This is a genomic window from Pilimelia anulata, assembly GCF_014647895.1.
Taxonomy (GTDB): Bacteria; Actinomycetota; Actinomycetes; order Mycobacteriales; family Micromonosporaceae; genus Pilimelia; species Pilimelia anulata.
On sequence record NZ_BMQB01000013.1, the window covers coordinates 57,672 to 113,474 of the forward strand.

The 55,803-nt window shown below is 73.2% G+C and carries 59 protein-coding genes, 2 tRNA genes, 1 other RNA gene and 1 pseudogene (2 of these 63 running past the window's edge); 44 read left to right on the top strand and 19 right to left on the bottom strand.

What is annotated here, in order from left to right; genetic code table 11:
• The 3 genes from IEY94_RS21770 to IEY94_RS21780 form a co-directional block, all read left to right on the top strand.
• A protein-coding gene (locus tag IEY94_RS21770; RefSeq protein WP_373291355.1) for an aminotransferase class V-fold PLP-dependent enzyme crosses the window boundary here: on the top strand, positions 1-619 show its final stretch. It extends 680 nt beyond the left edge of the window; the window shows 619 of its 1,299 coding nt (coding positions 681-1,299); its start codon lies off the left edge, out of view; it ends in the stop codon at positions 617-619.
• Between the two features lie 257 nt (positions 620-876).
• Complete coding sequence (locus tag IEY94_RS21775) at positions 877-1,740, top strand: serine protease (RefSeq protein ID WP_189172109.1); 864 nt, start codon at positions 877-879, stop codon at positions 1,738-1,740.
• A 449-nt stretch (positions 1,741-2,189) separates the two neighbouring features.
• A complete protein-coding gene (locus IEY94_RS21780; RefSeq protein ID WP_189172110.1) occupies positions 2,190-3,011 on the top strand; it encodes a S1 family peptidase in 822 nt (273 codons plus the stop codon).
• Positions 3,012-3,160: 149 nt separating this feature from the next.
• Here IEY94_RS21780 and IEY94_RS21785 read toward each other — a convergent pair whose 3' ends face one another.
• The 3 genes from IEY94_RS21785 to IEY94_RS21795 are packed head-to-tail and all read right to left on the bottom strand — an operon-like array spanning position 3,161 to position 5,587.
• Positions 3,161-3,922 carry an amino acid ABC transporter ATP-binding protein gene (locus tag IEY94_RS21785; RefSeq protein ID WP_189172111.1) on the bottom strand — a complete coding sequence of 254 codons (762 nt, stop codon included), beginning with the start codon at positions 3,920-3,922 and terminating at the stop codon, positions 3,161-3,163.
• 1 nt (position 3,923) lies between these two features.
• Complete coding sequence (locus IEY94_RS21790) at positions 3,924-4,787, bottom strand: amino acid ABC transporter permease (protein ID WP_229784339.1); 864 nt, start codon at positions 4,785-4,787, stop codon at positions 3,924-3,926.
• Positions 4,769-5,587, bottom strand: coding sequence for an ABC transporter substrate-binding protein (locus tag IEY94_RS21795; protein ID WP_189172112.1), 819 nt, complete (start codon positions 5,585-5,587; stop codon positions 4,769-4,771). Before IEY94_RS21795 ends, IEY94_RS21790 begins: the two co-directional genes overlap by 19 nt.
• A 132-nt stretch (positions 5,588-5,719) precedes the next feature.
• On the opposite strand from IEY94_RS21795, the gene IEY94_RS21800 reads away from it, so the two are divergent.
• Entirely contained in the window at positions 5,720-6,163 is a 444-nt protein-coding gene (locus IEY94_RS21800; protein ID WP_229784340.1) for a low affinity iron permease family protein, read from the top strand.
• 62 nt (positions 6,164-6,225) lie between these two features.
• Here the strand turns inward: IEY94_RS21800 and IEY94_RS21805 are convergent, their stop codons facing one another.
• Positions 6,226-7,263 (bottom strand): ROK family protein, encoded by a 1,038-nt coding sequence (locus IEY94_RS21805; RefSeq protein WP_189172178.1) that lies wholly within the window; start codon positions 7,261-7,263, stop codon positions 6,226-6,228.
• A gap of 275 nt (positions 7,264-7,538) precedes the next feature.
• Here IEY94_RS21805 and IEY94_RS21810 point away from each other — a divergent pair, with 275 nt between their 5' ends.
• Positions 7,539-8,363, top strand: coding sequence for a DUF6230 family protein (locus IEY94_RS21810; protein WP_189172113.1), 825 nt, complete (start codon positions 7,539-7,541; stop codon positions 8,361-8,363).
• A gap of 14 nt (positions 8,364-8,377) precedes the next feature.
• Complete coding sequence (locus IEY94_RS21815; protein ID WP_189172114.1) at positions 8,378-9,418, top strand: DUF6114 domain-containing protein; 1,041 nt, start codon at positions 8,378-8,380, stop codon at positions 9,416-9,418.
• Positions 9,419-9,428: 10 nt separating this feature from the next.
• On the opposite strand, the gene IEY94_RS21820 is transcribed toward IEY94_RS21815, so the two are convergent.
• The gene (locus IEY94_RS21820; RefSeq protein WP_189172115.1) at positions 9,429-11,099 is read right to left on the bottom strand and encodes a DUF885 domain-containing protein; all 1,671 of its coding nucleotides are present in this window, start codon (positions 11,097-11,099) and stop codon (positions 9,429-9,431) included.
• Positions 11,100-11,218: 119 nt separating this feature from the next.
• Between IEY94_RS21820 and IEY94_RS21825 the strand changes: the two genes are divergently transcribed.
• Positions 11,219-12,265: a DMT family transporter gene (locus IEY94_RS21825; protein ID WP_373291350.1), complete on the top strand. Its 1,047-nt coding sequence runs from the start codon at positions 11,219-11,221 to the stop codon at positions 12,263-12,265.
• Positions 12,266-12,341: 76 nt separating this feature from the next.
• Here the strand turns inward: IEY94_RS21825 and IEY94_RS21830 are convergent, their stop codons facing one another.
• Positions 12,342-13,409 carry a PHP domain-containing protein gene (locus IEY94_RS21830; RefSeq protein ID WP_189172116.1) on the bottom strand — a complete coding sequence of 356 codons (1,068 nt, stop codon included), beginning with the start codon at positions 13,407-13,409 and terminating at the stop codon, positions 12,342-12,344.
• 289 nt (positions 13,410-13,698) lie between these two features.
• Here IEY94_RS21830 and IEY94_RS21835 point away from each other — a divergent pair, with 289 nt between their 5' ends.
• The 5 genes from IEY94_RS21835 (at position 13,699) to IEY94_RS21855 (ending at position 16,667) form a co-directional block, all read left to right on the top strand.
• Positions 13,699-14,745: a hypothetical protein gene (locus tag IEY94_RS21835; protein WP_189172117.1), complete on the top strand. Its 1,047-nt coding sequence runs from the start codon at positions 13,699-13,701 to the stop codon at positions 14,743-14,745.
• Positions 14,746-14,926: 181 nt separating this feature from the next.
• Positions 14,927-15,199 carry a hypothetical protein gene (locus IEY94_RS21840; protein ID WP_189172118.1) on the top strand — a complete coding sequence of 91 codons (273 nt, stop codon included), beginning with the start codon at positions 14,927-14,929 and terminating at the stop codon, positions 15,197-15,199.
• Positions 15,200-15,329: 130 nt separating this feature from the next.
• Entirely contained in the window at positions 15,330-15,497 is a 168-nt protein-coding gene (locus IEY94_RS21845; RefSeq protein WP_189172119.1) for a hypothetical protein, read from the top strand.
• A gap of 154 nt (positions 15,498-15,651) precedes the next feature.
• Positions 15,652-16,167 (top strand): tRNA adenosine deaminase-associated protein, encoded by a 516-nt coding sequence (locus tag IEY94_RS21850; protein WP_189172181.1) that lies wholly within the window; start codon positions 15,652-15,654, stop codon positions 16,165-16,167.
• A 47-nt stretch (positions 16,168-16,214) separates the two neighbouring features.
• A complete protein-coding gene (locus IEY94_RS21855) occupies positions 16,215-16,667 on the top strand; it encodes a nucleoside deaminase (RefSeq protein ID WP_189172182.1) in 453 nt (150 codons plus the stop codon).
• Between the two features lie 30 nt (positions 16,668-16,697).
• Here the strand turns inward: IEY94_RS21855 and deoD are convergent, their stop codons facing one another.
• Positions 16,698-17,405, bottom strand: a complete 708-nt coding sequence (gene deoD / locus IEY94_RS21860; RefSeq protein WP_189172120.1) for a purine-nucleoside phosphorylase — start codon at positions 17,403-17,405, stop codon at positions 16,698-16,700.
• Positions 17,406-17,483: 78 nt separating this feature from the next.
• On the opposite strand from deoD, the gene IEY94_RS21865 reads away from it, so the two are divergent.
• The 3 genes from IEY94_RS21865 to IEY94_RS21875 all read left to right on the top strand — a co-directional run bounded on the left by IEY94_RS21865 (position 17,484) and on the right by IEY94_RS21875 (position 18,122).
• Positions 17,484-17,573, top strand: a tRNA-Ser gene (locus IEY94_RS21865).
• Between the two features lie 127 nt (positions 17,574-17,700).
• Positions 17,701-17,994, top strand: a complete 294-nt coding sequence (locus tag IEY94_RS21870; RefSeq protein ID WP_189172121.1) for a GNAT family N-acetyltransferase — start codon at positions 17,701-17,703, stop codon at positions 17,992-17,994.
• Positions 17,940-18,122, top strand: coding sequence for a hypothetical protein (locus tag IEY94_RS21875; RefSeq protein WP_189172122.1), 183 nt, complete (start codon positions 17,940-17,942; stop codon positions 18,120-18,122). Before IEY94_RS21870 ends, IEY94_RS21875 begins: the two co-directional genes overlap by 55 nt.
• A gap of 110 nt (positions 18,123-18,232) precedes the next feature.
• Here the strand turns inward: IEY94_RS21875 and IEY94_RS21880 are convergent, their stop codons facing one another.
• The 5 genes from IEY94_RS21880 to IEY94_RS21900 form a co-directional block, all read right to left on the bottom strand.
• Complete coding sequence (locus IEY94_RS21880) at positions 18,233-18,433, bottom strand: helix-turn-helix transcriptional regulator (protein ID WP_189172123.1); 201 nt, start codon at positions 18,431-18,433, stop codon at positions 18,233-18,235.
• Positions 18,430-18,843, bottom strand: coding sequence for a hypothetical protein (locus tag IEY94_RS21885; protein ID WP_189172124.1), 414 nt, complete (start codon positions 18,841-18,843; stop codon positions 18,430-18,432). Before IEY94_RS21885 ends, IEY94_RS21880 begins: the two co-directional genes overlap by 4 nt.
• 56 nt (positions 18,844-18,899) lie before the next feature.
• Positions 18,900-19,586, bottom strand: a complete 687-nt coding sequence (locus IEY94_RS21890; protein ID WP_189172125.1) for a hypothetical protein — start codon at positions 19,584-19,586, stop codon at positions 18,900-18,902.
• 125 nt (positions 19,587-19,711) lie between these two features.
• The gene (locus tag IEY94_RS21895) at positions 19,712-20,110 is read right to left on the bottom strand and encodes a hypothetical protein (protein ID WP_189172126.1); all 399 of its coding nucleotides are present in this window, start codon (positions 20,108-20,110) and stop codon (positions 19,712-19,714) included.
• Between the two features lie 62 nt (positions 20,111-20,172).
• Positions 20,173-20,940, bottom strand: a complete 768-nt coding sequence (locus tag IEY94_RS21900; protein WP_189172127.1) for a hypothetical protein — start codon at positions 20,938-20,940, stop codon at positions 20,173-20,175.
• A 1,130-nt stretch (positions 20,941-22,070) separates the two neighbouring features.
• Between IEY94_RS21900 and IEY94_RS21905 the strand changes: the two genes are divergently transcribed.
• Positions 22,071-22,460 carry a hypothetical protein gene (locus IEY94_RS21905; RefSeq protein WP_189172128.1) on the top strand — a complete coding sequence of 130 codons (390 nt, stop codon included), beginning with the start codon at positions 22,071-22,073 and terminating at the stop codon, positions 22,458-22,460.
• 375 nt (positions 22,461-22,835) lie between these two features.
• Here IEY94_RS21905 and IEY94_RS21910 read toward each other — a convergent pair whose 3' ends face one another.
• Both IEY94_RS21910 and IEY94_RS21915 read right to left on the bottom strand, forming a co-directional pair.
• Positions 22,836-23,612, bottom strand: coding sequence for a GNAT family N-acetyltransferase (locus IEY94_RS21910; protein ID WP_189172129.1), 777 nt, complete (start codon positions 23,610-23,612; stop codon positions 22,836-22,838).
• Positions 23,602-24,366: a GntR family transcriptional regulator gene (locus IEY94_RS21915; protein ID WP_189172130.1), complete on the bottom strand. Its 765-nt coding sequence runs from the start codon at positions 24,364-24,366 to the stop codon at positions 23,602-23,604. Before IEY94_RS21915 ends, IEY94_RS21910 begins: the two co-directional genes overlap by 11 nt.
• A gap of 546 nt (positions 24,367-24,912) precedes the next feature.
• Here IEY94_RS21915 and IEY94_RS21920 point away from each other — a divergent pair.
• The 16 genes from IEY94_RS21920 to IEY94_RS21995 all read left to right on the top strand — a co-directional run bounded on the left by IEY94_RS21920 (position 24,913) and on the right by IEY94_RS21995 (position 37,433).
• Positions 24,913-25,347 (top strand): DUF6284 family protein, encoded by a 435-nt coding sequence (locus tag IEY94_RS21920; RefSeq protein ID WP_229784341.1) that lies wholly within the window; start codon positions 24,913-24,915, stop codon positions 25,345-25,347.
• A complete protein-coding gene (locus IEY94_RS21925) occupies positions 25,347-25,589 on the top strand; it encodes a hypothetical protein (protein WP_189172131.1) in 243 nt (80 codons plus the stop codon). Before IEY94_RS21920 ends, IEY94_RS21925 begins: the two co-directional genes overlap by 1 nt.
• Before the next feature lie 130 nt (positions 25,590-25,719).
• Positions 25,720-26,109 carry a hypothetical protein gene (locus IEY94_RS21930; protein ID WP_189172132.1) on the top strand — a complete coding sequence of 130 codons (390 nt, stop codon included), beginning with the start codon at positions 25,720-25,722 and terminating at the stop codon, positions 26,107-26,109.
• Between the two features lie 61 nt (positions 26,110-26,170).
• A complete protein-coding gene (locus IEY94_RS21935; RefSeq protein ID WP_189172133.1) occupies positions 26,171-26,545 on the top strand; it encodes a hypothetical protein in 375 nt (124 codons plus the stop codon).
• Positions 26,546-26,682: 137 nt separating this feature from the next.
• On the top strand, positions 26,683-27,507 hold the full coding sequence (locus IEY94_RS21940) for a DUF2637 domain-containing protein (protein WP_189172134.1): 825 nt from the start codon (positions 26,683-26,685) through the stop codon (positions 27,505-27,507).
• Entirely contained in the window at positions 27,504-27,644 is a 141-nt protein-coding gene (locus tag IEY94_RS21945; protein WP_189172135.1) for a hypothetical protein, read from the top strand. The genes IEY94_RS21940 and IEY94_RS21945 overlap by 4 nt, the downstream gene beginning before the upstream one ends.
• A 173-nt stretch (positions 27,645-27,817) precedes the next feature.
• Entirely contained in the window at positions 27,818-28,819 is a 1,002-nt protein-coding gene (locus tag IEY94_RS21950) for a hypothetical protein (RefSeq protein ID WP_189172188.1), read from the top strand.
• Positions 28,820-28,928: 109 nt separating this feature from the next.
• Positions 28,929-29,678 (top strand): NUDIX domain-containing protein, encoded by a 750-nt coding sequence (locus IEY94_RS21955; RefSeq protein WP_189172184.1) that lies wholly within the window; start codon positions 28,929-28,931, stop codon positions 29,676-29,678.
• 19 nt (positions 29,679-29,697) lie between these two features.
• Positions 29,698-29,964 carry a hypothetical protein gene (locus IEY94_RS21960; RefSeq protein WP_189172136.1) on the top strand — a complete coding sequence of 89 codons (267 nt, stop codon included), beginning with the start codon at positions 29,698-29,700 and terminating at the stop codon, positions 29,962-29,964.
• Positions 29,961-32,150, top strand: a complete 2,190-nt coding sequence (locus IEY94_RS21965; protein ID WP_189172137.1) for an FtsK/SpoIIIE domain-containing protein — start codon at positions 29,961-29,963, stop codon at positions 32,148-32,150. The genes IEY94_RS21960 and IEY94_RS21965 overlap by 4 nt, the downstream gene beginning before the upstream one ends.
• Positions 32,151-32,298: 148 nt before the next feature.
• Positions 32,299-32,556, top strand: coding sequence for a hypothetical protein (locus IEY94_RS21970; protein WP_189172138.1), 258 nt, complete (start codon positions 32,299-32,301; stop codon positions 32,554-32,556).
• 379 nt (positions 32,557-32,935) lie between these two features.
• Positions 32,936-33,814 (top strand): bifunctional DNA primase/polymerase, encoded by an 879-nt coding sequence (locus tag IEY94_RS21975; protein WP_189172139.1) that lies wholly within the window; start codon positions 32,936-32,938, stop codon positions 33,812-33,814.
• Entirely contained in the window at positions 33,811-34,299 is a 489-nt protein-coding gene (locus tag IEY94_RS21980; protein ID WP_189172140.1) for a hypothetical protein, read from the top strand. The genes IEY94_RS21975 and IEY94_RS21980 overlap by 4 nt, the downstream gene beginning before the upstream one ends.
• A complete protein-coding gene (locus IEY94_RS21985) occupies positions 34,299-35,570 on the top strand; it encodes a DUF3631 domain-containing protein (RefSeq protein WP_229784347.1) in 1,272 nt (423 codons plus the stop codon). Before IEY94_RS21980 ends, IEY94_RS21985 begins: the two co-directional genes overlap by 1 nt.
• A 356-nt stretch (positions 35,571-35,926) precedes the next feature.
• On the top strand, positions 35,927-36,133 hold the full coding sequence (locus tag IEY94_RS21990; protein ID WP_189172141.1) for a helix-turn-helix domain-containing protein: 207 nt from the start codon (positions 35,927-35,929) through the stop codon (positions 36,131-36,133).
• Between the two features lie 16 nt (positions 36,134-36,149).
• Positions 36,150-37,433 carry a tyrosine-type recombinase/integrase gene (locus tag IEY94_RS21995; protein WP_189172142.1) on the top strand — a complete coding sequence of 428 codons (1,284 nt, stop codon included), beginning with the start codon at positions 36,150-36,152 and terminating at the stop codon, positions 37,431-37,433.
• A 90-nt stretch (positions 37,434-37,523) separates the two neighbouring features.
• Here IEY94_RS21995 and IEY94_RS22000 read toward each other — a convergent pair.
• A tRNA-Ser gene (locus IEY94_RS22000) sits at positions 37,524-37,608 on the bottom strand.
• A 96-nt stretch (positions 37,609-37,704) separates the two neighbouring features.
• Between IEY94_RS22000 and ffs the strand changes: the two genes are divergently transcribed.
• The 5 genes from ffs to recR all read left to right on the top strand — a co-directional run bounded on the left by ffs (position 37,705) and on the right by recR (position 43,251).
• An RNA gene (gene ffs / locus IEY94_RS22005) (signal recognition particle sRNA small type) lies at positions 37,705-37,801 on the top strand.
• 31 nt (positions 37,802-37,832) lie between these two features.
• Positions 37,833-41,546: a DNA polymerase III subunit gamma and tau gene (locus IEY94_RS24500; protein ID WP_229784343.1), complete on the top strand. Its 3,714-nt coding sequence runs from the start codon at positions 37,833-37,835 to the stop codon at positions 41,544-41,546.
• A gap of 51 nt (positions 41,547-41,597) precedes the next feature.
• Complete coding sequence (locus IEY94_RS22015; protein WP_189172143.1) at positions 41,598-42,077, top strand: phospholipase A2; 480 nt, start codon at positions 41,598-41,600, stop codon at positions 42,075-42,077.
• A 257-nt stretch (positions 42,078-42,334) separates the two neighbouring features.
• Positions 42,335-42,658, top strand: coding sequence for a YbaB/EbfC family nucleoid-associated protein (locus IEY94_RS22020; RefSeq protein ID WP_373291354.1), 324 nt, complete (start codon positions 42,335-42,337; stop codon positions 42,656-42,658).
• On the top strand, positions 42,658-43,251 hold the full coding sequence (gene recR / locus IEY94_RS22025; RefSeq protein WP_189172144.1) for a recombination mediator RecR: 594 nt from the start codon (positions 42,658-42,660) through the stop codon (positions 43,249-43,251). Before IEY94_RS22020 ends, recR begins: the two co-directional genes overlap by 1 nt.
• 102 nt (positions 43,252-43,353) lie before the next feature.
• On the opposite strand, the gene IEY94_RS22030 is transcribed toward recR, so the two are convergent.
• Both IEY94_RS22030 and IEY94_RS22035 read right to left on the bottom strand, forming a co-directional pair.
• Positions 43,354-44,118, bottom strand: coding sequence for a hypothetical protein (locus IEY94_RS22030; RefSeq protein ID WP_189172145.1), 765 nt, complete (start codon positions 44,116-44,118; stop codon positions 43,354-43,356).
• A 5-nt stretch (positions 44,119-44,123) separates the two neighbouring features.
• On the bottom strand, positions 44,124-44,744 hold the full coding sequence (locus IEY94_RS22035) for a papain-like cysteine protease family protein (RefSeq protein WP_189172146.1): 621 nt from the start codon (positions 44,742-44,744) through the stop codon (positions 44,124-44,126).
• Positions 44,745-44,969: 225 nt separating this feature from the next.
• Here IEY94_RS22035 and IEY94_RS22040 point away from each other — a divergent pair, with 225 nt between their 5' ends.
• From IEY94_RS22040 to IEY94_RS23790, 6 genes and pseudogenes are all read left to right on the top strand, one after another.
• Complete coding sequence (locus IEY94_RS22040; protein WP_189172147.1) at positions 44,970-45,884, top strand: helix-turn-helix domain-containing protein; 915 nt, start codon at positions 44,970-44,972, stop codon at positions 45,882-45,884.
• A gap of 337 nt (positions 45,885-46,221) precedes the next feature.
• Entirely contained in the window at positions 46,222-47,217 is a 996-nt protein-coding gene (locus IEY94_RS22045; protein ID WP_189172148.1) for an ABC transporter permease, read from the top strand.
• An 82-nt stretch (positions 47,218-47,299) separates the two neighbouring features.
• A complete protein-coding gene (locus tag IEY94_RS22050) occupies positions 47,300-49,060 on the top strand; it encodes an ABC transporter substrate-binding protein (RefSeq protein ID WP_189172149.1) in 1,761 nt (586 codons plus the stop codon).
• Between the two features lie 129 nt (positions 49,061-49,189).
• Positions 49,190-50,203 (top strand): ABC transporter permease, encoded by a 1,014-nt coding sequence (locus IEY94_RS22055; RefSeq protein WP_189172150.1) that lies wholly within the window; start codon positions 49,190-49,192, stop codon positions 50,201-50,203.
• Positions 50,203-51,234: an ABC transporter ATP-binding protein gene (locus IEY94_RS22060; protein WP_189172151.1), complete on the top strand. Its 1,032-nt coding sequence runs from the start codon at positions 50,203-50,205 to the stop codon at positions 51,232-51,234. The genes IEY94_RS22055 and IEY94_RS22060 overlap by 1 nt, the downstream gene beginning before the upstream one ends.
• Positions 51,231-52,280: pseudogene (locus IEY94_RS23790) on the top strand (ABC transporter ATP-binding protein); the annotation flags it as partial. The gene IEY94_RS22060 and the pseudogene IEY94_RS23790, both read left to right, overlap by 4 nt.
• 843 nt (positions 52,281-53,123) lie before the next feature.
• Here the strand turns inward: IEY94_RS23790 and IEY94_RS22070 are convergent.
• Positions 53,124-53,786, bottom strand: coding sequence for an HNH endonuclease family protein (locus IEY94_RS22070; protein WP_229784344.1), 663 nt, complete (start codon positions 53,784-53,786; stop codon positions 53,124-53,126).
• A gap of 208 nt (positions 53,787-53,994) precedes the next feature.
• Entirely contained in the window at positions 53,995-54,807 is an 813-nt protein-coding gene (locus tag IEY94_RS22075; protein ID WP_189172153.1) for a hypothetical protein, read from the bottom strand.
• A gap of 444 nt (positions 54,808-55,251) precedes the next feature.
• Between IEY94_RS22075 and IEY94_RS22080 the strand changes: the two genes are divergently transcribed.
• Positions 55,252-55,803, top strand: partial view of an aspartate kinase gene (locus IEY94_RS22080; protein WP_189172154.1) — the 5' end (the start) only. It continues 714 nt past the right edge of the window; the window shows 552 of its 1,266 coding nt (coding positions 1-552); it begins with the start codon at positions 55,252-55,254; its stop codon lies off the right edge, out of view.

A 55,803-nucleotide genomic window follows, 5' to 3' on the forward strand; every position in this document is an offset into this window, starting at 1 on the left:
CCTGTACGGCGGCGGCGCGGTCCGCGACGTCACCCCCGACGCGATCACCTGGACCACCGGGCCGTCCCGGCACGAGGCCGGCTCGCCGAACGTGCTCGGCGCGGTGGCGATGGGCGCCGCGGCGACCGCGCTCGGCGCCCTGCCCGCGGGCGCGATGGAGGCGCAGGAACTGGCGCTGCGCGGCCGGCTGATGGCCGGGCTGGCCGACCTCGGCGCGCGGATCGTCCGGATCTGGGAGGACGCCCCCGACGTGATCGGCCTGGCCACCTTCACCCTGGACGGCCACGACCCGGCGAGGGTGGCCGCGTACCTGTCCGCCGAGCACGGCATCGGCGTGCGGACCGGCCGGTTCTGCGCGCACCCGCTGTTCGCCCGGCTCGGCTTCGGCCGGGAGGGGGCGCTGCGGGCCAGCTTCGGCGTCGGCTCGCCGGCCAGCGACATCGACCGGCTGATCGAGGCGCTGGGCACGTACCTGAAGGACGGCCCGCGCTGGCAGTACGCCGCCACCGCGCAGGGCTGGCTGCCCCAGCCGGACACCCGCGCCTGGCCGGCGTGGGCCGACGTGAACCCCGGCGCCGGGCCGGGCATGTCGCCGTGCGCGGCGAACCCGCTCGGCTGAACCTCCGTACGAAAACCCCGCCGCGCTGACCCGCGCGGCGGGGTTTTCCGTATCCATCGACAGGCGCGGCCCGGGCGGGCGGTGTCCGAAAAGTGCGCCACTGATCCGGCTATCCGAATGTTTTCGCAGCTCAGATGGGATGAGCTATCGACAATGACGGATTGATTGGGCCAGGATGACGGGGTACGAAAAAGAAGTCGCGCGAACGTTCACAGCGCTTCGCGGCGTCGTCTGTATCGTCCCGTATGGAGTCTGTTGTGAATCGTCGTACCGTGGGCGCGCTCGGCGCGCTCGCCACCGGTGTGACCCTCGCTCTGGTGGCCGCCAACGCACACGCCAGCCCCCTCCCGGAATTCCCCGCCGCGCCCGGCGCGCACGCCACCGGGGACCCGCCCGGATCAACCGACGACCCGCAGGGCATCGTCGGCGGCAAGCCCGCCGCCGAGGGCGCCTACCCCTGGATGTCCCACCTGGCCGTCCAGACCGCCGGCGGCACCTTCGTCTGCGGCGGCTCGCTGATCTCGCCCGACATCATCCTGACCGCCGCCCACTGCCTGGAGGGCGCGACCAAGGTCACCGCCAGCATCGGCAAGGTCAGGTTCAAGGACGGCGTCCAGCGCACCGGCACCAAGTTCAAGGCCGGGCCCGGCCCCGAGAAGGGCGACTGGGCCGTGATCCGGCTGGACAGCGAGTACAAGGCCCCGGCCTTCGCCGCGCTGCCCGCCGACGCCGGCAAGGACAAGGAGCCCAAGTTCATGGTCATGGGCTGGGGCGCCACGTCCGAGGGCGGCAAGACCAGCGAGACGCTCATGCAGGTCGAGGTCCCGCTCGTCCCGGACAGCAAGTGCGGCCCGGCCGCTCGGGTCGAGGTCTGCGCCGGCGACCTGGAGAAGGGCGGCAAGGACACCTGCCAGGGCGACTCGGGCGGCCCGCTCGCGGTCAGGAGCGGCAGCAAGTGGGTGCTGGTCGGCGTGACGAGCTGGGGCAAGGGCTGCGCCAAGCCCAACGAGCCCGGCCACTACGCGCAGCTCAGCGCCCTGCTCGGCCCGGTGAAGGCCGCGATCAAGGAGCTGGGCGGGGTGGCCCCGGCCGAGGAGGGCGATTCGCCCGCCGGGGCCTGAACCCCGTCCCGACACCGGCGACCCGCGGCCCCGGCCCGGGTCGCCGGTGCGCCCGTACCGCCGGGACTATCGACAAACGCCGATCCGTAGGGGCAAAATGGCCTGACCCCGCCCGCACCCGGTTTTCCGGGTCGGCCCGGACGGGTACCGCCTCCACCACCCCGGAGTCCGCCGCCGTCCCACCCGAACCCGCCGCGCCCGCGCCACCCGCCGGCCGGCATCGACGCCCACCGGCGCGCCCCGGCCGCCGGCGACCTCCCCCAGCCACGGATCGTGGGGTCCCGCGGGGGCCCGGCCAACGCAGCCGCGGGCCCCACGATCCGTCCTCCCCGCCGCCGCGCCGCGCGCGGGGGGCGGGTGGAACCTCGCGCGACACCGCCGCACCGCGCCCCGCCGCCCGCGGGGCCGGTTCACAATGCGGGCGACGCCGTCGCACCCGAGGAGAATCCATGCCCCGCCCCCTCCGCGCGCTGGCCGCCGCCGCGCTCGCCCTCCCCGCCGCCCTCGCCGCGCCGGCGGCCGCGGCCGCCGCCGGCCCCACCGGCACCGGCCCGGCCCCGCGGCTGCACATCGTCGGCGGCCGGACGGCGACCGACGGCGCGTACCCGTGGATGGCCCGCATCCGGGTGCCGCTGGGCGAGGGCGCGTACGCCGTCTGCGGCGGCACCCTGCTGTCGCCGGACATCGTGCTGACCGCCCAGCACTGCCTCGCCGGGGCGGCGAGCGTGGAGGCGTTCGTCGGCCGGGTCGACTGGCGGGCCGCCGAGCCGGCCGGGCTGCGCCGCACCGGCGCCGGGTACCTGCTCGGCGCCGGCCCCGGCCGCGGCGACTGGGCGGTGGCCCGGCTGAGCGAGCCGGTGCCGCTGCCGGCGTACCCGCTGCTGCCGGCCACCGACGCGCACGACAGCGGCCCGACGTTCCGGGCGCTCGGGTACGGCAAGACGTCGTTCGAGGCCGAGCGGGGCGAGCAGTACCTGCGCGAGGTCGACCTGCCGCACGTCCCGGACGTGCGCTGCGGCGCCACCTCGACGGTGGAGATGTGCGCCGGCGACTGGGACCGGGGCGGCATCGACACCTGCACCGGCGACTCGGGCGGGCCGCTGCTCAAGCGGGTCAGCGCCGGCTGGGTGCAGGTGGGGATCACCAGCCGCGGGTACCGGTGCGCGGTGGCGAACTCGCCGGGCCGGTACACCCGGGTCTCGCACTACAGCCGGGAGCTGCGCGCGGCGATCGCCCTGCTCGGCGGCCGCCCGGCCACCCTCCTGCCCTGACCGCGCCACCCCGGCCGGGACCCGTCCGGCGGCCCGGCCCGACGGCCCGATGAAACCGGCCCGGTCGGCGTCGAGGGGGCCGACGCCGGCCGGGCCGGTGGCTGCGCGGCCGCTGCCGGCCGGTGCCCGGACGCCGGTGCGCCGGGGGGTCAGTGCTCCAGGACGCGGCGGAGGAACTCCCTGGTCCGGGACTGCTTCGGGTCGCCCAGCACCCCGTCCGGCGGCCCGGACTCGACGATCGTGCCGCCGTCCATGAACGCCACCCGGTCGGCCACCTCGCGGGCGAAGCCCATCTCGTGCGTGACGACCATCATCGTCATGCCCTCGGCGGCCAGCGACCGCATGACCCCCAGCACCTCGCCCACCAGCTCCGGGTCGAGCGCGCTGGTCGGCTCGTCGAACAGCATCAGCTCGGGGCTCATCGCCAGCGACCGGGCGATGGCCGCCCGCTGCTGCTGCCCGCCGGAGAGCTGCGCCGGGTACGCCGCCGCCTTGTCGGCCAGGCCCACCCGCTCCAGGTTGGCCCGGGCGACCGCCTCGGCCTCCCGGCGCGGCCGGCGCAGCACCCGCCGCTGGGCGATCGTCACGTTCTGCAGGACCGTCAGGTGCCCGAACAGGTTGAACTGCTGGAACACCATGCCGATCCGCCGGCGCACCCCGTCGAGGTCGCAGTCGGGGTCGGTGACCTCGACGCCGGCCACCCGGACGGTGCCGCCGGTCGGCTCCTCCAGCAGGTTCACGCAGCGCAGCAGCGTCGACTTGCCCGACCCGGACGGCCCGATCACGCAGACCACCTCGCCGCGGGCGACGGCCAGGTCGACGCCGGTGAGGACGTCCAGCGCGCCGAACGACTTGCGCAGCCCGCGCACCTCGATCGCCGGCGCCGCCGCGGTGCTCACGTGCCCGGACATGTCACCGCCTCCCCGCGCCGCGGCGTTCGAGGCGCTGGACGAGCTGCGACAGCGGCAGCGTGATCAACAGGTACATGAACCCGGCCACCACCAGGGGCGTGGCGTTGACCCGGGTGTTCAGCGCGTCGCCGGCGAACTTGGTCACCTCGATGCTCGTGGCGGTCACCCCGAGGACGTACGCCAGCGAGGTGTCCTTGGTCAGCATGATGAACTCGTTGGTCAGCGGCGGGATGACGATCCGCAGCGCCTGCGGCAGCACGATCGACACCATCGCCCGGGCGTGCGACATGCCCAGCGACCGGGCGGCCTCCAACTGCCCGCGCGGCACGGCCTGGATGCCGGCCCGCAGCGTCTCGGCCATGTACGCCGCCGCGCACAGGCCGAGGCCGAGCGCCACCGAGCCGTACACGCCGCCGGCGATCTGCAGGTCCGGGAAGGCCAGCGGCACGCCGAAGCCGACCATGAACAGCACCAGCAGGGCGGGCAGGCCGCGGAACAGTTCGATGTAGGCGGTGGCGAACCAGCGGTACGGCAGGATCGACGACAGCCGCATCAGCGCCAGTGCCATCCCGGCCAGCAGTCCGAAGGCGAACGCCAGGACCGTGAACAGCAGGGTGTTGACCAGCGCCACCGTGATGATCTCGGGGAACATCGAGGCGGCGATGTCGGTCCGGGCGAACGCGGCGCGCAGCCGGGCCCAGTCCGCGCCGAACCCGATCGCCGCCGCCGCGGCGGCGAACACGGCGTACCCGGCGAGCCGGACGAGCCGCTGGCGCTGCCGCCGGCCGAGCCGGCGCCGCGGGGGCGCCGGGGGCGCCGCGGCCGGCGGCGCGGTACCGGTCGCGCTCAACTCGTCGCGATCCACTTCTGGTAGACCTTGTCGTACGTGCCGTCGGTGCGCGCGTCGAGCAGCACCTTGTTGATGGTCTTGAGCAGCTCGGGGTTGCCGCCCTTCTTGACCGCGAAGCCGTACTTCTCGCCGGTGTCGAAGGTCGCGCCGATCTTGTACTTGGCCGGCTCCTTCTTCACCTGCAGGGCGAGCACGGGCATGTCGTTGACGGCGGCCTCGACCTGGTTGGTGGCGAGCGCCTGCTGGAGCGCGGCCAGGTCCTTGTACGCGACGATCTCCAGGCCGAGCTTGCCGTCCTTGTTCTGCTTCTCGGTGTAGTCGGCGCCGGTCGTGGTCGCCTGGACGCCCACCTTCTTGCCCTTGAGGTCCTCGAGCGACTGGTGCGGGGCGCCGGACCGGACGAGCATCGCCTGGGTGGCGTTGAAGTACGGCTCGGAGAAGTCGAGCACCTGCTGCCGCTCCGCGGTGATCGTCATGCCCGCGGCGGCCACGTCGCATTGGCCCGAGTTGAGCGCCTGGCCGGACTTGATGCCCTCGAACGGCATGTCCTTGATCTCCTGGGTGGCGCCGACCTTCTGCGCCACGATGTCGATCAGCTCGACGTCGAAGCCGACCACCTTGCCGCTGGCGTCCTTGAACTGGAACGGCTCGTACGGCAGGTGCGTGCAGGTGGTGAGCTTGCCGGACGTGACCAGGTTGACCCCGGCGTCGGTGGTGGTGCCGGCCTCCTTCTTGGTGCAGCCGCTCGCGGCAACAGCGACGATCAGGGTGGATACGACCAGCGCGGGCCGCAGCTTGCTCCAGCGGGGTGTCATCGCCGGATCATCGCTGAGCCCCGGGCGGCTCCGCCACCCGGGGCGGGGAATCGATGCGTAACGGTGTCCGGGATCGGGTAAGGACGCGCCAACCCCCGCACCGCGCGGGTCGGTAGCGGACGAGGAGGCGGCATGGTGGCCCGGCAGCGCGACGCCCGGACCGTACCCAGTGGACAGCGCGACGCGGTGATGCCCACCGCGATCGACGGCCGATTGTCGTTCTTCGACCGGTGCGCCACTGGCGTGTCCCGGTTCGCGTCGCGGGCCACGTTCTTCGCCTCGTGCGTCCTGCTCGTCCTGGTCTGGGCGCCGTCGTACTTCCTCCTCGGCGACCTGGACACCTGGCAGCTCATCATCAACACCGCGACGACGATCGTCACGTTCCTGCTGGTGGCGCTGCTACAGAACACCCAGCGCCGGGCCGACGAGGCGGTGCAGCACAAGCTGAACGCGATCGCCGACGCCCTGGCCGACCTGATGGCCGACCGCGCCGAGGTGCACCCGCGCGGCTCGCTGACCCGCGACCAGGAGGAGCTGCGCGCCGCCGTCGGCCTGGAGAACCGCGAGAGCGCCTGACCCGCCCGCCCCGTCGCCCGACCGGCCCGGCCCCGTCGCCCGGTCGGGTGGTGCGGCCCCGGTCAGCCCGGGAACGGGCCCGTCGGGGCCTCGTGCCGGCCGCCGCCCGGCACGGCCGCCGCCGCGGCCAGCGCCGCCCCGCGCGCCCCGGCCATGTCCAGGTCCGGGACCAGCGCGAACGTCGACACCGCCCGCTGCTCCGCCCGCAGCGTCGTGTGCTCCCGGACCCGGTCCAGGAACCAGTCCCGGAACGTCGGCGCCGCCTCGACCACGCCGCCGCCGAGCAGGTACACGTCCGGGTCGATCACGTTCGCCACGATCGTCAGCAGCCGGCCGATCGCCGCCGCCTGCTGCTCGAAGATCCGCAGCGCCAGCCCGTCGCCCTGCTCGGCCAGCCCGCGCACCTGCCGGGCCGCGGTCCGCGGCGCCTCGCCGGCGAGCCGGTGCTCGGGGTGCCGCTCCAGCCAGTACGGCAGCAGGTGCTTCTCGATCGCGGTCAGCGAGGCGACGCTCTCGGCGTCGCCGGCCGTGCCGCACTGGCAGACCGGGACCGGCTGGCCCGGCTCCAGCAGCCCGTCCAGCGGGATCGGCACGTGCCCCAGCTCGCCGGCCATCCCGGCCGCGCCGGTCAGCACCCGCCCGTTGACGACCAGCCCGCCGCCCAGCCCGGTCCCGACGATCACCGACACCGAGGTGCCGCCGTCGGCGTGCGCGCCCAGGTGGTGCCGGTGCGCGTACAGCGCCGCGGCGTTGCCGTCGTTCTGGTACACCACCGGCACCCCGAGCCGCTTCTCCAGCTCGCTGCGCACGTCGTACCCGCGCCACGCCGGGTGGACGAAGTTCGTCGAACCGCGCTCGGAGATCACCCCGGCGGCGCTCGCCGGCCCCGGCGTGTCCAGGCCGACCGCGGCCACCCGGCCGGGGTCGACCCGGGTCAGGGCGAGGATCTGCTCGTACGCCGCGGCCAGCGCCGCCACCGCCGCCTCGGGCCCCTCCTGCACCCGGCTGGGGCTCTCCACCATCGCGTCCACCAGGAACCGGCCGCCGGCGAGGACGGTCGCGTTGTTGGTCGTCCCGCCGTTGTCGAGGCCGACGACCAGGGGCTCGGGCTGCATCGCGGTCATGGCCCCATCCTGGCGGCTGCCGGCCCGCCCGGCAGGGCGAATCGCCCCAATGATCACCCGCTGCGCCCTCCCCGGCGGAGCCGGGCAGTTCCCGTCGGCCAACCGGTCCGTCCGTTCGGCGGTGAACCGGGCGGGTGCCTCGTTCGTACGACCGGGCGCCGCACCGCCGGTGGTGCCGCCGGGCGCCGACAGCGGGCAGGATCGATTTCCCCGCGGGAGGACGATTCACCGACGTCCATGAGGAGGCCCCCATGCCACACCCCAGCGGCCGCCCCACCCGCCCCCACCACCCCACCCGCACCAACCCCGGCCACCCGCCCCGGCCGGCCGAGCACGGCGGCCACCCGCCGCACAGCCACCCCGGCCGGGCCCCGGCCAACCCCGGCCACCCCGCGCCGACCCCGCGGGCCGCCCGCCACGCGGCCCCCGAGGGCGGCGGGTACGGCCGGGGGCCGAGCCGGACCGCCCCCGCCCGGACCCCCGCGAACGGCACCCCGGGACCCGGCGGCCGGACCGGCCGCGCCCCGGCCAGGGGCCGCCTCCGGCCGGGCCGCGTCCTCCTCGTCGCCGTCCTCGGCCTGGCCGCCGCCGCCGGGCTCACGTACGCCGTGTCCGACGGCCGGGTGGCCGCCTCGCTGGCCCAGGCCGGCCAGCCGGTGAAGATCTCCGCCGCCCGGCTGGAGGGCGACCGGGTCGTCCAGTACGGCGACGGCACCACCCCCGGCACGGTCGCCACCATCGGCGAGGCCCGGCTGTACGACCTCTGCCAGTCCCTGCGCGTCCCCGGCCTGCCGCTGGTCCTCTCCGCCCGGTCCGGCCGCGGCGAGCCCGTCACCGCCCGCGACCTGACGATCGACCTGGCCGCGCTCGCCGGCCGGGCCACCCTCGACGGCGTCGCCGTCGGCCGGGACGCGGGCGACCTCGGCTCGGTCGCCCCCGGCTCGCTCGGCCAGTCCGCCGACCGGGTCGTCATCACCGACCTGCGCCAGGTCGCCCGCGCCAGCAGCGCCGGGAGCTTCCGGCTCAACGGCCTCGACGTCCGCCTCGGCCTCGGCGCCGAGCGCGAGTGCTTCTAGGGCGGGTGGCCACGATGGAGGAGTGCACGCGCTGGCGGCACCGCCGCCCGGTGGCCGGCGGGCTGTTCCTGCTGCTGGCCGGCGGGTGGGTCGCCGCGACCGCGCAGCTCACGGTCCCCGGCCTGCTGCTGGAGCGCGGTACCGCGGGCCTGGCCGCCTGGCTCGTCCCCGCCGCGCTGCTCGGCGCCGGGCTGCTGACCTGGTTCGCGCCCCGGCGGCACCTGCTGTGGGCGGTGCTCGGCGGCGGGGTCGCGCTGTACGCGCTGGTCGGGCTCAACCTCGGCGGCTTCTTCGTCGGCACGCTGCTCGGCGTCGTCGGCGCCGCGCTGACCGCCGGCTGGACCCCCGGCGTCGCCGTCGCGGCCCCGGCCCGGCACCGGGCCCGCGAGCAGGTCCGGCCGGCGACCGCGCTGACCCTGCTCGCCGTGTCGGCGGCGGTGCTCGCGCCGCCCGCGGCCCGGCCCGCGCTCGCCGTACCCTGCCCGCCCGGCGTCATCGCCGCGGGCGACGCCACCGAGGACGCCGAGCGCACCCCCGCCCCGATCCGCCCGTCGCCGGGCAGCGCCGAGGACCGCCGGCTGCGCGAGCGCGAGTGCAGCCCCGACGACCTGCGGCCGGGCCCGGTCGTCACCGTCACCCCGCCGGCCGGGCAGGAGCCGGTCGCCGGCCAGCAGGTCCGGCTGACCGGCGGCGCGGTCGACATGGCCGGCCTGTCGTACGCGGGCGTGGTCGAGCTGCCCATGCACGCCGGCACCATCCGGGCGCTGCGCTTCACCATGGACAGCACCACCGCCACGGACGTCGAGCTGCGGCTGCGCGGCCCGCACGGCGCGGCCGTGGTCACCGGCGGCGCGCTGATGGTCGAGGGCGACGTCGAGCTGTACGCGACCCGGCTGGCCGGCTCGATGGCCGGCGTACGGGTGGAGTACAGCCCGGCCGCGCCCCCGCCGGCCGCCCTCAAGGGGATCTCGCTGCGCACGCCCGCGCTGGACGTGGTGCTGATCGAGAGCGACCGGGTGATCCTGCCGGCCCTGTCGGTCCGGCACGAGCGGTAGCGCGCGGGGACTACAGCCGGGCCATCGCCCGCTGCATCGGGTCCAGGCCGAGCGAGCCGAGGTTGAGCGCGTCCCGGTGGAACGTGCGCAGGTCGAACGCCGCGCCCTTGCGCGCCCGCGCCTCGTCCCGGGCGGCCAGCCAGATCCGCTCGCCGACCTTGTACGACGGCGCCTGCCCGGCCCAGCCGAGGTACCGGTTCAGCTCGAACCGCAGGTTCTCGTCCGCCAGCCGGCAGTGCGCCCGCAGGAAGTCCCAGGCCAGCCGCGGGGTCCACCGCTCGCCGGGGGCGAACCCGAACGGGTTGTCCGCGGGGATCGCCAGGCCCAGGTGCACGCCGATGTCGACGATCACCCGGGCGGCCCGGAACGCCTGCCCGTCCAGCATGCCGAGGCGCTCGCCCGGGTCGGCGAGGTAGCCCAGGTCCTCCATCAGCCGCTCGGCGTACAGGGCCCAGCCCTCGCCGTGCCCGGAGCACCAGGAGAGCTTGCGCTGCCACCGGTTGAGCAGCTCGGCCCGGACCGCGGTCTGCCCGATCTGCAGGTGGTGGCCCGGCACGCCCTCGTGGTACACGGTGGTGACCTCGCGCCAGGTGGAGAACGAGGTGATGCCCTGCGGCACCGCCCACCACATCCGGCCGGGGCGGCTGAAGTCCTCGCTGGGGCCGGTGTAGTAGATCGCGCCGTCGCTGGTCGGGGCGAGGCAGCACTCGATGGTCCGGACCTGCTCCGGGATGTCGAAGTGGGTGCCCTGCAACTCGCTGATCGCCTTGTCGGCGATGACCTGCATCCAGTCCCGGAACGCCTCCTTGCCCTCGATGGTGCGGGCCGGGTCGGCGTCCAGCGCCCGGACGGCCTCGTCGACCGTGGCGCCCGGGCCGGCGATCTCCGCGGCCACCGCGCGCATCTCGGCCTCGATCCGGGCCAGCTCGTGGAAGCCCCAGGCGTACGTCTCGTCCAGGTCGATCTCGGCGCCGAGGAAGTAGCGCGACGCCACCGCGTACGCCTCCCGCCCCCACGCCTGGTCGGCCCGCCCGCGCGGGGCCAGCTCCTCGCGGAGGAACCGGCCGAACGCCGCGGTCGCGGCGGTCGCGTCGATCGCGGCGGCGTCCAGGTCGGCGCGCAGGCCGCCGGTCGCGGCCAGCCGCCGGGCCAGGCCGGGGAACAGGTCGTCGGCGGACGGGTCGGTCCAGGTGGCGCACTGCTGGGCCACCTCGAGGATCTGCGCCCGGGCGGCGACGTGCCCGTCGGCGGCCTCGGCCAGCAGCGTGGTCTGGAACGCCGCCAGCGTCGCCGGGACCGCGCGCAGCCGGGCGACGATGTTCGCCACCGCCGGCTCGCCCTCGGTGGGCATGAGGTCGAACACCGACAGGGTCTGGTGCAGGCCGCTGGCGATGACGTTCATCTGGCTGGCGAGCTGGCCGGCGTCCTGGCGCAGCACGGCGACGGTGAGCCGCTCGGTCATGGCGTCGGCGGCGACCCGCTCGGTCTCGGTGGCCGGGGTGACGGCGGCCAGCGCGGCCAGCGTCCGGCGGGTGTGCGCGTCCCGGGCGGCGTAGCCGTCCCGGGAGAGGTCGGTCAGCCGGTCGTCGTGCCCGGCCAGGCCGCAGTACGTCGCGCCGATCGGATCCAGCTCGGCCCACTCGTCGACGTACCGGTTGGCGATCTCGTCAATGTGTCCCACGCCGCGACCCTACGGGAGCGGCCGGCCGGGCGGGGGGCACGCCATCAGCCGTTCGGCCGGTGTCGGGCCCACCACAAACCGCGTGACAGCGGCCGGCGGCCCGGGGCAGCATGTCAGTGGTGAACCGCGAAACCGCTCCTGACACCACCCCTGCCCCGGCAGCCCCGGCCGGCGGCGACGCCGAGCCGCTGCCGGACGCCCTCTGCGCAGCCCGGACCGCCGACGACGGGCTGGCCGCGGGGACCGCGCCGGACCCGGCCCCGGGGGTCGGGGCGTGGCTGCCGGCGTTCCTGCTCGTGGCCCTCATCTGGGGGGCCAGCTTCCTCTTCATCGAGGTGGCGATCCGCGAGCTGCACCCGCTGTACGTGACCCTGGGCCGGGTCGCCACCGGCGCGATCACCGTGCTGATGGTGCTGAAAGTGACGGGCGGGCGACTTCCGCGCCGGGCCGCCACCTGGGGGCATATGGCGTTCGTCGGGGCGATCGGGGTGGCGCTGCCGTTCACCCTGTTCGGGTACGGCGAGCAGCGCGTCTCGTCCGTCCTGGCCGGCATCTGGAACGCCACCACCCCGCTGGTGGCGCTGCCGCTGGCGGTGCTCGCGTTCCGGACCGAGAAGCTGACCGCCCGCCGGTTGGTCGGCGTCCTGCTCGGCTTCGCCGGCGTGCTGGTGGTGCTCGGGGCGTGGCGGGGGATCGGCGGCAGCGCGCTGACCGGCCAGCTCATGTGCTTCGGCGCGGCCGTCTGCTACGCGGTGGTGATCCCGTACCAGCGCCGGTTCCTCACCGACGTGCCCGGCGGCGGCGTGGCGGTCCCGGCCGGGAACCTGATCATGGCGACGGCGCTGCTGGCCGTCGTCGCGCCGCTGGTGGCCGGGGCGCCGCCGTCCCCGGCGGGGCTGTCCGCGCCGGTGCTGGGCAGCGTGCTGGCGCTGGGCGCGCTGGGCACCGGGCTGGCGTTCGTCCTGCACTTCCGGGTGATCAAGCTCGGCGGGGTGACCACGGGCGCCTCGGTCACGTACGTGATGCCGGTGGTGGCGGTGCTGCTCGGCGCGCTGGTGCTGGACGAGCACGTGGACTGGAACCAGCCGGTCGGCGGCCTCCTGGTCCTGCTGGGCGTGGCGGTCTCCCAGGGCCTGCTGTTCGGCCCGCGCCGCCGCGCGACCTGACCGCCGGCCGGGCGCGCCCGCGCCCCCGCCGGCGCTCCGGCGCGTCCGCGCGCCCCCGGCGTCCGGCGCGGGGCGGTCAGGCGTGGCCCGCCGCCCAGGCCACCAGGTCGTCGGCCGGCAGCGTGTTGACCACCCGGTCCGGGGTGACGCCGCAGGCCACGGCCCGCTGCACCCCGTACGGCAGCCAGTCGAGCTGCCCCGGCGCGTGCGCGTCGGTGTCGATGGCGAACCGGCAGCCGGCCTCCACCGCGAGCCGGAGCAGCCGCTTGGGCGGGTCCAGCCGGTCCGGCCGGGAGTTGATCTCGACGGCCTTGTCGTGCGCGGCGCAGGCGGCGAACACCGCCGCGGCGTCGAACTCGCTCGGCGGCCGGGTCCGCCCGGCCCGGTGCCCGCGGTCGCCGGACCCGGCGAGCCCGGCGTCGGCGGCGCTGACCTTGCGGCCGGTGCAGTGGCCGAGGATGTCCAGGTGCGGGTTGGCGACCGCGGCCAGCAGGCGCGCGGTCATCTTCTCGCTCGGGTCGCGCAGTCCGCTGTGGACCGAGCCGACGACCACGTCCAGCCGGGCGAGCAATTCGTCGGACTGATCCAGCGACCCGTCGGCGAGGATGTCGACCTCGATCCCGGTGAGGATCCGGAAGCCGTCCGGGAGCTGGGCGTTCAGGGCGGCGACGTGGTCGAGCTGCCGGCGCAGCCGGTCGGCGGTCAGGCCGCGGGCGACGGTGAGCCGGGGGGAGTGGTCGGTGAGCACCAGGTACTCGTGGCCGAGCCCGACCGCGGCCAGTGCCATCTCCTCGATCGGCGAGCCGCCGTCGGACCAGTCCGAGTGCAGGTGGCAGTCGCCGCGCAGGGCCGCCCGGAGGGCGGCGGCGGCCTCGTCCGGCGGCGTCCCCTCGGTGGCGTGCAGCCGGCGCAGGTACACCGGCACCTCGCCGGCCAGCGACTCGCCCACGCAGCGGGCGGTGACGTCGCCGACGCCGGGCAGCTCGGTGAGCGTGCCGGCGGCGGACCGGGCGGCCAGCTCGCCGGGGTCCAGCCCGCCGAGGGCGGCGGCCGCCGAGCGGAACGCCTTCACCCGGTACGTCGCCTCGTTGGCCCGCTCCAGGAGGAAGGCGATCTCCCGGAGGTCCGCGATCGGATCCCGCATGGCCCCCAGCCTAGGGTCGGCGGATCGGCGGAGTCCGGCTCACCCGTCCGCCAGATTCGTCCTGATAACTAGCTAAAAAAGGCAAATATTCCCACCAGTACCGCCTGCGTCTTCCGTGTTTCATCCACTTAGAGCGGTTTGGTCGGCTTACGGTTTATCGGTGATGAACAGCCTGACTGTGCGCCCGCTCCTGAATAGTCCGTTTCTGCGGTCAGCGGTCGCGTGCGGCGCAGCGCTCCTGGTAGCCCTGCCCGCGGCCCCGGCGATGGCCCTGGTCTCCGCCACGCCGATGAGCAACACGCCCGACTTCAACGGCAGCATCCACGCCGTCGTGCACGCCGGCGACACGGTGTACGTGGGCGGCGACTTCACCGAGGTGCGGGTCGGCAAGACCAAGTACAAGCGCACCCGGCTGGCCGCCATCGACGCCGACACCGGCGCGCTCAAGCCGTGGCACCCCGACGCGAACGGCCGGGTCCGGGCGCTGACCGCCGCCAACGGCTCGATCTACGCCGGCGGCGCGTTCTCCGCCGTCGACGGCCTGAACCGCGACGGCCTGGTCCGGCTCGACGCCGACAGCGGCGCCGTCGCCGGCGACTTCCGCCCCAACGTCGCCGGCCAGCCGTACGCGCTCGCCGTGGCGAACAACAAGCTGTACCTCGGCGGCACCTTCGGCGCGGTCAACGGCCGCGAGCGGACCCGGCTCGCCGCCGTCGACCCGGTCACCGCCGCGCTCGACCCGGACTGGACCCCGAGCGCCGACGACACCGTGCACACGATGGTCGTCGAGGGCGGCCGGGTGTACCTGGGCGGCAGCTTCCACCGGATCAACGGCACCGGCGGCACGCTGCGGATGGCCGTGGTCAGCCCCGGCACCGGCACGGTCGACCCGACGTTCCGGTCCGGCGCGAAGTACGTCGCGTACAGCATCGCCGTCGGCACCCTCGGCGTCTACGCCGCGCACGGCGGCCCGGGCGGCACCATCGCCGCGTACAGCTTCGGCGGCACCCCCCGCTGGGGCCTGACCACCGACGGCGACGCGCAGGCCGTCGGCGTCAGCAACGGCACGGTCTACTTCGGCGGGCACTTCGACAACGTCTGCCGGACCACCCGGGTGTCCAGCAGCAACGGCGACTGCGTGGACGGCGAGGTCCCGCGGGTGAAGCTCGGCGCGGCCGGCGAGGACGGCCAGCTCACCAACTGGGTCGCCCACGGCAACGGGATCATCGGCGTGAACGCGCTCAGCGCCCAGGCCAGTCGCGACCGGCTCGCCGTGGCCGGTGCCTTCACCGTGATCAACGGGGCCAAGCACCAGCGGTTCGCCCAGTTCCCCTAGCGGAACTGCGGCTGGGTTCCCCCAGCGGACCCGCGGCCGGGTCCCCTGGCGGACCTGCGGCCGGTTCCCCCAGCGGACCCGCGGCGCCGGAACCGGGTCGCCGCGACCTGCGCCCGGACGGGCCCCGGACGGCACGCGCGCGTGTCATCCTGGGCCCGTCCGGCATTTTCGGGAGGGCGGGTTGACCGACGGGTACCGCGAACCGCACCCGGTGCGGCTGCCGAGCGCGCTCGGCGGCGCCGCGGCCGGGATGTTCTGGCTGTGGCTGTGGCTGACCCACACACCCCCGTCCGTGGGACCCCGGACGGGGGTAGCGATCGGCTGGCTGCTGGGCGCGGCTGCGACGATCGGCCTCACCCGGTCCGGCGACCGCGGGGTGGCCGTCGGCACCGCCGTCGGGCTGGCCCTGGGCGGCGCGATCGCCGTCCTCAACGGCTGGATCACCGGCGGATGACCAGCGTGTCATCACGCAGAGTGTCGTACTTGTGACCGATAAGGGATGACCGTTCGACCGATTGCGCCCACCCGGACGAGTGCGGCGCCGTGACTTGACGGTGGACGGGCCCAATCGGCACGCTCCCCACATGGCATGGACGTTGGAGCGCCCCGATCCGGACCGTCACCGCCGGCGGCTGAAGCTGCTCGCCGAGCTGGCGGGCGCGCGGAGCGTGCGCGACCTGCCGGCGCCCCGGCGGGTCCGGGCCAGCCGGGTCAACAACCTGATCGCGGCCCGCCGCCGGCTGGTCGGCTGACCCGGCCGGCTTCACCCGACGGGATTCCCGGCGTTGCGCGCCGCACCGCGCCCGACAGCCACTAGCGTCACCCTGCGAGGGTTGCGCCGTCCCGTCATCCGTGGCCGGTACGGTCGTTGATGCCGGCGGTTGCCGCAAATCGGTTGGGGGTGTGGTGTCGTACTTCGCTGCTGCGGCGGTCCGCCGGAAGGAAAAGTGGTGGGCGGCTGAGCTGAGCCTGTCCGGGGTCTCCGACGTCGAGGACGTCGCCGACCGCCTGCGCGACGTCGACCCCGACGCCGACCTGTCCCTGCTGTTCGTCGAGTCCGACGACGCGTACCTGGTGATCATGCGGCTGGACGAGGGCGAGGACCTCCGGGTGTTCGGCTCGGACTCCGTCTTCGCCGCCGAATCCCGGCTCGGCGCCCTGCTGCTCGGCGACGTCGAGGTCCCCGCCCTCGACCTGGACGAGGCGGCCGAGCCCGCCGGCCCCGACGAGGACGCCCCCCGCGCGGTCGAGCCCGACGTCGACCCGGTCGGCGACGCCGACCTGCTCGCCGACCTCGGCGTCAGCTCGCACCAGCTCCTCGCCCTCTGCGCCCACGACGGCATGCTCCCCGCCGACGTGACCGCCAAGGTCAGCCACTCCATCGGCTGCGCCGACGAGGTCGACGAGCTGCGCGAGGCGTGAGCGCCGTGAGCGCCGCCCCGCTGCGCCGCGCCCGGCACGAGCAGTGGATGCGCCGCGCCCTGTCCGTCGCCGCCCCGCCCCCCGCGGACGAGCACACCATCGCCGCCGACATCCCGGTCGGCGCCGTCGTGTACGGCCCGACCGGCACCGAGCTGGCCACCGGCCGCAACGAGCGCGAGCGCCGCGCCGACCCCACCGCCCACGCCGAACTCCTCGCCCTGCGCCGCGCCGCCGCCGCGCTGGGGAACTGGCACCTCGACGGCTGCACCCTGGTGGTCACCCTCGAACCGTGCACGATGTGCGCCGGGGCGATCGTGCTGTCCCGGCTGGCGGTGGTGGTGTTCGGCGCGTGGGAGCCGAAGACCGGGGCGGCGGGCTCGCTGTACGACGTGCTGCGCGACCCGCGGCACAACCACCGCCCCGAGGTGTACCCCGGCGTCCTGGCCGGCGACTCGGCGACCCTGCTGCGCGACTTCTTCGGCCGCCCCCCGACGAGCTGACCGGCGCTGCCGCCGGTCCGGGGTGCGGGCTCAGGTGAGGGCGGCGTCCAGGGCGACCGCCACCATGTCGGTGAACGACCGCTCCCGCTCGTCCGCCGTCATGTGCTCGCCGCGCGGCAGGTGGTCGCTCACCGTCAGCAGCGTCAGCGCCCGCGCCCCGGCCCGCGCCGCCTCGGTGTACAGCGCCGCCGACTCCATCTCCACCGCCAGCACCCCGTACGCCGCCAGCCGCCCGTACAGGTCCGCCCGGTCGCTGTAGAACGCGTCCGTGGCGAACACCGGCCCCACCCGCAGCGCCACCCCGCGCGCCGCCGCCGCGTCGACAGCCGCCCGCAGCAGCCCGAAGTCCGCCACCGGCGCGTAGTCGACCAACCCGTCGAAGCGCACCCGGTTCATCTGCGAGTCCGTCGCGGAACCGCTCGCGGCCACCACGTCCCGCACGGCCAGGTCGTCGCGGATCGCGCCGCAGCTCCCCACCCGCAGGATCGTCGTGACGCCGTACTCGTCGAGCAGCTCCCGGGCGTAGATCGCCGCCGACGGCATGCCCATGCCGGAGCCCTGCACCGAGACGGGCTCGCCCCGGTACCGCCCGGTGAATCCCAGCATCCCGCGGACGGTCGAGTAGCACACGGCGTCGGACAGGAAGGTCTCGGCGATCCACTTGGCCCGCTGCGGGTCGCCGGGGAGGAGGACCCGGGGGGCGATGTCGCCGGGGGCGGCGCCGATGTGCGTACTCATGCGGCGATCCTGCCAGGCGGGGGCGGTTTGCGGGGGGCCAGCGCGCCGGGGGGTGGGGGGTCGGGTAGCGTAGGCGGCGGTGGTGTGTCCGAGCGGCCTAAGGAGCACGCCTCGAAAGCGTGTGAGGGTTTACGCCCTCCAAGGGTTCAAATCCCTTCACCACCGCCAATGAACAGGGCGGCGCCCGGCGATTTCGACATTGTCGCCGGGCGTTTCCTCATTCCGTTCGGGTGCTGCCCACAAAGGGCTGTCAGGCATCGTCGACCGATCGGCGGTCGTGCCCACCGGGAGCGCGATGACCGCACCCGAGGCGGCGCGGGACGCCGCCGGGAAGGGCCCGGGGGCGATCATGCTGGAGTGGGCCGGCGACGAGATCCGGTCCTGGGGCCGGCGGTGGCTGAGGATCGACGTGCACCGCCACAACCACGATCTTCAGCGCTACTACGAGCGCCTGGGCTTCGCCAAGGTCGCCGAGCTGACCGCGCCCGACCCGTCCGTACCCGGACGCACCCGCGGCTCGGGCACGCTGGCCCGGTGCTGGATCCGCTGGATCGCCTCGACCTGTTCTTCGCCCTGGCCCTGCCGCTGACCGCCTTCGCTCCGATCGCCGTTGCGGCACTGGGCGCCATCGTCCTGCTGCTCCGCTGGGCGACCGGGCTGTCGGCGCCGCCCGTGCTGTGGGTCTTGCTCGGCCGGGCGGCGGAAGTCTCCTCCTGATAGCCGCCACCTCCACCGACGCCGGAGCTTTCTCGTACTTGCGATACCGATGCAGTACCGGTCGTTCGGCCCGATGTTGGCGTCCGCCGGCTGCATGATCGCCCTGCTGATCACGTGGTTGCGTCAGGGAAGAACAGTTCCTCGATCCGCTCCCCGAACACCGCCGCGATAGCGAAGGCCAGCGGCAAGCTCGGGTCGTACCGGCCCGTCTCGATCGCGTTCACCGTCTGCCGGGAGACGTCCAGCCGGTCCGCCAGGTCGGCCTGGCTCCACCGCCGGGCGGCGCGCAGCTCGCGCAGTCGGTTCCTCACGCGCGCCGGGTCCGCCACCACAGCGTGACCATCCAGGCCAGCAGCCCGCCGATCCACGCCACCAGGACGGACTGCCGCAGCTCGCCCACGCCGGCCGCGTCCAGCAGCCCGGCCACGTACACGCCGGTCATCACCACGCCGAAGCCGACGCTCAGCGCGGTGAGCCAGGCCCGCCGCTGGTACTCGTCGGCCCGCCGGACGGTGCGCACCAGCGCCCGCACGATCCACGCCGCCGGCAGCAGGTTCGCCAGCGACCACGGGACCCGCCACCGCCCGTCGGCCCCGAACAGGCCGGCCTCGGCGATCACCGCCAGCAGGACCAGCGCCAGCACCGCCGGCCACCAGTCGCGCCACTCCGCCCGGCTGCGTCGCCGGTCACTCGCGCTCGCGCGCCGCTCGATCGTCGTCATGCCATCAAAGTAAAGCTCCTTTTACATCGTGTCAAGCACGCTTTACTTCGAGCCGGTCACCGGGCCACCGTCGCGGCCGTCGTCCCCCAGTGCGTCGCCGTCGCCGTCGTCCGGGCCCGTACCGCCGTACCGGCCGGCAGCGTCCACGCGTGCGCCGGGATCGCCCCGCCCGCGCCCGTCCGCGTCGCCGGCGCCGCCCGCCAGGCGCCCGCGACCCGGTACTCCACCACCACCCGCACCCCGGCCCGGCCGGCGAAGCCGCGGGCCCGCGGGGAGTAGCCGGCGACCGTACCGCGGACCGTCACCCGCCCCCGCGCGCCCCGCGCGGCGACCAGCGCGGCCCGCCCGGCGAGCCGGACGGCGAACGCGTCGTTGGCCTGCGCCACCGCGCCCGCCGGGGCGTACGCGCCGTTGCGCAGCAGCCGGTACCCGCCCGGCCGGGCCGCGTCGGTCAGGACCAGCGTGCGGGTGCGCCCGGCCCGGGCCGGGACGAAGTCGAGGGCGCCGACGTAGCCGCCGGGGCCGTACACGAACCAGAAGGCGTCCACCGCCCCGCACGTCTGCGCGAGCGTCGCCCGGACGATCTTGCGGGCGGCCCCGATCGCGACGTTCGGCACGGCCACCCGGGCGGGGCAGGGGGCCGGCGCGGCGCGGGCCGGTGCGGGCAGCAGCGCGGCGCCCAGTGCCGCCGCCGCGGTCAGCGCGCCCCAGCGGCGCGGCGTCGTGGTGTGCGGGTACCGCACCGGTGCTCCTCCCGTCGGCGCGGGCCGGCGCTCCCGGCCCCGGCCCCGACTCTGCCGCCGAATCGCGGGGGGAGGTGCCGAATCGTCGGACCGATCGCCGGGGCAACCACATTGCACCCGACGCCTCAGACGCGCCGGGCGGCCGCCGAACCCCACACGCCGTCGGTCGGGAGGACCTCCAGGCGCAGGTACGTGGTCCGGGAGAAGTGCCAGCTCCGGGCCGGGACGCGCCCGGCGGCGTCGGTGCGCACCCGGGTCAGCGCCCGCCACGGCGCGGTCGGCCGGGACCGGGTCAGGATCGTCACGCCGACGCCGGACCACGCCACGTACCGGCCGGCGGCCGGCGCGTACCGGGTGACGGTCCCGGCGACCGTGACCGTCGTGCCCGCCCGGCTCGCGGCGATGCCCGTCCGCGAGCCGAGCACGCCGGTGCCCGCGCCGGGGGTGGCCGCGGCGGCGGCCGGTGCCGGTACGGCGGCGAGGCAGCCGGCGGCGGCCAGGGCGAGGGCGGCGAGCTGGCGCAACGGCGCTCCTTTCGGGAAGAGGGGGTGGCGCCCCGCGGCCGCCGGGCCGCGGGGCGCCGGGGTCAGCGGCCGACCTGCGCGCTGGTCGTCGACCAGGTGCCGCTGTTCTCCGCGACCGTGAACCGGAACAGCGCGGGGCGGGAGAAGCCCCACGTGCGCGCCGGTACGGCGCCGGTGGCATCGGTGCGGACCATCGTCAGGTTGCGCCACGCGCTCGTGTTCGTCGGGCGCCACTGCATCGTCACCGCGGCACCGCGGAAGCCGGCGTACCGGTTGGCGGCGGGGGTGTAGCGGGTGACCTTGCCGCCCAGGGTGACCCGGCCGCCGGTCCGGGTAGCGGTGATCTTCGCGCTCGCGCCGGCCTTCACCCGGAACGTGGTGCTCGCGATCGGCAGCGAGATGCCGTCCAGGTTCGCCGGGTCGGTGCTCGGCGCGAACGCGGCGAAGCCGAGCAGCGTCTGGGTGCCCAGCGGGACGTCGTCGCGGATCCGCAGCGGCTGGGTGATGCCGGCCCGCAGCGGCGCGGTCGGCTCGGCCATGATGTCGGTCGGGAAGGTGATCATGCCGCCCATCAGCTCGCCGTACGCGCCCTGGGTCTCGTCGAACGCGCCGGTCGCGTCGCGCAGCAGCCACAGCGCGCCCCACGCGTTGCAGGTCTGCGTGAGCTTCATCGGGATCTTCCGTGCGGCCGGGCCGGTGAGCTTGACGTTCGGCACCGACGCGCGGACGGGGCAGGACGTCGGGGCGGCGGCGGCCGGGGTGGCGGCGACGCCGGCGAGGGTGCCCGCGGAGGCGACGACGACCAGGGAGCGCGCGAGGAAGCTCTGCACCGTTGACCTTTCGGGGTGGGGGAGCGGCGGCGCCGCGTTCGATGCAAGAAGCTTCGCGAATCCGGGCATATGGGCGCGTCGGCCCGCGGCGTGTACGCGATCCGCAAGGGTATGAGGCGATTTGCCGGATCGATTCCGATGGACGCAATTCGGCGATCCGGGGTAGCCGGGTGGCCGACAGCAAAACGCCGAAATCGGATCCTCGGCTCGCCGGCGGATCAATCGACCTCAGCCTCGGCCGGCGCTCGCGACTGCGGTTCGGGGGACCGGCGGGAAAGCGTCAGCAGGGCCGGCCCGGCGCGGGCGGCCCTGCTGCGTCTACCTGGTCTAGCTGGCGGAGGATACGAGATTCGAACTCGTGAGGGTGTGAACCCAACACGCTTTCCAAGACTAGATCCCGTCGTTCGCGGCGATGCGCGGACGTCTGTGAACTGCGCTCCCGTGACTTGGCGGTGGTGGTCGGACGATCCCGTACACCGAGGAACGAGACCGCAACTGAGACCGACCGCCCGGGAACCTGGATGACGCGCCGTGGTGCTTTCCTCGCTTGTGGGCAGTCACGTACAGTGCTGATGTGACGCCGGATGCCGCGTGGTGGGACCTAAGCTGGAACGACTGGGTCGGGACAGCCTTGACGGTGGTCGGCTTTCCGCTAACCCTGGTGGGACTCTGGCTAACATGGCGCCAAGCACAGGAAGCAAAGAGCGAGGCGAGCCGTGCGAGGAGCGCCGCTGAGGCTGTCGTAGCCGCCGTGAGGCGCACGCAGGCGACTGCCCGCGCGCGGCAACTCTTGGTCTTGGTTCCGCAACTCCGCTGGCTTTCGCTCGAATTGGACCTAGCCATACATGAGCACAATCCAAACTTAGCGAAACGTCATTTAGAAAGCTGGCGCTTTCAAGCCAACGAGATTCATGGAATTCTGACGCGGATAAATCCGAGACCACGTGGAATTCTCAGGACTCTTCAAAACAGCGTGATGCAGTCAGCCTCTGCTGCGAGATCCTTGATGGTAGAGAGTGAGGATGGCATCTTGGTGCGATGTGATCAAGCTAGAGAGGCTATCGGAACTGCGTGCGATGAGTTGGTGAGATGGACGGGGCAGAACGTGCATGAGCCGGAAGGTGACATGGATGAGTGACGTCATGGACGTTCAGGGTCGACTACTAGACCTTGCAAAAAAATTGAGGGATCGAACCCGCGCCGGTCATATTGACTGGGTCACGACCCCCCATTCTTCTGAAGTGACGGCCTCCGGTCCAAATTCAGGCTTTACGCTACGTTCAATGATCGACAGCGATGGTGACGAGGTGGTAACGCTCGCGCTTTTGAATCCACGAGGGCAACGTGTTGCATCCCTCGAGTGCGAGTGGTCCGGGGGCGAGGAAGCCCCTCAGAATGAAGTGTTGCGGGAGCTGTACGACCTTGCAAAACGGAAGGCATTGAAGATTGACGAGCTAATCGAATCGACGCTACATGACCTGGACCAGGGAGATTTTGGTCCCTCTGAACTTCCTTTTTAGCGGTGCCAAAGCAGTCGACTGCTGGCCATCCCCATGGGTAGGGCAGCCGCCGCAGTCGCGCTACCTGGACCAGGTAGCGCGACTGGGCCTTCCGCGTCGCGGCCTCGCCTGCCTCGTCGGCCCATTGCTGAATCTCGGTGATGTAGCCCTCATGCTCCGCCACGGGGAAGATATCGAAGTGCAGGAATGTACTAGTTGACATCCGCTTCAATCTCTTAGCCGCTTGTCCAGTCTATCGAGTTCGTAGCAGGCTTCCTCGAACCGCCACTAATTGAAACGCTTTGACGTTCCTTATACTGAGCAACTGGCCTACGGCTCGTCCGGTGCTTGCCACGAGCCGGATGCGATGATTAATAGTTTCCCTGGATGAATCGCTCACGGCGCCCTCTTGCCGTTCATCGGGCGGTAGTACATTCCGTTTGCCTGCTTGATCTCGCACGCGCGGCGCGCAAGGGTACGTGCGGCCTGGTCGAGTGCTACATTCCACGGGTCGACCACGTCCGGGACGGGATCCTGCTTGAGCGACTCCACGAGCCGTGCCGCCTCGAGGTACGCGCCGGCTGTGCCGCCTGGGTCCCAGTTATGTTCGGGCATCGGCTCCCCCTCCGCTAACGTGCTGCGCTGCATCAGCGTGCCGGACCCCCGCGTGCGGCCGGGTACCGTCAGGTCCGGTGCGGTCAACTCACCGACCCGGACGAAACCATGGCGTTCGTAGTACCGCTGGAGCTGCCTATTGTGCCGGTGCACATCCACCCGTAGCCAAGGGCGACCCCAGCCTCGGACCGTGGCGGCCGACCAGTCGAGGATCTGGCCGCCGACATCCTGACCGGCCGCCGCGCGGCTGACCGCCATCCGGAACACGTAGCCGCCGGAGTCGGGACCGTCCGGCCACCCGTGGGCAAACTGCGGATCTGCCGATTTCGTCAAAGTGAAAGTGCCGATCGGGTCAGCATTGCGACGGACGAGATAGGTGTCGCCGTGCTCGATGTACGACCGAATGCGGTCGATACGCCACGTACCGTCGTTCGAGAATGACACTGGCCACTGGTCGATGTCGCGGGTCTGGAGCCAAGCTGCGGATTCGTCAAGGAGGGCCAGCACCAGCGGTAGTTCCTCCGGCTCGGCGCGGGAGATCTCCAGGTCAGGCGTCATTCGGGTTCACCTCGTACTCCAGCGTCCAGCGGTCGCCGGGCAGCGTCGTCACGGTGACGCGGCACGCGGCGCCGTCTCCGTCGTACGGGGTGCGTACGTGTTCGGCTACGGGGACGCCAAGCGGTAGCCGCAGGATGTCGCGTTCCTCTGGGGTGGGCATCCGCAGATGAATACGGTCCACGATGCGGGCGGTCCCGTGACCGCACTGCGCCATCAATGCGGCTGGCCCCGGTTGGAGATCGATGGGCAGCGCGAGATCAGGGATCTTCGCGACGGCCCACGGCGGGAAGTAGGCGATGGAAATCGCGTATGCCTGGTCGTCCACCAACCGCAGCCGCCGCCGTACCGCCGCCTGATCGCCGGCGTCCATGCCTAGCAGCTCTGCCACCTCGTTTGGCGGCGTGTCCATGTACACGCTGAGCGAGATCGCCGGCCGACGACCGGCCTCGATGACGTCGGTCATCCAGATGTCGAGCTTGGCGTCACGCCGTCGGCTGACCTGCTCGGACCTTGTGGCGTGGTAGGTCAACGGCTGCACATCACGAACGCGGTAGCCCTGCTGGCGGCCCAGGGACTCCACAAGTCCCTCGTTTACCAGCAGTAATACGCCCTTACGGGCGACATCGCGGCTTACGTCCATCTCTGCGCTGAGCTGATTCTCTGACGGCAAGCGGTCGCCGGGCTTCAGTTCGCCCGATGAGATCCGCCCGCGAAGCCGTAGCGCGACCTGCTCATAGCGCGGCTTGTCATCCATGCCACCACTGTCCCGCGCCGGGGCCGCAAGTGCAACAGCGGGCTCCTTGTGGCACAAGCGGCCTCATGGGGCTTGACAGCCTCAGGGGTGGTTGTGTTTGCTTGTGGCACAAGACGCCTCAAGTGCAACGGGGGCGATCGCCAAAGTCGTTGGCTGGCTGGGCGGCGGTGTGGCTTCGGCTGCGCTGTGCGCTACAGCGGCCTGCGTGCAGTCGTTCATTGAGATCTCCATAGCGACAGGAAGACAGCGCGGCGGGTCCGTCGTTGCGGCATCCCTGCATTGAGCCACCTGTGGTGGTCGACCCCGGTAGGTCCCGGGTGAGCGGGGCGAGCAGGCGGGTAGCGCGCGCTGATGAGTCGAGCCGGCCGGGCTGTCCTGGCTGGTGTTCTGCCTAGCGCCGTTGGCGTGAGGTTGGCGGCGCCCTGGCCGGTGTTGGCGCACCGGCCGGGGCTGCCGCGACTCCCGATCCGATCCGGGTCGGGGTTCGGCTGTGGCGGGTCGTCGTTGGCGCGGCGGCTCGCCTGTGTGTCATCGAAGGGATGTGCGATGAACAGGATGAAGTTTACGGGCCGCCGCCGGCTGGCGCTGGTGGCCGTGCCCGACCCGGTCCCGGTTGAGGGGCCGTCGTTGGAGGAGTTGGCGGCGATCGAGGCTGAGGAGCCGCTGATCCTGGCGGAGTTGGACGTGGTCGACGCCGAGTGCCGGATCGCCCGCCGCGATGTGGTGACGGAGTGGGATTGGCGTCGGCTGCGGCGGGCGCAGGACAAGGTGACGCGGGTCGCCGCGCAGTTGCGCCGGCTGGGGGCGTGTTCGTGCCCGCCCTACCGGTGGACCGACACCGAGGTGCGGATGTCGGACTGCCGGTACGGGTGCAAGGTGTGGCGCTGCCGCTGCGGTGCCGAGCGGCTGTTGCACAGCGCGATCTACGGCTGCCCGACCGGCCGCGCCGCACTCACTGCCGCTGCGGCGGCGGTGGCGTGATGGCCGCCGGGACGACGCTGGTTCGGCTGGCGTGTGCGGCGGTGGAGCTGCGATCGGGTGATGAGGTGCGGACGCCGTCGCGGCGGTGGGAGCGGGTCGTCACGGTGGCCCGGTCGGGCCGGCAGGTTCGGGTGGTCACCGACGGCACCGGCCCGGACTTTCCGTGGCTGTGGATCGTGGGCCACCGGCTGCCGGTCCGCCGCCGCATGGCCGGCGCCGCGCCGGGGCTGGTGGCGGCGTGAGTACCGCCGAAATCGTGCTGGCGGCGGTGGTGCTGTCGGCGGTGGTGACGCATGCGGTGGATGTGTGGTGGTGGCGTGGCGCTGCCTCCCGGACCGCCCGCCGCCTCTCGGTACGCCGGGGTCCGTCGTGATGCCGGGGCGGCACGTGGACGTGCAGGTGACGGGTACGCCGGATGAGGTGGCCGAGATCCTGCACCGTCAGCAGGCGGCCGGGGATCTGGTCCTCGTGTCGGCACCCCGCCGGCTGAACAGCGGGCAGATCGCGGTGACCGTCCGCACCTACCCCGCCCCCGCGGCGGCGCCGGCTACCGGCCCGGCCGGGTCCGGCTGGCGGTCGGTGGTCCGGAGCTGCTGGGCCCCGGCGCTGGTGGTCGTGATGGCCCTGGCCGCGCTGGCCACAGTCGGGTTCGTGGTGTGGCAGGTGGCGTTGTTCGTCGCCGCCTGGTGGCCGCTGCTGCTCCTGGCGGGCGGCCTGTTGGCGTGGTGGTTGTTGTCGTCCGGTGGCCGGTCGTGCTGCTGACCCACCCCCTCCGCTCTCCTCTTCTTCTTTCTGATCTTTCGGCTCCGGATTGGAGTGCTTGATGGGCAAGCCAGTGAACCCGTTCACGGAGGTCCCGCCCCCGCAGGTGGCGGACTACCTGGTGGAGATCGCCGCCCGGCTGCGGGTGGTGGATCCGGTGCACATGGTGTGGGGGTCGATGTTCCTGCACCCGAAGGGCCTGCGGGTCGGGGCCGAAGGTGAGGCCGCGGCGGTCGGCGCGGTCGACGCTCACGCTGCCGCCCTCGGCGTGCCGGCGGCGACGGGGAAGGAGCACGGTACGTGGAAGCACGGCGTAAGCCGGAACTGGGACGGTTTCGGTATCGACGTCAACACCCGGGTGGCGGGGCCGCGGGTGTGCGCGTGCGGGGCCACCTGCACCCACCCGCTGACCGTCGGGGTGGGGGTGGGTGGATGACCGCCACGGCCACCGCGCCCCCGCCGGCCGTATCGCGGTCGGGGCGTAGTGCGTATCCGCGTCCGGTGGACCGGCTCCTACCGGCCGCCCGGCGGCTGGCGACCGAGATGGCGTGTCTGCCGTCGCGGAACCGGCTGATGACCGAGTTCCGGATCGGGGCGGCGAAAGCCGACGCCCTACGCGCCGCCCTCCGGACCGCCCTGGCCGCCGACCCCGACCCGACCAACAGACCGGACCCGAACCCGGACCGGGATGCGGTCTCCGGTCCGGGTCCGAATGACCCGGACCCGTCGGCCGACCCGGACCCTACGGTCCCGACGGCGGAGCCAGACCGACCGGCGCCACCACCCGATGACACCAGCGGGACCGGCGACCCCGGTCCGGTCGAGTCCACCCCGGCAGCATCGGCGGACACCGAGAGCAAGAAGCGGCACCGGTTCCGGCTGCGCCTGCGCCGCCGGACCAGCCGCCGGGTATCCGGGCAGGTCAAGCGGGTCGGGCACCCAGGCACAACCCCACCCCCGATCGGGGACGTGGCGCAGCTCAAGCGGCTGCGCTGGGCGGTTCGGGCGGTGCTGGCGTTGGGGGTGGCGGCGTCGATCGCGGGCAACGTCCTGCACGCCCGGGACAACATCGTCAGCCAGGTCATTTCCGCCTGGTCCCCGCTGGCCCTGCTGTTGACCGTCGAGCTGATCTCCCGCGTCCCGGTCCACCGCCGCGGTCTCGCGGTGGCCCGCTGGGCGGCTACGAGCCTGATCGCGGGGATCGCGGCGTGGGTGTCGTACTGGCACATGGCCGCCGTAGCCGCCCGCTACGGCGAAACCGCAGACTCCGCCCACCTGCTCCCGCTGTCGGTGGACGGGCTGATCGTCGTGGCGTCGATCTGCCTGGTCGAACTCGGCGGCCGGATCACCACCAACACCACCCGCATGTCCGGTTTTGTCAAGGAGGTTGCTCGATGATGCGCGGAAAAATTCTCGGCTACGCGCTCTTGGCGGCGCTGCTGTTCCTGGCGTTCAAGGACCCGACCGGCGCCGGCGGCACCGTCCGGGACATCGCGGACGCGGTCGGGGAGTTCCTGTCCGCCCTCACCCGCTGACCTTTCACGCACCCTTTCCTGCTGCTCAGACCTGACTTGAAGGAGATCGATTCCGTATGTGTAGGAGTAGGGCCAAGGGTGGCCGTCGCTGCCCCGGCCGCCACGCTGCCGGTTCCGCTTCCGCCGCTTCGGGCGGTCCGTCCCCGGCGGCGTCTGCCGCGGGTGGTGGGCGGTTGGGGGTGCCGTCGCGGGCCGACGCTGACCGGCTCGCTGCGGCGTATCCGGCGGACGCGACGGACGCGTTCGGCAACCGGCTCGATGATCGGGGGCGGCGGCTGTTCGCCCTCCGCGATTCCGGCTACACCGGCCCGATCGATTCGGATGGGTATCCGGTGACCAGCGGCGACGCCGCGGACATCCTCGCCCGCATGGCCCGCCAGCGCGGCGAGAACACCGACTGGCACCTGCTCGACGCCGAAACCCCGACCCCGGCTCCGGCGGCGTCGGCGAACCCCCGCCGCACGAAGACCCCCGCCAAGGCGAAGACACCGAAGGCCAAGAAGCCGACCGAGGCGAAGACCCCGACCAAGGCGAAGGCTGCGACCAAGGCGAAGGCTGCGACCACGGGGAAGACCTCGGCCAAGGTGAAGATCCCGGCCGAGGGGAAGGCGGCGGCCCGGTCGAAGACCTCGGGCAAGGCGAAGCCTTCGGCGCGGTCGGCCAGGTTGAGGCGGGAGGGTTTCACGCCGCTCTACCCCGACGACATGGTGGTGTCGCTGCCGTCGGCGGCTGAGGATGAGGCCCTGGATCGGCTGGTGGCCACGTTCCGGCAGCCCCTGCGGCGGCCCGAACGACGGACCTACACCCCCACCACCACCCCCAGTGCCACCCCCACGGCTGGGGCTGCGGCTGCCGGTGGTGGTGGGTCGGTGCCGCGGGTGGATGTCGGCCCGACCAACTACGCCGGCCGGGGTGACCGGGTGGCGATTCAGGTCGGGCATGTGCACGGCCGTATCAACACCGGCAGGCCCGGCCCCGGTGCGGATCGGTCGGCGGCCGGTGGGGCCCGCCCGGAGCAGCCGGCGGCCACGGCCGCCTCGCCCGTTCCGCCGACGCCGCCCGCCCCGCCTGGTCCGACCACGGTGCGGGTGGTGAACACGACCATCGGTGACGCGCGGGTGGGGATGCGCGCTGACGTGATCGTCGGTGACGTGACCGTGAACCTGTCCCGCTGATAGCCCCCGGCGGCGCGGCCCTCTGGCGACCAACCTCACGCCGCGCCGCCGGGTTTCCCCTCCATCACTTGTCTCCGCTGTCGCGGATTCCTCATGGGAGAGACCGTTGATGCTGCCACAAACCCCCACCCCCATCCCGCCCCCGGCTGTTGTGGCTGTGCCCGATGCGCTGCGTCCGTGGTCGACGCCGTGGCCCGGCTACCGTCCGACCGACGTCACACCGCCGGAGCTGCGCCCGGGCGGGATCGCGGCCAGCGTCGGTCAGGGTTGGGTGAGCGACCCGACCCCGGATCCGGCCACGATCGAGTGGCCGGCACGGCAGGCGGCGGCGCTGCTGCCGTTCGACGTGGTCGGCGGGCTGCCGTTGAACCCGTCGGGCCGGACCGGTAGGGCGGGCCGGAATCTGGGCGGTTGGGGCGAGAACCAAGCTGTCGATCCGATCGTGGTCGCGGACACCCCGGACGGCTGGCATGTCCTGCTGATCAGCCGCGACGACTGCGGGCGGTGGGCGATACCCGGTGGGATGGTCGACCCCGGCGAAACCCCGACGGCGGCGCTGGTGCGTGAGCTGCGGGAGGAGACCGGGCTCGGTCTCGACGCCCGTGCTGCCGCGCTGCTGGGCCGGTTCTACGTGCACGACCCGCGCGCGAGCGATCACGCGTGGGTGTGCACCACCGCCGCTCTGTTCCGGCTCCCGGCTCGGCTGCCCGTGGTGGCCGGGGACGACGCGACCGCCGCCGCCTGGTGGCCCCTGGATGAGCTGACCGTCCGGGTGGAGGCGGCGGGGGGCCGGTTGTATGCGGCGCACCGGCCGCTGCTGTTCGCCGCTGTCCACCACCTGATCACCCAGCATTCCTGACCCCTCATAGGGAGGCCCTTTGTCTGATCAACAACAGCAGCCGTGCGGGGTGTGCCCCGCCCTGCGCGCGCACATCCACGTCCTGACCGTGGCGAACGTCCAGCTCAACGCCGCTCTGGCCCACCTACAGCAACTCTTCGCCGCCGTGGTCGGTGGGGTGCGGGCGACGGTCGTGTTCGTAGAGAAGGAGATCGAGCAGCCGACCATGCCCCGCCGGGAGCTGATCCCCGCCGTGGTGCTGCGGCTGACCCATGTTGTCGACATCGCGGAAGGACGTGCCCGTTGACTACCGGCCTGAACCCGCCGCGTCTGCGGCTGATCAACACCGACACCGCCGACCCCGACGACCGGCCCCCGGTGGGGGACGCCGAGACGGTGATCGTGGACGCCGCCGGCCATCAGGTCCCCCCGACCGACGCCGCACCGGCCCCGGACGGCGACGCCGAGCCGGAGCCGGTCGAGGCGCCGGCCGACGGCGGCGAGTACGGCGGATGGCAGACCACGTCGAGCGCAGACCGGCCGCCGGTCATCCCCGCCTGGCTGCGGTCGGCGCGCGCCCGCCGGCAGATCCTCGCCCGAGCCGCCGACGCCGCCGCCTACACCGTCGCGTTCCACGGGGTCCGGTCCCCGAAGTACCTGGCCAAGACCCTGTTCTACGCCCCGGTCGGCGTGCGGCGGACCGCGTGGAGCCTGCTGTACTGGGCGACCGCCGAGCAGGGCAACTTCGAGCTACGCCAGCACGCCGCCGGCAAGGGGGATGCGTTCACGTGGCAGGCGTTGAACCGGACCCGGTCGAAGGAATCCCGCGGCCGCTGGTGGGCCCTCGGGCTGGGGGCGATGACGTTCGGGATCGGCGCGACGTCCCTGGCCGCTTCCGGGGTCGTACCGGACTGGGGATGGTGGGCAGCCCTCGCCGCCGTCGTCCCCCTCGCCGCCCGCGCCGGGCGGCCGGCGGACGTGCCCATCACCGACCGGCTGACCAGCGGCCCGCGGTTCACCAAGCTGACCGCGGACATGGTCCGCGATGCCCTGGTCGCCCTGTCCCTACCCGGGCTGCGGGAGCGGGGCGCGGTGGACTTCATGCACCCGGGTATTCACCGGGACGGGCCGGGCTGGCTGGCCCGGATCAACCTCCCCGCCGGCCTCGAAGCGGTCAAGGTGCTGGAACGCCGCGGCGCACTGTCCAGCGCCCTGCGGCTGCCGGTGGACCAGGTATGGCCCACCGCCGGCCCCGACCACGCCGGACAACTCGACCTGTGGGTGGGCTACCGGCCGGCATCCAAGATGGGCCAACCCGCCTGGTCCCTGGCCGAACCCAACGCCCGCACGTCGTATTTCGAGGCGGCGGAGTTCGGCACCGACCAGCGGCAGCGGCCGGTGTCGGCGGTTCTGTGCGCGAACAATTTTTTGATCGGCGGGCGTCCGGGGTCGGGGAAGTCGTACGCGGGGCGGACGATCGTCACGATCGCCGCCCTCGACCCCACCGTCGAACTGAAGATCGCCGAGTACAAGGGGACAGGGGACTTCCTGGACCTGGCGCCGTTGTGCTCCACCTACATCTGCGGCCTCGCTGATGACGACTTCGCCGGCGGCCTGGCCATCCTCAACTGGGGGTTGGCCGAGGCCGAGCGGCGGGGGAAGCGGATCAAGGCCGCGTACGAGCGTGGGGAGGCCCCGGAGCGGAAGGTGACCCCGGAGTTGGCGCGTCGGCCGGGGTCGGGGCTGCACCCGATCGTGATCGTCATCGATGAAGCGCACGAGCTGTTCGGCGACGCCACCGTCGGGAAGGAAGCGGGCGCAGCGGCGGAGCGGCTGGTCAAGCGCGGGAGGGCGTTGGGTATCACGGTCGTCATCATCACCCAGATCCCGGACAAGGAATCCCTGCCCACCGGGATTACCCGCAACGTCGGTATCCGATGGTGCCTGGCCGTCCCCGACCAGGTCGCCAACGACATGATCCTCGGCACCGGCGCCTACAAACGCGGCGTCACCGGCACCGTCTACCGACCCGGCGTCGACGCCGGCTGGGGCGTCCTCACCGGGCTGGCCGAGCCTACGGCGACCCGCAGCCACTTCCCCGAGGCCAAAACCACGGCGTCCATCGTCGCGCGGGCGACCGCGCTGCGCGGCGGCGTGGTGGTCGGGGACACCGTGCCGGTGGCCAGGGCACGGGACTTGGCCGGGGACCTGGTCGCGGTCGCGGCGCGCAACGGGCAGCACTGGACCACCGCCGCGGCGACGCTGGTGCAGCGGTGGCCCGAGGCGTACCCGACCATGACCGGTGAAGCCCTGTCCGAGCTTGCGCGGGCGCAGGGCGTGGTGTCGACCGATGTGAAGATCGGCGGCCGGACGTTGAAGGGCTACCGGCTCGGCCAACTGCGCGAGCTGATCGCCCACCGCGACACCGCCACCCCCACGGACGGCCCGGACGGCGGCGTCAACGGCGCCGACGGAGGCGCCGAAGCGCGGTAGCGCGCCCGGTAGCGGCACCGACCGCGGTAGCGGCGGCGCTACCCACACCGCAACCCATGATCCGACCCGCGACCAGCAGCAATACCCGCTGGTCGCGGGTCGCCCCCTGCCCGAAACCCCCACCGAACCCTTCCGAGAGGCGTGTTCGATGACCCTCGCCCTGATCGCAACCATGATCGCCACCGCCTACGGCCTCGCCTGCTGGCTCCTGCCGTTCGGCACCTGCCGGGCCTGCCGCGGCGCCGGCGCCCGTCCCCACCGGCTCACCGGCCGGCTGCGGCCCTGCCGCCGCTGCCGCAGCTCCGGCATGCGCCTACGCGTCGGCCGGGCGGTATGGAACCACGCCGCCCGCATCCACCGCGACGCCACCACCACCCGCCACGGCCGCGAGGGGGGACAGCCGTGACCGCCGCGCAGGCTGCCGGGCCGGTCGGCCGGCTGGACGCCCGACTACGCCGCGGACTGACGGTCACCGTGGTGGATCTGGTGGGGGTGTTCCTCACCCACCACCACCCCGACCAACCCGCATGCGGCGCGTGCGGGCACGCCTACACCACCGCGGCCCGGTGGTGTCCCTCCGAAACCGTCGCCCGCCGGCTACTCGGCCGCCGCCGGCATGAGCGGCCGGATGCGGTGGTCGCGGGTGCTGCGGCGTTGGACGCCAGGGACACCCGTTGCTTGCCCGATCCGCCGCCGGCACCCGCGCCCGTGGGGACGGGCGAGTTGTTCCCGGTCGACCCCGGATGGCGCACCACCAACCTCCGCCCGCCGCGGCGGCCGGCGGCATGACCGGAACCCCGCTGCTGGCTGCTGCTCTGGACTATGCCGGCCGGGGTTGGCCGGTGTTCCTGCTCGGCCGGCGTAAGCGCCCGGTGGGCAACTGCCGCCGGTGTCGGGGGGCGGGGCCAGGGCATGATCGGACAGCCTGCGGCTGTCTGACTTGTCATGGCCCTTACGCGGCCACCGTCGACCCCGACCGGATAGCGGCGCTGTTCACCGCCGTCCCCGGCGGGCTGTTGGCCCTGGCGACGGGGGCGGGGGCGGGGTTGGTGGTGGCCGACATCGACCCCCGCCACGGCGGCCGGGTCGACCCGACGCTGATGTTCCCGACCGCGCACGCCGTCACCGGCTCCGGCGGCCTGCACTTGTACTACCGGCATCCCGGTGTCCCCGTCCTGAACAGCCAATCCAGGGTGGCCGCGGGTGTGGACATCCGCGGGGAGGGCGGCTACGTCGTCGCCCCGCCGTCGATCCACCCGGACACGGGGCGGCCGTATCGGTGGGTGCCGGGTCGGGGTGTGGATGAGATGCCCCCGCCCCTGCTGGACGCGTGCACCCGCCGTCCGGCCGTGCCGGTTGTGTCCCCTGCCGGGGTCGCCCCGCCGACACCGGCCACCCACAGAGGCGGGGGCGGGGGCATCTCATCCCCCCACCGGCTGCTCACCGCGCACCTCGACGCCGTAGCCCGCGCACCTGCCGGCCGGCGCCGTACGACCCTGTACGGCGCCGCCCGCGGCGTCGCGCGGATGGTCGCCGCCGCCGCGCTCACCCCCAACGACGCCGTCGCCGCGCTCACCGCCGCGGGGCGGGGGGTCGGGCAGCCCGAACGAGACATCCGTAACGCCATCACCGGTGGATTCCGAGACGAAGGAGTGACCCTGTGACCAGCACCATCACCCCCAATGAGCTGTATGAGCTGCAAATCGCCGTCGATGTGGAGGCCGGGCGGACGATCGGCGCCGCGCTGTCAGTGGCCCGCTACCGGTACACCGAAGCCGACACCCCACCGGCCGGTGAGGAGTTCGCGCAAGAGCTACTGTCCCTGCACGCTCGGGACCTGGCCCGCGCCACCGACGCCCTTCCGTTGGGTGAGCGGCCCGCCGGATGGGACACCCCGCCCGAGGATGTAGAGGACCCGTGGGCGGTCAGCACCGCCAGGTTCGATGTAGTGCGGGCCGCCATGACCGCCGCCCGCTACGACTTCACCACCCCGACCATGACCGTTCCCGAAGCGCAGCGGGCGCGGCGGCGTCTCGCTCTCGCCGCCCGCCAGCTCGCCCACATCGTGGACGGGCAGGCCGCCCATAACCAGCCGATGGGGTGGGACGAACCGGCGGACACGGCGTGGTGGCGGCAGGGGTGCTGCTGATGACCCCATCCGAGAAGTCCCCGCCCGCGGTGTGCGCACCGGATGGGGCGCTGCTGCTGGATCGGCTGCACGCGATCCTGACCCGCTACGTCGTGCTTCCCTCGGCCGAAGCCGTCGACGCGGTAGTCCTGTGGATCGCCGCGACGCACGCCCAACCGGCGTGGGCGCACGCGCCGCGGCTGGTGATCCGGGCCCCGGAAAAGCGGTGCGGGAAGTCCCGGCTGCTGGACGTGGTGGAGGGCTGCTCCCACCAGCCGCTGATCACGGTCAACGCGTCCCCGGCAGCGGTGTACCGGGCCATCGGCTCGGATAGCCCGCCGACGCTGCTGGTCGACGAAGCCGACACCATCTTCACCGGCGACGGCGCCAACGAAGACCTCCGCGGTCTACTCAACGCAGGCCACCAACGCAACCGGCCGGCTATCCGCTGGGATCACACCGCCCGCAAGCTCGAACAGATCCCCACCTTCGCCATGGCGGCCCTGGCCGGTATCGGGGCCATGCCCGACACCATCGAGGACCGGGCCGTCGTCATCCGCATGCGCCGCCGCACCGGCGGTGAGAAGGTGGCGCCGTATCGGGTTCGGCGTGACGGGCCGCCCCTGAAAGCCCTCGCCGCTGACCTGGCGGCGTGGGCCGGCGCCAGCCGGGCCGTGTTGGAGGCGGCCGAGCCGGACATGCCGTTGGAGGACCGGGCCGCCGACACATGGGAACCGCTCATGGCCATCGCCGACCTCGCCGGGGGGCACTGGCCCGCCCGCGCCCGACGGGCTGCCGAGGTCCTCAACGCCGAACGTGACGGCGACACCGTCACCTCCGACCGGGTGCGGCTGCTGGTCGACTGCCGGACTGCGTTCGGGAAAGCCGACGCCATCCCGACGAACATCCTGCTCGAACGCCTCAACAAAGATCCCGAAGCACCCTGGGCCGAAACCGGCCCCAACGGGCTCACCTCGATCAAACTCGCCGCGCTGCTGCGGCACTACGAGATCAGCTCGACAACCATCCGGTTCGTCCCGCCCATCGGCCAAGCCAAGGGCTACGTACGGGCCCACTTCACCGACCCGTGGCGCCGGTACTGCCCGACACCCGACACCGAGACCGACCCCGAGCCGTACCAGCCGTACCAGCCGTCCCACAGCAGCTCAGAGGCGGTACGGGTCAACGACGTGGTACGGCTCAAGCCGTACCAAGACGCCCGCGACCTCACCACCAACACCACAACCCCACCCGTCCAACCACCGCCGGATGATCTCACCGGTACGGCTTAACCCGTACCAGCCCACCAACCCGTACCGCCCCTGACCTGCACTGATACGGCTGGTACGGCTGGTACGGCTCACCCCCACCCCAACCGCCCGCACTGCCAGCAACGCAGTCGACCAACAACCACCTAGAACGCGGCCCGCTGAGAAGCCCTGAGCCGAACCCATCCATCTGACTACACCAGGCACGTCAGGATCTTGGCTTACAACGTCTCTCGGCGGGCCGCTCTGCGCGCCGCCAGTACATCGCAAGATGCACCCACCGTCGAATGACCAAAATTGAGAAAGTGCCGCCACTGTGCGAATTGGGCTCCACGGAATGCCCACTGAGATTACTTCGGTAACAACCGAGAGGAGCAGTAGTGGATGAAGCACCAAACCTTGTCTTAACGATCGAGCAAGCGGCTAAGCGATTGGGCGTCGGTCGCACCACGATGTACGGACTCGTTATGTCCGGCGAGGTTCGTTCGGTAACAATCGGCCGGCTTCGCCGCGTGCCGGCCCGGTGTTTGGACGAGTACGTCAGCCAGCTACTAGACCAGCACACTGACCTTCCGGTCGCTGCATAAGGAGAGAAAGCCGAGCGTGGGGAAGAGAAAGCCCAACCTTGCATCAAGCATCTACGAGGGCGCCGACGGGTCGTGGCACGGTCGCGTGACCGTTGGGGTGAAGGATGATGGCCGGCCGGACCGGCGACACGTAAGAGGAAAGACAGAGGCGGACGTCACCCGGAAAGTCCGTGACCTGGAGCGCCAGCGTGAAGCAGGATCGGTACGGAAGGCTGGCCGCGCCTGGAGCCTTGAAAGATGGCTGACCTACTGGCTGGAGCACATCGCTACACCCCCGAACGTCCGCCAGTCCACCCACGACGGGTACGAGGTTGCCGTCCGAGTTCATCTCGTGCCCGGCATTGGTGCCCACCGATTGGACAAGCTGGAGCCGGAGCATCTGGAAAAGCTCTATAAGAAAATGCAGGCCAACGGAAGTAAGCCGGGAACTGCTCACCAGGCGCACCGCACGCTGAAAACCGCGCTTAACCACGCGATGCGCCGAAATCACATCACCCGAAACGTGGCGAAGATTGCGCAGCCGCCGCGGATCCAAGAGGACGAAGTCGAACCCTACGGCATCCAGGACGTGAAGCGCCTGCTCGCTGAGGCCGGCAAGCGTCGAAACGGCGCGCGCTGGGCTATCGCGCTAGCGCTGGGACTTCGCCAGGGTGAAGCACTGGGCCTACGTTGGGAGGACATCGAGCTGGACGTGGGATATCTACGAGTTCGCCGGAGTCGGGTGCGACCGAAGTACGCGCATGGATGTGAACCGACGTGCGGCCGTAAGGCCGGCTACTGTCCGAGTCGCATTCAGACCAATGCGGACGACGACGATACAAAGTCCAGGGCAGGCCGTCGCGGAGTCGGTCTGCCGCCAGAGGTAGTCGGGTTGTTGAAGCGGCATCGCAAGGCGCAAGAGGAGGAGCGGGCAACCGCCGGACAGCTCTGGCAAGAGTGCGGCCGAGTCTTCACTACTCGTCTCGGCCGAGCCATATCCCCGAACACCGACTACCACGAGTGGAAAGACCTAGTAAGGGCGGCGGGCGTACGGAATGCCCGACTTCACGATGCTCGCCATACTGCTGCCACGGTGTTGATGGTGATCGGTACTCAGCAGCGGGTGACGATGGACGTGATGGGCTGGTCCAGCGCCGACATGGTGAAGCGGTACCAGCACGTCACTGATCCGGTGAGGCTGGCGGTCGCCAAGCAGGTTGGTGACGCTCTGTGGTCAAGCTCGGCCGACGGCACGCCAACTGCGGGGGTCACGGCTGGGGGCCGGAAAGCTCGAAGGCGGGGCCGCTCACGACGGAAATGAGACCAGAACTGAGACCGCACGGCTGTTGAGACGCGGAAGGCCCGGCCCCGAGGTGGGGTCGGGCCTGGCGTTTCGCCTGGTCAGGCGTTGCGGAGGATACGAGATTCGAACTCGTGAGGGTGTGAACCCAACACGCTTTCCAAGCGTGCGCCCTAGGCCTCTAGGCGAATCCTCCGCGGGAGAGCTTACCGAAGTCCCCACCGCCCCGGCAGCCGCACCCCGCCGGTGGGCCGACCGTCGTTCGCGGGGCGGGGCCGGGGAGGTATGGTGGTGCTGCCCCTCGTGCGGCGTCCATCTTGTGAACCTCCCCAGGGCCGGAAGGCAGCAAGGATAAGCGAGCTCTGGCGGGTGCACGGGGGGCCTTTTCGTTGGCCGGCAGGTCGTGCAGGAGGCTCCCCGGTGACGCTCGCGCTCTACCGCAAGTACCGGCCCCGCACGTTCGGCGAGCTGATCGGCCAGGAGCAGGTCACGGAGCCGCTGGCCCGCGCGCTGACCAGCGGCCGGCTGAACCACGCGTACCTCTTCTCCGGCCCCCGCGGCTGCGGCAAGACCTCCAGCGCCCGGATCCTCGCCCGCTCGCTCAACTGCGAGCGCGGCCCCACCCCCGACCCGTGCGGCACCTGCGCGTCGTGCCGGTCGCTGTCCGGCGACGGCCCGGGCTCGATCGACGTCATCGAGATCGACGCGGCCAGCCACGGCGGCGTGGACGACGCCCGCGAGCTGCGGGAGCGTGCGGTGTTCGCGCCGGTCAACAGCCGGTACAAGATCTACGTCATCGACGAGGCGCACATGGTCTCGTCGGCGGGCTTCAACGCGCTGCTCAAGCTGGTCGAGGAGCCGCCGGAGTACGTCAAGTTCATCTTCGCCACCACCGAGCCGGACAAGGTCCTGGGCACCATCAAGTCCCGGACCCACCACTACCCGTTCCGGCTGATCCCGCCGGGGGTGCTGCGGCCGTACCTGGAGCAGTTGTGCGCCGCCGAGGGCGTCACGGTCGACCCGGCGGTGTACCCGCTGGTCGTCCGGGCCGGCGGCGGCAGCGCGCGGGACACGCTGTCCGTCCTCGACCAGCTCATCGGCGGCGCCGGGCCGGAGGGCGTGTCGTACGCCCGCGCGGTCGCCCTGCTCGGCGTCACCGACGCCGCCCTGCTGGACCGGATCTGCGACGCGCTCGCCGCCGGCGACGGCGCGGCCGTGTACGCGACCGTGCACCACGTGGTCGAGGCCGGGCACGACCCGCGCCGGTTCGCCAGCGACCTGCTCGAACGGCTGCGGGACCTGATCGTGCTCCAGCAGGTCCCCGACGCGGTGGCGCAGGGGCTGATCGACGGCCCCGCGGACCAGCTCGCCCGGATGGGGGAGCAGGCCGGGCGGTTCGGGCCGGCGACGCTGTCGCGCTGCGCCGACATCGTGCACGAGGGCCTGGTGGAGATGCGGGGTACGACGGGGCCGCGCCTGCTCCTCGAACTCATCTGCGCCCGGATGCTGCTGCCCGGCGCCGAGGAGTCGACCGGGGCGCTGTTGCAGCGGGTGGAGCGGCTGGAGCGGTCGGGACCGGTCGGCGGTACGGGCGGCGGGTCCGGCGACGGCGGGCCGTCGGGTGGTGCCGGTCCGGGGCCGACCGGCGGGCCGGGGCCCGCCGGTGGCGGTCCCGGGCCTGCCGGTGGTTCGGGCGGGGTCGGGTCGGGCGGTGGGTCCGGCGGGTCCGGGTCGGGCGGGTCCGGGTCGGGCGGGCGCAGTGCGGCGGCCGAGGCGGCTCGGGCGGCGGCGCGCGCGGCGACCCGGCGGGCGGGCGGCGCTCCGGCGACCGGCGGCCAAGCGGCGGGCGAGCCCGCGCTGAGCGGGTCGGCGCCGGCACCGGTGTCCGCACCAGCAGCGCCCGCACCGACCGCGTCCGCGGCGGGGGTGAGCACGGCCGGACCGGCCGGCCCGGTACCGGCATCAGCGGCGTCCGCGAGCACGGCGCGGCCGACGCCGGTCGAAGCGGGTGCGCCGGCGGCCGCGGTGGCGGCGACGGCCGCCCGCGCGTCGCGGATCACCGTTTTGGTACCAGCCGACGCGGCGACGCCAGCACCGACACCGGAACCGGCAGCACCGACACCGGAACCAGCCGGGTCGACGGAATCCGCATGGGATACGTCCGGCGTAACCGGCGCGGCCGCGCCGGACAGCCCCGGACCCGACGGCGTCACGCGGGACGACCGCGACAGCGGCACCAGCGCCGCCACCCCCGACACCGGCCCCGCCCCCGCGCCCGGTGTGGGCACGCCGGCGGCGGCGGAGTCGGCGCAAGCCGGTGCCGCGGGCATCGCGGCCATTCCGGCCGCAGTCCCCACCCCGGCCGAGCCGGCCAGCGGGGGAGCGGAGCGGAGCGAGTCGGTGGGGTCACCCGCTGGTTCCGCCGCGCCGGTCGCCGTGGCGGCGGGTACCGACGTCGGCGAGGAGGTCCGGCGGGCCTGGCCGGAGATCCTGGACGCCCTGCACCGGACGAACAAGCGGGCCGCCGGGCTGGCCCGCGACGCCGCGGTCCGGTCCGCGCTGGACGGCACCCTGACGCTCACGGTCAAGTCGCCGGTCCTCGCCCGCATGCTCAACGACGAGATCACGGCCGTCGTGGACGCGGTGTACGAGATCCACGGCACCCGCTGGACCATCCACTGCGAGGTCTCGGGCGAAACCCGCCCCCTCCCGACCCAGCCCTCCCGCTCCGCCACCCCACCGGACCCCACCCGCCCGGACGCCACCCGGGCAAGAGATCCGGAACCCAATGACCCCCCGACTAGGTACCCCACCCCCTCCTCACCGACCGGACCGTCGGCTGCCGGCGAGAGTGACCCGGGTGCCGGTGGAGTGGGTTCCGGCGGGCGGGGCGCAGGTTCGCCGGACGGCGGGTCGGGCGCTGGCGGGCACGGTACAGCCTCGTCGGCCGGCGGGCCCGGCGCCTCGGTCGGTGGATCGGGTGTGCGGGGGCAGGGCGGTGGTGCTCCGGGAGGCGCCGGCGGCGGATCGGCCGGCCGGCTGAGTGGGGGGAGCGGCGGGGAGGTCGAGGAGGACAACTCCTGGCCCGAGCCGGTCCGGCCCGGTACGGCCGCGCCCCGCGCCGAGGCGCAGGCCACCGGCCCCGGGGTCGGCGGCGGCGATCACGACACCCCGCCGCACGGTGCCCTGGCCGGCGCCGTCCTGCTGGCTCTCCCGTCCGACCAGCCCGACCCGACCGTTCCGGCTGCCCCGGCCCACCACCCCGTGCCGGCTCACCAATCCGCCCCGGCTGACCTCGCCCCCGCTACACCCGCCCCGGACATCATGCCGGGCGCACCGGCGGCCCTCGGCGCAGCGGGCACGATGGCGGTGCTGTCCAGCGTCCCGCCGGACGCCGCCGCCCGGTTCACGCCGCTCGACGGCCACCCCGCAGCAGCCGCACCCCCCGCGGCGCACTCGACCGCGCCGCCGCAATCCCCGACCACCGCGGCACTCAACGGAGCTGTCCTGCTCAGCGCCCCGGCGCCGACAGACCCGCTCCCCCCGGCGGCGACGGACCCGCCCGCCCCGGTACCAAGGGACCTGTCCGCCCCGGCAACGGCGCCCACCGCCGCACCGGCACCCACCCCCGCGCCCACCGCACCGGCGCCCACCGCCGCGCCGGCCCCCCCGCGTACCGGCCTGGATGCCGCCCGTGCGGCCGCCCGCGCCGCCGCCACCCGCTCCCCCCGCACCGACCCCCAGCGCCAAGCCCCCGGCCGCCAACCCCACCCCCGCCCGGACGCCCCCCAGCGTCCCGCCACCAACGACACCGCCTGGGCCGACGGCTCCCCCCTGGACGAGCCCCCCTACGACCCGGAGTTCGACGGCCCGACGACCGGCACCCGCCGCGCCGCCCCCGGCGCCGCTCCCCGCACCCCCGCCCGCACCGCCGCGGCGAGCACCCCCGCCCGTACGGCCGGAGCGAGCACCCCCGACCCCGGCGGCGGGAACTGGGACGGCTTCGACCCCGGCGATGGTCCCACCGACGAGGTGATCGACGAGGCGACGGCCCGGCAGAGCAGCGAGGAGCAGGCGATCCAGCTCCTGCGCGATCGCCTCGGCGCCGAGGAGATCACCAGCCCGCAGCAGTGATCCCCGGGCGATTCGCGATGACAAATACGTAAATACTGCTATTGATGAGTCGTGAACCGACTCACCCTCCTGCGGCCCCTGGCCGCGGTGCTCGCCGGCGTCGTCCTCGCCGGTACCGGCGCGGTGCCGGCGGCGGCCCGGCCGGGCCGCCCCGACCCGGATTGTGACCTGGTCTGCGCGATCGACCGGCACATGTTCGACCTGTCGCTGAACGCGTTCGTCGCCGCCCGTACGGCGCACGCCGACCCCCGGCTGGACTACACCAGCGACGGCTGCTCGGTCGTCGGCGGCGGGCCGTTCGACTTCACCGCGGCGTGCTGGCGGCACGACTTCGGGCACGAGAACTACCCGCTCGCCGGCAAGCGCGGCGGCGCCCTGCGGCTGCGGGTCGACCGGCAGTTCCACGCCGACCTGCGGACGCTGTGCGGCCGGCAGCCGGCGTTCCTGCAGTACGCCTGCGACCTGCTCGCCAGGGCGTACTACGTCGCGGTCCGCCGGCTGGGCCAGGGCCGCTTCGACGGCCGGCGGTAGACTCCCGCCGGCACCGCGACCCGAACCGGTGCCGGCGGGCCCGCCGCCCGACACCACGCCCGCCGCCCGACCACGCCCGCCCGATACCGCATACCGCGCCCGCCGCCGGACCGTCCGGGCCGCCGCCACACCACCCGACGGCGGTGCGTCGCGGGCGCGCCGTCGGACCGGACCGCTACGCTTGCGGCCGTCCGTCCCCGCGCGGGGTCGGGCCCCTGCCGTACGCGAGGTGCGGCCGGTCCGGGAGGAGCGCGCGCGTGGCACAGCCCAACCTGCAGGAGCTGATGCAGCAGGCCCAGCGGATGCAGCAGCAGGTCGCCGACGTCCAGGCCGAGCTGGCCGCCGCCGAGGTGACCGGCAGTGCCGGCGGGGGGCTGGTCCGGGCGGTGCTGGCCGGTACGGGCGAGGTCCGGTCGATCCACATCGACCCGAAGGCGGTCGACCCGGCCGACACCGAGACGCTGGAGGACCTGGTCGTCGCGGCCCTGCACGCGGGCGCCGACCGGGTGCGCGCGCTGACCGAGGAGAAGCTGGGCCCGGTCACCGGCGGGATGGGCGGGCTCGGCCTGCCGGGCTTCTGATGTACGAGGGGGCCATCCAGGACCTGATCGACGAGCTGGGCCGGCTGCCCGGCGTCGGGCCCAAGAGCGCCCAGCGGATCGCCTTCCACATCCTGCAGACCGACCCGGCGGACGTGCACCGGCTGGCCGGCGCGCTGCAGCGGGTGAAGGAGCTGGTCCGGTTCTGCACCACCTGCTACAACGTGGCCGAGGCCGAGCAGTGCCGGATCTGCCGCGACCCGCGCCGCACCGACGAGGTGCTGTGCGTGGTGGAGGAGCCGAAGGACGTCGTGGCGATCGAGCGGACGGGCGAGTTCCGCGGCCGGTACCACGTGCTCGGCGGGGCGATCAACCCGCTGGAGGGGATCGGCCCGGACCACCTGCGGATCCGCGAGCTGCTGGCCCGGCTGGGCACCGGTACGGTCCGGGAGCTGATCCTCGCGACCGACCCGAACACCGAGGGCGAGGCGACCGCCACCTACCTGGCGCTGCTGGTCAAGCCGCTGGGCATCCCGGTCACCCGGCTGGCCAGCGGCCTGCCCGTGGGCGGCGACCTGGAGTACGCCGACGAGATCACTCTCGGTCGCGCGTTCTCCGGCCGCCGCGCCCTGTAGCCGCCCCTGGCCACAGGGCGCGGGGTCCGGCCGGAGTGCCGGATGGGAGCCCACCCCGCCGGTACCGCGTGCGGAGCCGTCCGGCGGGGCCGGGTGGTCCCGCTAGGCGGCGGCCGTACGGCGGCGGCGCAGCAGCCCGAACCCGACCAGCGCGGCCGCGGCCAGGCCGCCGCCGATCAGGCCGGGGCCGGCGAACCGGTCGGACCCGGCCGGGCGGGTGCCGGCGGCGTCGTAGCCGCCCGCGGTCCCGTTCCGGTCGTACGCCGAGCCGGGCAGCTTGTCGCCGTACCGCTCGTTGACCAGCCGCTGGTACGCCGCGACCGGCAGGCCGGCCGCGCCGACGGAGCGCCGGGCGTCGTCGTTGAGCGGCAGCACCCGGCCGCCGCGCAGGGCGTACCAGGCATTGATCTGCGGCTCGCGGAACGCCGGGGCGTCCCCGGCGGCCCGGGCGAACGTCCGCTCGACGTCGCCGCTGGCGATGTTGGCGATGCTCCACCCGCCGCCGGCCGCCGGGGTCAGCCAGACCGACGCGAGCCGGCCGTCGGCCGACCGGGCGGTCGAGGCGAGGTAGAGCTGCTGGGTGACCGGCGCGTCGGCCCGCCGGACGAAGTCCGGGTTGAGTTGCAGCACCGGTACCGGGTCCCCGACGATCCGCGGCGCGGCCGCGCGGGCGGCACCGGGCGGCGCGTCGGGCGCGCTGGCGAAGAACTCGCGGATGAGCGCGCTGCCGTCGGCGGAGGTGACGGCCCGCTGGACGGCGGCCGGGTCGGCGGCGGGCGCCCCCGCGGCCGCCGGGGCCGCGGCGACGAGCACGCTGCCGAGGCCGGCGGCCGCGACGAGCAGGCGGTGCGTGTGGCGTACGGTCATGGCGGCTACCGTCCGATCCCGTAGAGCGAGTGGGTCCACGTCCACTGGTTGTTGGACTTGTAGAACGCGAGCGTGCCCTGGTTGTAGCGGGAGTTCGCGCCCCAGGGGTCGGCCCACTTGATCACGCCGCGGCCGCTGTCGTACCCGTAGATCGTCATCATGTGCCCGCCGCCGGAGGTCCAGCCGATCCGGGTCATGACGGCCGAGCCGGCGTCGATGTCGCCGCTGATCGTGCTCTGGTTGAGGGTCTGCCCGACGTAGCTGCCCGGCCGGATGTTCAGCGCCCGGTACGCGGTCTGGTCGTTGGCGAGCGTCGCCTGGTCGTTGGGGCACTGGCTGTCCCGGCTGCGGCCGAACGCCAGGTTGCAGAATTGGTTCTGGGTGGTCCGGGTGTCGCCGAGCAGCCGGGCGACGGACAGGCCGGTGGCCGCCCAGCACCAGTTGCTCCGCTCCTGGGCGTCCAGCGCGTACTGGCCGGGGGCCGACAGCGATTCGCGGGCCGGGGCCGATTCGCGGGCCGGGGCCGCGCTCGCCGGCGCGGCGCCGGCGAGCAGGGCCAGGGCGGCCGCGGCCAGCACGATCGGCGTACCCCGGCGTCGGGCGAGGGATGGGGGGGATGGGGCCATCCTGCTCACCTCCCTTTCGGTGGAGTGAGGGGAAGGGAATTGATGCGCATCACATTGATGGCCATCTCCTTGACAGGACAACGGGCGGGACGCTCACGCGGCGGTCCCCGTGAAGTCCGATGGACGCGTGAACAGCGCCGACGGGCTCCGCTCATCCCCGGGGATTGCCATAACGTCCATGGACGCGGTTAGATAACTGCGAATATTCACGTTCATGGAGAAGTCATGGATCCTGAGCTTTCGGCGACGCTGCGTACCGGGCCTTTTCACCATGCGTTACGGGCGGCCATTCGGGCGCGCGGCCTCTCCCTGCAACGGCTCCAGCACCGGCTCAACGAGGTGGGCCTCCACATCGGCCTGGGCACCCTGAGCTACTGGCAGTCCGGCAAGCGCCGCCCCGAGCGGGCCGACTCGCTGCGCGCGGTCGCCGCCCTGGAGGGCGTGCTGGAGCTGCCCGAGCGGTCGCTGCTCGTCCTGCTCGGCCCGCCGCGCCCGCGCGGCCGCGCCGCCGGCCTGCCCCGCGGCGCCAAGAGCTACACGGACCTGATCCGCGGCGCCCAGCCGCTCATGGACGTCATCGACGACCTCGGCCCGCACGACGGCCGGCTGCACACGATCAGCACCTTCGAGTCGGTGTACTGCGGGCCGGAGCGCAGCGCGCACACCGCCGAGTACTCGCAGATCGTCCAGGCGCACCAGCCCACCGACCGCACCGTCGTGGTCTACCAGGGCGAGGACGGCGCCAACGCCGAGCACTTCACGGTCACCGCCATGGAGAACTGCCGGATCGGCCGGGTCCGGATCGACCCGGACACCCCGCGGCTGGTCGCCGAGGTGCTGTTCGACCGCAAGCTCATGGTGGGGGAGACCCAGCTCTTCAAGTTCCGGTTCAACGACCCGAGCGGCATCCAGAGCAACCAGCACTATCTGTGGGTGCGCTTCCCGGCCCGGCAGGTGGTCATCCAGGTCAACTTCCACCCGGACGCCCTGCCGGCGGTCTGCTGGCGGTTCCACCGGCGGCACGAGGGCGGGCCGGACCTGACCCGCGAGGAGATCACCCTCGGCCCGCACCGCAGCATCCACGTCGTCGCCACGGACATGCAGCCCGGCCTGGTCGGACTCGGCTGGGACTGGAGCTGACCCGCGGCCGCCCGCGGGCGGGGTAGCACAGGGCCGGGCGGGTTCGAACCCTCCCGTCGATCACAGATTTGTCACGGCAAAGCGCGGGTTCGGTCACGAGAATGGTCGGGCCTTGACCCGGATGGGTGACGAACGGAACTGTTTCTGACTGGTGGCACACGCCACACCACTCGAACCTGCGCCGGTGCCACGACCGCGCTGGTCGGGTTTCACGCACGGACAACTGAGCGGTTGTCGGGCGGCGGCCGGGCCGGGGCCGAGGGGTGACGATCACCCTGTTGGTTTCGCGTACCCGCCCGCCGGGCGCGCGACGACCGGGAGGAGGATCGGGGCGCACATGGGCATCGGGCCAGATCCGTCGCAGTCCAGCGGTGCCGTCGCGCTGGCCGAGCCCGAGCCGCCGGCGGCCCCGAAGATCGAGGGCCGGTCACTCGGGCGGATCGCCTGGACCAGGCTGAAGCGGGACAAGTTCGCCATGGGCGGCATCATCGTCATCGGCGTCCTCGTCCTCATCGCGGCGCTCGCCACCCCGATCACCAGCGTGATCGGCGGCAACCCCAACGAGTCGCACCGCGACCTCATCGACAAGCTCTCCCAGGCGCCGATCGGCTCGTTCGGCGGGATGAGCCTCGACCACCCCTTCGGCCTGGAGCCGCAGAGCGGCCGGGACCTGTTCAGCCGGGTGGTGCACGGGGCGCAGGTGTCGCTGCTGGTCGCGTTCGCCTCCACCCTGCTGTCGGTCCTGATCGGCGCCACCCTCGGTGTCGTCGCCGGCTTCTTCGGCGGCTGGGTCGACGCGGTGATCAGCCGGCTGATGGACGCCTTCCTCGCCTTCCCGCTGCTGGTCTTCGCGATCTCGCTGGTCGGCGTCGTGCCGGACCGGGCGTTCGGGCTGAGCGGCCTCGGGCTGCGGCTGGCCATGCTGATCTTCGTCATCGGGTTCTTCAGCTGGCCGTACATCGGGCGGATCGTCCGCGGCCAGACCCTGTCGCTGCGCGAGCGCGAGTTCGTCGACGCCGCCCGCAGCATGGGCGCCCGCGGCCCGTACATCATCTTCAAGGAGATGCTGCCGAACCTGGTCGCGCCCATCCTGATCTACGCGACGCTGCTGATCCCCACGAACATCCTGTTCGAGGCGGCCCTGTCGTTCCTCGGCGTCGGCGTGCCGCCGCCCACCCCGAGCTGGGGCGGCATGCTCTCGGACGCCGTCCAGTACTACACGCTGCCGCACTTCATGCTGTGGCCCGGCCTCGCGATCTTCGTGACGGTGCTGGCGTTCAACATGTTCGGCGACGGCCTGCGCGACGCGCTCGACCCGAAGGCCAACCGCTGACGGCCGGCCGGGGCGAGATCGAGACTTCCACCCCATTCCGCGGACCGTGCACACGGCCCGCACCATCAGGGAGGTTGCGAGAGTGAACCACAAGTTGAAGGGCATCCTGGCCGGCTCGGCCGTCCTTGCCCTCACCGCGAGCCTCGCGGCCTGCGGTGACAAGAAGAACGAGGGTGGCGAGGGCGAGTTCAACGCCGCGCTGACCGCGGTGTTCAACCCGTCCACGGAGAAGGGTGGCACCGTCAAGGTCGCCAACGCCGACGACTGGGACTCGGTCGACCCGGGCGACACGTACTACGGGTACTCGTGGAACTTCCTCCGCCTGTACGGCCGCGCCCTGCTGATGTTCAAGCCGGCCCCGGGCAAGGAGGCCAACGAGCTGGTCCCGGACCTGGCCGAGGACCTGGGCAAGGCCAGCGACGGCGGCAAGACCTGGACCTACAAGATCCGCAAGGGCCAGAAGTACGACGACGGCACCGAGATCAAGGCGCAGGACGTCAAGTACGCGGTGCTCCGGTCGATGGACAAGGTCGTGCTCCCGCACGGCCCGCAGTACTTCGAGCAGTTCCTCGACATCCCGCGCAAGGATGACAAGATCACGTACAAGGGCCCGTACAAGGACCCGAAGGCGAACACCGACTTCATCCAGACGCCGGACGACTACACCGTCGTCTTCAAGCTGCGCCAGGCGTTCGCCGACTTCGACTACCTGGCCATGCTGCCGCAGACCGTGCCGGTGCCGCAGGCCAAGGACACGGGCTCGAAGTACAAGGAGAAGATCGTCTCCTCCGGCCCGTACAAGTTCGAGAAGTACGAGTCGACCAAGTCCTTCACGCTGGTCCGCAACGACCAGTGGGACCCGGCCAGCGACCCGAACCGCAAGGCGCTGCCGGACCGCTGGGAGGTCAGCCTCAAGGTCAACGCGGACGACCTGGACAACCGGATCCAGTCCGGCGACGTCGACTTCGACGTGCAGGGCACCGGCGTGCAGACCGCCATGCTGGCCCGGGTCGTGGGCGACCCGAAGCTGAAGGCCCGGACGGACAACCCGACCCTGGCCCGCCTCTGGTACACCTCGATCCCGTCGACGGTCCCGCCGTTCGACAAGATCGAGTGCCGCCGCGCCGTCCTGTACGCCGCGGACCGGACCGCCTACCAGGCCGCGTACGGCGGCGAGCTGGCCGGCGGCGAGCTGGCCTCGACGATCCTGCCGCCCATCGTGCCGGGCTACCAGAAGTACGACCTGTACCCCGCCGGCCAGGACAACAAGGGCGACGTGGAGAAGGCCAAGGAAGAGCTGAAGAAGTGCGGCCAGCCCAACGGCTTCGAGACGAACATGGCGTTCCGCTCGGACCGGGCCAAGGAGAAGGCCACCGCCGAGGCGCTCCAGGAGTCGCTCCAGCGGGTCGGGATCAAGCTGAACCTCAAGCCGTTCCCGAGCGGTGACTACTTCGCGCAGTACGCCGGCAACCCGTCCTACGTGGTCAACAACAAGATCGGTCTGGCCACGAACGGCTGGGGCGCCGACTTCAACACGCCGTTCGGCTTCCTGTCCCAGATCGTCGACAGCCGGGTGATCCTGCCCGGCGGCGGCTCGTCCAACGTCTCCGTGCGCAGCAAGGAGATCGACAAGATGATCGACGAGGCGCTGGTCGAGCAGGACAAGAACAAGCAGTACGAGCTGTACTCCGCCATCGACAAGAAGGTGATGGAGGAGGCGTTCATCCTGCCCGGGGTGTACGCGAAGAGCCTGCTGCTGCGCCCGCAGAACCTGACGAACGTCTTCGTGAGCGACTCGTACAACATGTACGACTACGTGAACCTGGGCGTCGCCAAGAAGTAGCCGCCGCGGACGCGACGGCACGTCGTCCGCTGGCCCGGATCACTCGCTGGTCCGGGCCAGCGGACCACAACGGGACCCGCCGGTAGGCCGTGACCGGCGGGGGAACGGGGTCGGGGAGTTGAGGGAATTGTGATCGCCTACATCATCCGGCGGCTGCTGGCCGCACTGCTCCTGCTGTTCGTGGTGAGTGTGGCCACGTTCTCGATCTTCTTCGTGGTGCCGCGCATCCTGGGCAACAGCCCGGAGACCCTGGCGAGCCGCTACGTGGGCCGCACCGCCGGGCCGGAGATCGTCAACCAGGTCGCGCAGAAGCTCGGCTTCTTCGACCCGGTGTACGTCCAGTACGGACGCTGGGTGAAGGGCATCTTCGTCGGCGCCGACTACGACATCGGCGGCCGGATCGAGCACTGTCCGGCGCCCTGCCTCGGCTACTCGTTCATCACCCAGCAGCCGGTGCTGCCGGACCTGCTCGACCGCCTCCCGGTCACCCTGTCGCTGGCCATCGGGGCCGCGGTCATCTGGCTGTTCTTCGGCATCGCCACCGGCGTCGTCTCCGCGCTGCGCCGCGGCTCGGCGCTCGACCGGACCGCGATGACCATCTCGCTGGCCGGCGTCTCGCTGCCCATCTTCTTCACCGGCATGGTGACGCTGCTGCTGTTCAGCTACCACCTGGAGCTGACCGCGTCCGGCGGCAGCTACACGAACTTCACCGACAACCCGGCGGAGTGGGCATACAACCTGATCCTGCCGTGGACGACGCTGGCGTTCCTCTTCTCCGCCCAGTACGCCCGGCTGACCCGCGCCGGCATGCTCGAGACGATGGGCGAGGACTACATCCGGACCGCCCGGGCCAAGGGGCTGGGCGAGCGGGCGGTCACCATCAAGCACGGCCTGCGCGGCGCGCTGACGCCGATCCTCACGATCTTCGGCCTGGACTTCGGCCTGCTGATCGGCGGCGCCGTCCTCACCGAGAAGACCTTCTCGCTCCAGGGCCTGGGTAAGTACGCGATCGACGGGATCGTGGCCAACGACCTGCCCAAGGTGATGGGCGTGACGCTCACCGCCGCGTCGTTCGTCATCCTGGCGAGCCTGATCGTCGACCTGCTCTATGCGGTCGTCGACCCGAGAGTGAGGTTGAACTGATGGGCGAACCCTTCCTCCGGCTCAACGACCTGCGGATCCACTTCCCGACCGACGACGGCCTGGTGAAGTCCGTCGACGGCCTGTCCTTCACGCTCGAACGCGGCCGGACGCTGGGCATCGTCGGCGAGTCCGGCTCCGGCAAGTCGGTGACCAGCCTCGGCATCCTCGGCCTGCACAACCGGCGCAACGCCCGGGTCTCCGGCGAGATCTGGCTGGACGGCAAGGAGCTGGTCGGCGCGGGCGCCGACGAGGTGCGCAGGCTGCGCGGCCAGAAGATGGCGATGATCTTCCAGGACCCGCTGTCGGCGATGCACCCGTACTACACGGTCGGGCAGCAGATCGTCGAGGCGTACCGGGTGCACAACAAGGTCAGCAAGAAGCAGGCCCGGCAGCACGCGATCGACATGCTCGGCAAGGTCGGCATCCCGCAGCCGAGCCGCCGGGTGGACGACTACCCGCACCAGTTCTCCGGCGGCATGCGGCAGCGCGCGATGATCGCGATGGCGCTGTCCTGCGACCCGGAGCTGCTCATCGCCGACGAGCCGACGACCGCGCTCGACGTGACCGTGCAGGCGCAGATCCTGGACCTGATGCACACGCTGCAGCAGGAGTTCAACTCGGCGCTGATCATCATCACGCACGACCTCGGCGTCACCGCCGAGCTGTCCGACGACGTGCTGGTGATGTACGGCGGGCGGTGCATCGAGTACGCCTCCGCGAAGGAGATCTTCGAGGAGCCCGAGCACCCGTACACCTGGGGCCTGCTCGGCTCGATGCCGCGGATGGACCGGCCGGTCGCCGAGCGGCTGACCCCGGTCAAGGGCAGCCCGCCCTCGCTGATCAACCTGCCGACCGGCTGCGCGTTCCACCCGCGCTGCGTGTACGAGGAGCGCACCGGCGGCGCCGCCCGGCGGGACACCCCCGCGCTGGCCGACGCCGGCGGCCGGCACCTGGTGCGCTGCCACCTGCCCACCGAGCAGCGGCGCAGGATCTGGACCGACGAGGTCAAGCCGAAGCTGGAGGCGTCATGACGGCGAGCAACGGTGAGGCGCTGCTCTCGGTCCGCGGGCTGCAGAAGCACTTCCCGATCACCAAGGGGCTGTTCAAGCGCAGGGTCGGCGCCGTCCAGGCGGTCGACGGCCTGGACTTCGACGTGCGCGCCGGGGAGACGCTCGGCCTGGTCGGCGAGTCCGGCTGCGGCAAGAGCACGACCGGCCGGCTGCTCACCCGGCTGATCGAGCCGACCGGCGGCCGGGTGGTGTTCGAGGGCACCGACATCACCCACCTGCGCCAGGGCAAGCTGCGGCCGCTGCGGCGCGACCTGCAAATGATCTTCCAGGACCCGTACTCGTCGCTGAACCCGCGGCACACCGTCGGCACGATCGTCGGGGCGCCGTTCCGGATCCAGGGGGTCAAGACCGAGCACGGCGTGAAGCGCGCGGTGCAGGACCTGCTCTCGCTGGTCGGGCTCAACCCCGAGCACTACAACCGGTACCCGCACGAGTTCTCCGGCGGCCAGCGGCAGCGCATCGGCATCGCCCGGACGCTGGCCCTGCGCCCGCGGCTGGTCATCGCCGACGAGCCGGTGTCCGCCCTGGACGTCTCGGTGCAGGCGCAGGTCGTGAACCTGATGGACGACCTCCAGCAGGAGTTCGGCCTGACGTACGTGGTGATCGCGCACGACCTGTCCGTGGTCCGGCACATCTCCGACCGGGTCGCGGTCATGTACCTCGGCAAGATCGTCGAGATCGCCGACCGGAACGACCTGTACGCGCACCCGCGGCATCCGTACACCGTCGCGCTGATGTCCGCCGTACCGGTGCCCGACCCGGCCCGGCGGGAGGCCGCCGCGCGCGAGCGGGTGCTGCTCACCGGCGACGTGCCCAGCCCGATCGACCCGCCGTCCGGCTGCCGGTTCCGCACCCGCTGCTGGAAGGCGCAGGACATCTGCGCCGCCGAGCCGCCGCCGCTGGTGCCGGGGCGGGACGGCAGCACGTCCGCGAACCACCTCGTCGCCTGCCACTTCCCGGTGAGCGACGACGAGCAGCAGGCCCGCGGCGGGCGGCCGTCGGCCGCGGCGGCCACGGCGGCCCGGGTGGCGCAGTCGATCGAGATCGCGGCCGGCGTACCGGCGGAGGCCGCGGCCGCCGTCCACGCCGCCACCCTCGCCGGCGCCCCGGCCGCCGACCCGGGCCCGCCGCCGGGCGCGGCCACCACCGCCGACGCGGCGGCAGCGGCCGGCGACGACGGCCCGCCCGCGGGCGGGCCGGGCGCCCCGCGCCCCTCGGCCGCGGTCGCGCCGGGGCTGGCCGACGCCCGCCCGGCCGCGCCGGGCGCCGCGCCGGCCGACCGGCCGGATGCCGCGGCGCCGCCCGCCGGGCCGGCCGCGGCGCCGCCGGGGGACCGGCCGGGCGCGATCCCGCCGGACTCGGCCGCCGAACTGCCGGGCGACGGCGGCGAGCCGGTCGCCCGCGCGGCCGACCGGGACCTGACCCGCGCGCCGGACGCCCCGGCCGTGGTCGTCGAGAAGCCCTCCCGGGAGTACGGCGTCCACCGCCCGCGGCACGCGGCCGACGAGTAGCGCGGCGGGCGGATAGCGGGCCGGGCGGGGACGGCCGTGGACGCGCGGGTACACGCGGTTTCGGCGCCGGCGGCGGGCCGCCTCCCTGCCGGACCGGTCGCGCCGGTCGGGCCAGTCGGTTCGTTCGGGCCGGTCGGGCCGCGCGGCCCGCGCGGCCCGGGTACGTTCACGCTGGGCTTCCTGCTGCCGGACGGCCGGTGCAGTACTGGGCGGGGACGTTCGACCCGGCCGCGGCGCGGCGGTTCACGCTGGCGCTCGGGCAGGAGCGGGACGTGACCGACCGGGTCGTCCCCGGGGCCGCCCGCCCGGCCGCGGCCGTCGCCGCCCGCGCGGCCGCGGTCAGCAGGTCTCGAGCATCTGCTCCAGCGCCCGGCGCTCGGCCCCGGTGACGCTGAGCTTCCAGTACGCCTTGACCGTGACCCAGTTGACCGCGTAGCGGCACCACTGGGCCTGGTTCGGCGGCTTCCACTGGGCCGGGTCGCGGTCGCCCTTGGCCCGGTTCGTCGTCGCGCTGACCGCGCGCAACTGCGGGCGGGTGAGGTCGTTGGCGAAGGCGCCGCGCTGCCCGTCGGTCCACCCGGCGGCGCCGCTGCGCCAGGCGTTGGCCAGCGGTACCACGTGGTCGATGTCCACTTCGGTCAACTTGGTGAGGGTCCGCTCGTCGTACGGGCTGATCCACCGGCCGCTGGTGACGTTGCAGCCGCGCGAGCGCACGGTGGCGCCGTCGCGGCGCAGGACGGAGTCGCGGACGTCGCAGCCGCGGCCGACCCGCTTCCAGTGCGGGAACCGGTCCCGCGAGTACCCCCGCATCGAGCCCGGCGCGGCGACGGTGAGCCGGTCCAGCGCCGCCCGGGCCGGGGTGGCCGCGGGCGGCCCCTCGCTCGTGTGGTCGCCGCCGGCGCCGCCGCCCGGCGTGCCGGCCGGGGCGCAGCCGGCCGCGGCGAGGACGGCGGTGAGGAGCAGGACGGCGAGGACCGGCTTCGACCGGCGAGCGGCGCGCACGCGGACAGCGTGCACCCGATCCGACCGGCCGCCGCGGACCCGCCGCTATTGCGGCGTTTCCGGACACCCGCCCGGGGGATTGCCGCCGCGATCCGCCGCCGCCGGCCGCGGACGAGGGGTGCTGCCCGCGGGCGGTCCGCCGCGGTGGTCGGGGACGAGGCGGGCGCGGTCCGTCAGCCGCGGCGGGTCGGGGACGGGGCGGGCGCGGTCAGCCGCGGCGGGTCGCGGACGGGGTGGGGGACGGGGCGGCCATCGGGAGCGGGCCGCCGCTGACCGGGCCCGGCAGCGTCACGGCCGGCGGCGCGGTGGTCGGCTCGCCCATCAGCGCCAGCGTGCCGAACTCCCACTGCCCGCCGGTGAGCAGCCCGTCGGCCCGGTAGCAGTACACGCCGACGTCCAGCGGCGCGGGCAGCGAGGCCGAGGTGGACTGGACGTCCCAGCAGTCGCCGGCCACGCCCGCCGGCGGGGTGGCCGGGCCGACGGCGATGGCCGGCTGCCGGTCGGTGAGCACGGGCAGCCACTCGACGAACACCCGCTGCACGCCGGGGTCGTACTCCTCGGGCAGCGCGTCCCGCGGCCCGCCGGCCCGCGCGCACCGGGTGGGCACGCGGTGGTCGGCGGAGGCCAGCGCGCACTGGAACAGGCCCTGCCGGGACCGGACCACGGCCACGTCGACGGTGCCGCCGAGCGCGCCGTCGGCGATGTCCGCCCGCCAGGCGCCGTCGATGGCCCGGGTGAGCACGATCGTGCGCGGCTCCCGGCCCTCCTCGGTCAGTCGGTACACGACCACCTCGCGCCGGTCCTGCGCGGCGGCCGCGCGGGCGGCGAGGTCCGCGCGCGCGGTGGCCGGGTTCAGCGGGTCGGGCGACGGCGTGGCGGGCGGGGAGGTGGCCGCGGTGGCCGGCGGGGCGCTGTCGCGGCAGCCGCTGAGTGCGGACAATGCGGCCAAAACGGCCAGCATCAGCCCGCCGGCGGCGGGGGCGCGGGAAATCCTGCTGCGGGGCGGGGTCGCGGAGGGCACGGCCCCATTCCACCGCGTGCCGTACCGCGATCCGCGCTGATCCGGCCCGCGACACGCCGGTCGCGCCGGGAACATCCGCATCGAGAAGCGACTCTTCGGACGGATCGGGCGGCCGGGCCCCGTGGCCCTGGCGCTGTCGGGGTGCGCCGGTACCCTGTTGGGGACCTGTCGTGGGCGGTGCCGGGGGCGAGCCGGTGCGGTCGACGGCTGCCGAGACCACCGGGCCGGCGCTGCGAACCTCAGAGTTTGCCCGGGCACCGAAAAATTTTCGGGCGCTCCCGCATCGGGTGCCTATTGATGATGTTTGATTGGCGGGCGCGTCGCCGTCGTGGGCGCGCGCGGCCCGGACCCCGGGCCCGTCCGGGACCGTGGCGCCGCTGCCGCGCCCCGCGCCGGGCAGGTCCGGGCGAGGACCATGGGGGCGGATTTGGGGAAGGAGCCGCTGTGGCACTGATCGTGCAGAAGTACGGCGGATCGTCGGTCGCGGACGCGGAGCGGATCAAACGGGTCGCCGAGCGGATCGTGAACGCGCGCAAGGGCGGGGACGACGTGGTGGTCGTCGTCTCGGCGATGGGGGACACGACCGACGAGTTGGCGGACCTCGCGTCCAGGGTCAGCCCGGTGCCACCCGGGCGCGAACTGGACATGCTGCTGACCGCCGGCGAGCGCATCTCGATGGCGCTGCTCGCGATGGCGATCCACAACCTGGGGTACGAGGCCCGCTCGTACACCGGGTCGCAGGCCGGGGTGATCACGACGGCCGCGCACGGCCGGGCGAAGATCATCGACGTGACGCCGGGCCGGCTGCGCTCGGCGCTGGACGAGGGCGCCATCGCCATCGTCGCCGGTTTCCAGGGCGTGTCCCAGGAGACCAAGGACATCACCACCCTCGGGCGGGGTGGCTCGGACACGACGGCGGTCGCGCTCGCCGCGGCCCTGCACGCCGACGTGTGCGAGATCTACACCGACGTGGACGGCGTCTTCACCGCCGACCCG

Excerpts from the sequence above, each read along its gene's own strand:
- deoD (WP_189172120.1), bottom strand. The coding sequence starts at position 17,405 with ATGAGTACGCACATCGGCGCCGCCCCCGGCGACATCGCCCCCCGGGTC.
- IEY94_RS21810 (WP_189172113.1), top strand. The coding sequence starts at position 7,539 with ATGCCACACCCCAGCGGCCGCCCCACCCGCCCCCACCACCCCACCCGC.
- IEY94_RS21955 (WP_189172184.1), top strand. The coding sequence starts at position 28,929 with ATGCTGCCACAAACCCCCACCCCCATCCCGCCCCCGGCTGTTGTGGCT.
- IEY94_RS21935 (WP_189172133.1), top strand. The coding sequence starts at position 26,171 with ATGGGCAAGCCAGTGAACCCGTTCACGGAGGTCCCGCCCCCGCAGGTG.
- IEY94_RS21910 (WP_189172129.1), bottom strand. The coding sequence starts at position 23,612 with ATGACGCCTGACCTGGAGATCTCCCGCGCCGAGCCGGAGGAACTACCG.
- IEY94_RS22040 (WP_189172147.1), top strand. The coding sequence starts at position 44,970 with ATGGATCCTGAGCTTTCGGCGACGCTGCGTACCGGGCCTTTTCACCAT.
- IEY94_RS21975 (WP_189172139.1), top strand. The coding sequence starts at position 32,936 with ATGACCGGAACCCCGCTGCTGGCTGCTGCTCTGGACTATGCCGGCCGG.
- IEY94_RS22030 (WP_189172145.1), bottom strand. The coding sequence starts at position 44,118 with ATGACCGTACGCCACACGCACCGCCTGCTCGTCGCGGCCGCCGGCCTC.
- IEY94_RS22045 (WP_189172148.1), top strand. The coding sequence starts at position 46,222 with ATGGGCATCGGGCCAGATCCGTCGCAGTCCAGCGGTGCCGTCGCGCTG.
- IEY94_RS21985 (WP_229784347.1), top strand. The coding sequence starts at position 34,299 with ATGACCCCATCCGAGAAGTCCCCGCCCGCGGTGTGCGCACCGGATGGG.
- IEY94_RS21800 (WP_229784340.1), top strand. The coding sequence starts at position 5,720 with ATGGTGGCCCGGCAGCGCGACGCCCGGACCGTACCCAGTGGACAGCGC.
- IEY94_RS21845 (WP_189172119.1), top strand. The coding sequence starts at position 15,330 with ATGGCATGGACGTTGGAGCGCCCCGATCCGGACCGTCACCGCCGGCGG.
- IEY94_RS21885 (WP_189172124.1), bottom strand. The coding sequence starts at position 18,843 with ATGACGACGATCGAGCGGCGCGCGAGCGCGAGTGACCGGCGACGCAGC.
- IEY94_RS21915 (WP_189172130.1), bottom strand. The coding sequence starts at position 24,366 with ATGGATGACAAGCCGCGCTATGAGCAGGTCGCGCTACGGCTTCGCGGG.
- IEY94_RS21785 (WP_189172111.1), bottom strand. The coding sequence starts at position 3,922 with ATGTCCGGGCACGTGAGCACCGCGGCGGCGCCGGCGATCGAGGTGCGC.
- IEY94_RS21940 (WP_189172134.1), top strand. The coding sequence starts at position 26,683 with ATGACCGAGTTCCGGATCGGGGCGGCGAAAGCCGACGCCCTACGCGCC.
- recR (WP_189172144.1), top strand. The coding sequence starts at position 42,658 with ATGTACGAGGGGGCCATCCAGGACCTGATCGACGAGCTGGGCCGGCTG.
- IEY94_RS21970 (WP_189172138.1), top strand. The coding sequence starts at position 32,299 with ATGACCCTCGCCCTGATCGCAACCATGATCGCCACCGCCTACGGCCTC.
- IEY94_RS21930 (WP_189172132.1), top strand. The coding sequence starts at position 25,720 with ATGCCGGGGCGGCACGTGGACGTGCAGGTGACGGGTACGCCGGATGAG.
- IEY94_RS21925 (WP_189172131.1), top strand. The coding sequence starts at position 25,347 with ATGGCCGCCGGGACGACGCTGGTTCGGCTGGCGTGTGCGGCGGTGGAG.
- IEY94_RS21855 (WP_189172182.1), top strand. The coding sequence starts at position 16,215 with ATGCGCCGCGCCCTGTCCGTCGCCGCCCCGCCCCCCGCGGACGAGCAC.
- IEY94_RS21870 (WP_189172121.1), top strand. The coding sequence starts at position 17,701 with ATGACCGCACCCGAGGCGGCGCGGGACGCCGCCGGGAAGGGCCCGGGG.
- IEY94_RS21920 (WP_229784341.1), top strand. The coding sequence starts at position 24,913 with ATGAACAGGATGAAGTTTACGGGCCGCCGCCGGCTGGCGCTGGTGGCC.
- IEY94_RS21905 (WP_189172128.1), top strand. The coding sequence starts at position 22,071 with ATGAGTGACGTCATGGACGTTCAGGGTCGACTACTAGACCTTGCAAAA.
- IEY94_RS21830 (WP_189172116.1), bottom strand. The coding sequence starts at position 13,409 with ATGCGGGATCCGATCGCGGACCTCCGGGAGATCGCCTTCCTCCTGGAG.
- IEY94_RS21835 (WP_189172117.1), top strand. The coding sequence starts at position 13,699 with ATGAGCAACACGCCCGACTTCAACGGCAGCATCCACGCCGTCGTGCAC.
- IEY94_RS21815 (WP_189172114.1), top strand. The coding sequence starts at position 8,378 with ATGGAGGAGTGCACGCGCTGGCGGCACCGCCGCCCGGTGGCCGGCGGG.
- IEY94_RS21780 (WP_189172110.1), top strand. The coding sequence starts at position 2,190 with ATGCCCCGCCCCCTCCGCGCGCTGGCCGCCGCCGCGCTCGCCCTCCCC.
- IEY94_RS22035 (WP_189172146.1), bottom strand. The coding sequence starts at position 44,744 with ATGGCCCCATCCCCCCCATCCCTCGCCCGACGCCGGGGTACGCCGATC.
- IEY94_RS22060 (WP_189172151.1), top strand. The coding sequence starts at position 50,203 with ATGGGCGAACCCTTCCTCCGGCTCAACGACCTGCGGATCCACTTCCCG.
- IEY94_RS21795 (WP_189172112.1), bottom strand. The coding sequence starts at position 5,587 with ATGACACCCCGCTGGAGCAAGCTGCGGCCCGCGCTGGTCGTATCCACC.
- IEY94_RS21945 (WP_189172135.1), top strand. The coding sequence starts at position 27,504 with ATGATGCGCGGAAAAATTCTCGGCTACGCGCTCTTGGCGGCGCTGCTG.